Raw genomic sequence first — 57671 nt, 5'->3', positions numbered from 1 at the left:
GTTGGTCAAACGGTAACTTATACCCTGACGATCTCTTCAAAGACTACTTCTAGTTCGATTCCGAATGGTACACTAATTAATGTTAATGATTTGCTCCCGCTTGGTTTTATCAATGTTACTGCGAGTAGTGGGAGTGATTGGAGTGTTAGTTCTTCTGGGAGTACGAGCCCTTCATTTATCACGGCAAGCTATAGTGGTGCTTACCCTATTGCTCCTGGCACTGTATTACAGCCGATCACCATTACAGGTACTCTGACTGCTAATGCTGGTGCTAATTTGACCAACAATGCATCCTTGATTGTTCCCAATGATGTGAATCTTAATGACAATGCGTCGTTTTCTACCATCATGGTAGGTTCGGGCGGATTGGCCACCCCATCGCCGACAGTGGTAGCCACTCCATCGCTAACAGTAGTAGTCACTCCATCACCAACAGCGAGAGTGGAAACATCACCAACGGCGATAGCGGAAACCTCGCCAACGGCCACGAGTACTCCGGTAGTTAAACCGCAGTTGTTTATCGCCAAGTCGCATCTTGGTGGTAGTAATACATTTAGTGTGGGACAGTCCATCACCTATATGTTGAGCATCACTAACCTGCCTGGTTCGGCGCCTGAGAGCCAGCCGATCACGTTGCTTGATATGATGCCACTGGGATTAACCAATGTGACGGTGACAGGCTTGAACTGGACCGTGAGTGTGGTCAACACGACGAGCCCGAGCGCCATGCTGGCGACGTATACAGGCACCTATCCAGTAGCTCCGGGAGCCAATCTCCCTCCCCTTATGATCACGGGTGTCTTTACCAGTGATGCGGTGCCAACGTATACCAATACAGCGGTGGTCAGTTCGGCTGACGATCCGAGCCCGAGCCTCAATAGCAGCTATGATACCGTGACGGTTATCCCGGGAGATGTCACTCCAACCGTGGTGCCATCACCGACAGCGGAGACCTCACCGACAGTGGTACCATCGCCAACGCCATCGGTGACAAGCACAGCAGTGCCATCACCAACGCCATCGGTGACAAGCACAGCAGTGCCATCACCAACGCCATCGGTGACAAGTACTCCCGTGGTTTCGCCGACGGCATCGGCCACGAGTACTCCGGTAGTTAAACCGCAGTTGTTCATCTCCAAGTCGCATCTTGGTGGTAGTAATACGTTCAGTGTGGGACAGTCCATCACCTATATGTTGAGCGTCACTAACCTGCCTGGTTCGGCGCCTGAGAGCCAGACAATCAGGGTCTTTGATATGCTCCCATTGGGAGTAACCAATGTGACGGTGACCGGCTTGAACTGGACCATAAGTGTGGTCAACACGACGAGCCCGACCGCTATTATGGCGATGTATGCAGGCACCTATCCGGTGGCTCCAGGAGCCAATCTTCCTCCCCTTATGATCACGGGTGTCTTTACCAGTGATGCGGTGCCAACGTATACCAATACAACGGTGGTCAGTTCAGCTGACGATCCGAGCCCAAGCCTCAATAGCAGCTATGATACTGTGACAGTTATCCCGGGAGTTGCTTTAACGGGTACGCCGAGAGTCCAGAATACACCCTCCGCGACGGAGACCCCGGTTGGAACGGGCGATGGTACGCCGGTTGGAACAGGTAACGGCACGCCAGTTGGAACAGGCGATGGTACGCCGGTTGGAACAGGTAACGGTACGCCGCCGGTTGGAACAGGTAATGGTGGTCCTGACTTGCAGATTATCAAGAGTGCCGTGAAGGGTGATCAGTATGAGGTTGGTGATAAGGTGACCTTCTTTATTGCGATCACCAATGTCGGCAAAGCTGATGGGATGAGCGCTCCAAATACTGTCGGGGTGAGTGCTCCGAACAATCCTGGCGTGACCGTTGATCCGGGGAATGCGACCAATCCCAATACCTCTGGTGTGACAATTAGCTCTACTAATGATACCCCGGTCAGCACTGCTGGCAACGCGAGTATCGTCAGTAAAGGTGAAGGAGTCACTGATAGCGCGACGATCTCGGATCCCAGTACAATTACGGTACAGGATGTCATTCCGTTGGGCGCGAGCCATGTGCATGCCTATGGAACGAACTGGACCTTTAGTATCAGCGACAAAACCAGTCCGACGGTGATTGATGCGCACTATACCGGCACCGATCCTCTGGGACCCAATCAAACGTTGCCAGTGATCACGATCACTGCGGAATTGACGGATGATGCGGTACCTTCGCTGACGGACACCGCCACCGTCGATGTCCCGGGTGATGTGAATACAGATAATAACACGGCGGCATTTACGGTCTATGTTCAGGGTGAGGAGCAGAACAATAATAGCGATCATCAAAACAATGATCATCAAAACAATGATCATCACAACAACAACAACGAGATCAACAACAACAACAATAACAGTAGTAACAACGAGAATGTCCAGCATTCTTCGGAACATCAGAACCATCAGCAGCAGCACCATCACTATCCTGGTCTGCCTCTGACAGGATCTGATCCAGGAAGTAGCAAGTAGGGTTGATCTTCATAGTGTGTCAATGTGGCATGAAAGAGAGTTGTCTGGCAGCATGAGATTGTGTTTCCCTGGCATGCCTCTCTTGATTAGTCCACTGGATATGTCAAGCGTCATCACTCCTGGTTTTCCAGGAGTGATGACGTGTTGTTCTTTTCTATTTATGTGTAAGCCATGCAAAGGAGTGGATATACAATGCATACAAGGCAGCGTTATTGGTTCGGATTGGCCCTTCTGTTTGTACTGCTGAGTATTGGGCTGGGGATTTGGGCATGGAGCAGTATTATTTCTATGCAAAAAACGGTGGATCAGCATGCGGTGAATAAAGCAGTTTCTTCTCCTGTGGTGGTTTCTCCTACTCCGAAACATACTATTAATATTTCTGCTGGCGCCCATCTAGTCATTCCCGCGATTGGGGTTGATGCTCCCGTTGAACTGGTGGGAAAGAATCCTGATGGACTGATGGATGTGCCAACCAAAAATCGTTGGGAAGGGGTCGGCTGGTATAAAGAAGGTCCAGTGCCGGGTCAAGCAGGTTCGGCGGTAATTGATGGACATTTAGATCGTCCTGGTGGGGCTCCCGCTGTCTTCTGGCGGTTGCGGGATCTGCATGTCGGTGATGTGGTTTCGGTGAAGGAGAAGGCTGGCCGGACACTGCGTTTTAAAGTCACGAAAGTTGCGAGCTATAAACCCGATGAGGCACCGATTGAGCAGATCTTTGGTCAGAAGCAAGGCACCTTCCTGAATCTGATTACCTGTGCTGGCATATGGATTCCAGCGGAGCATCAAACGACGGAACGCCTGGTGGTCTATACAAAACTGGTCCCCTGATAGGATTTTTTTGCATATAGTTTATCCATTTATAGCGCACTTTTACGGCATAATCTTCTTTCATCCTGCTTTGATGGGTGAAGGAAGATTTTTTTGTATTGATAGGTATTTGTTGGTCGTCGTGGTTATACTTGATCTGTATCGAGACTTGCACCTTCATACTTTGAATACAGTTAAATCAGCACAAAAACTGCTTTTCAAGAGCACGCCTTTCCTGAGTGACTTCGTGCTAGTCATCACTTTCTTTGGTAATCAGTATAGTGGAAGAAGGGTTTCTTAGTGATGCATCAAAATCCTTGTGTTAGAAAGCATCTAACCATAAACTCGTTTATACGAGCATTCCTTTTTTGCTTACTACTTGTAGGTAGTCAGCTTTCAGTATTTGCTGGCTTATTTGCCAGTGCCCAGGCGGTGGGTTATTCTCATGGTAGAGGTGTAGTTCATTCATTACCTCATACTCAACAAATAGCCACAAAGCCTCAATTGGCAACCACAGGGACCCGCTCAGAAATAGCAAAATCCCGGCTAGCTATGACAAAGGTTAAGTTGGGAAAGACACAGCCCCAATTGGCAACCAAAAATTTTCGGGATAGTAAGAAGAAAGATGTTCTGAAGACAAACCATCAACATGGATCAAGAACGTCCCTCTCGAAAAAGCTGCCAGCGGCCAAAAAGGCCCTTGACCCACCAAATCTTTCTATCAGTAAGACCGCGTCAGGCTCCAATTTCAGTGTTGGTGATACTGTGACGTATACTCTGCTGGTGACTGTAGCTCCGACCTCAGATCCAATTGCATTGGGTACACCAATCAGTGTTAATGATGTGCTTCCATTGGGCTTCGACTCTGTGTCGGTGAGTAGTGGTAGTGATTGGATTACCAATTCTTCTTCGGTAACGAGCCCCTCATTGATCACGGCAAGCTATAATGGTGCTTATCCTATTGCTCCTGGCACAACATTAGGTGCGATTACTATCGTGGGGACGCTAAATGTAAATGCAGCTTCTCCTTTGACAAATACCTCTAACGTGATTATTGCTGGCAACGTCAATCCTGATCCAACATCCAGCGCCGTAATCACAATTGGCCAGCCTGGATCGGTAACTCCCTCGCCAACGGCCGTCACGTCACCAACAGCTACGACGGTGACATCGCCGACCGCGACAGCGGAAACCTCGCCAACAGCGACAGCGGAAACCTCGCCAACAGCGACAGCGGAAACCTCGCCAACAGCGACAGCGGTGCCATCGCCAACAACAACAGCGGTGCCATCGCCAACAGCGACAGCGGTGCCATCGCCAACAACAACAGCAGTACCATCGCCAACAGCGACAGCGGTGCCATCGCCAACGGCAACAACAGTACCATCGCCAACGGCAACAGCGGAAACCTCGCCAACAGCGACGGCGGAAACCTCGCCAACGGCCACGAGTACTCCGGTAGTTAAACCGCAGTTGTTTATTGCCAAGTTGCATCTTGGCGGCGCGAATACATTTAGTGTGGGACAGTCCATCACCTATATGTTGAGCGTCACTAACCTGCCTGGTTCGGCGCCTGAGAGCCAGACAATCAGGGTCTTTGATGTGCTCCCACTGGGATTAACCAATGTGACAGCCACGGGCCTGAACTGGGCCATGAGTGTGGTCAACACGACGAGCCCGACATCCATTATTGCGACGTATACAGGCACCTATCCAGTAGCTCCTGGAGCCAATCTCCCTCCCCTTATGATCACGGGTGTCTTTACCAGTGATGCGATGCCAACGTATACCAATACAGCGGTGGTTAGTTCGGCTGACGATCCGAGCCCGAGCCTCAATAGCAGCTATGATACCGTGACAGTTATCCCGGGAGATATCACTCCAACCGTGGTACCATCACCGACAGCGGAGACCTCACCGACAGTGGTACCATCGCCAACGCCATCGGTGACAAGCACAGCAGTGCCATCTCCAACAGCGTCGGTGACAAGCACAGCAGTACCATCTCCAACGCCATCGGTGACAAGTACTCCCGTGGTTTCGCCGACGGCATCGGCCACGAGTACTCCGGTAGTTAAACCGCAGTTGTTCATCGCCAAGTTGCACCTTGGTGGTAGTAATACATTTAGTGTGGGACAGTCCATCACCTATATGTTGAGCGTCACTAACCTGCCTGGTTCGGCGCCTGAGAGCCAGCCGATCAGGGTCTTTGATATGCTCCCACTGGGAGTAACCAATGTGACGGTGACAGGCTTGAACTGGACCGTGAGTGTGGTCAACACGACGAGCCCGAGCGCCATAATGGCGCTATATACAGGCACCTATCCAGTAGCTCCGGGAGCCAATCTCCCTCCCCTTATGATCACGGGTGTCTTTACCAGTGATGCGGTGCCAACGTATACCAATACAACGGTGGTCAGTTCAGCTGATGATCCGAGCCCGAGCCTCAATAGCAGCTATGATACCGTGACAGTTATCCCGGGAGTTGCTTTAACGGGTACGCCGAGAGTCCAGAATACACCCTCCGCGACGGAGACCCCGGTTGGAACGGGCGATGGTACGCCGGTTGGAACAGGTAACGGCACGCCGACGGTTGGAACGGGCGATGGTACGCCGGTTGGAACAGGTAACGGTACGCCAGTTGGAACGGGTGACGGTACGCCGGTTGGAACAGGTAACGGTGGTCCTGACTTGCAAATTATCAAGGGTGCCGTGAAGGGTGATCAGTATGAGGTTGGTGATAAGGTGACCTTCTTTATTGCGATCACCAATGTCGGCAAAGCTGATGGGATGAGCGCTCCAAATACTGTCGGGGTGAGTGCTCCAAATACTGCTGGGGTGAGCGCTCCGAACAATCCTGACGTGACCGTTGATCCGGGGAATGCGACCAATCCCAATACCTCGGGCGTGACGATTAGCTCTACTAATGATACCCCGGTCAGCACTGCTGGCAACGCGAGTATCGTCAGTAAAGGTGAAGGAGTCACTGATAGCGCGACGATCTCGGATCCCAGTACAATTACGGTACAGGATGTCATTCCGTTGGGCGCGAGCCATGTGCATGCCTATGGAACGAACTGGACCTTTAGTATCAGCGACAAAACCAGTCCGACGGTGATTGATGCGCACTATACCGGCACTGATCCTCTGGGACCCAATCAAACGTTGCCAGTGATCACGATCACTGCGGAATTGACGGATGATGCGGTACCTTCGCTGACGGACACCGCCACCGTCGATGTCCCGGGTGATGTGAATACAGATAATAACACGGCGGCATTTACGGTCTATGCCCACGGTGAGGAACAGAACAACAATAGCGATCATCAGAATAATGATCATCAAAACAATGATCACCAGAACACTGATCATCACAACAACAACAACGAAGTCAACAATAACAACAACAACAGTAGTAACAACGAGAATGTCCAGCATTCTTCGGAACATCAGAATCATCAGCAGCAGCACCATCACTATCCAGGCCTGCCTCTGACGGGATCTGATCCAGGAAGTAGCAGGTAGTTGCTATGTCAATCGCCATCACCCCTGATTGTCCAGGGGTGATGGCATTATCACATTGAATGGCTATGCGTTGTTAAAAGGAGCGGTTCTTTGATGCAACCTTTTTGGAGGCGACAATCTTTGCAAGCATTACTGGCCAGGCCAGGTGCTATTTTTGCGGTAGCATTATTACTCTTGCTACTCGGAGTACTTGTTGGCTGGGGATGGCGTAGCCGGTTCACTGTTTCTGCCCTGGTTGAACAGGCCACACATCCCAATGTCATCTTCACTCCCAGTTCAACTCACATCGCTCGGCCGGTAAAAAATGATGGTACCAACAATCAAATCTCCACTAATTTCGATCAAAAAGTTGCTCAGGTGGCGGCCCAGAATTCGGCCATGGGTCCAGTGCTGAAGGAGCCAGACCATACGTTGATCACGCCCACATTAGGTATTGATCCCAGGATGCTGGCTTTACATTTTGATACAGGTGCTCATTTGCAGATTCCAAAAATTGGTGTGGATGCTCCTATTGAAACGGTTGGTGTTAATTCCACTGGCCACATGGACGTTCCCGGCCTGCATGGTCAGGATGGTGTTGGCTGGTTTTTTAATGGTCCTCGCCCTGGCGATACTGGCAGCGCTATCATTGATGGTTTTGCCATTCATCCCAACGGTACCCCTGCTATCTTTAGCCGACTGGCCGCGCTACATGTAGGCGACGTCGTTCTGGTGGTAAATTCAAACGCCGTTGTACAGCATTTCCGTGTCCTGAGCATGCAATCCTATCAACCAGGTGCAGTCCCCAACTTCAACATTTTCAGAGATCAGAGTGGTCCATATCTCAACCTCGTCACCTGCAACGATCCAACTGGTCTCCAAACACAAGCAATCATCCTGGTCCATACCATTCTCACGTAATTTACGGTATAAACCAAAAAGACGACATTTAGAATTCGCAATATTTTTGAGCAAGTTTTGAGGACTAGACTGTACTTATTGAGGCATCATTGACGTATTTAATTGTATGTTAGTTGATGAAACATCAAATATTAGCGTAATCCCATCGATACTTAGCGAGGTGACCTATGCAACAGATCGAACGTATTCCACCCGCGCATATTGGACTGAGGAAAAACTGGCAATATTATGTCTATGATACTTTGCTTGCCATTGTGGTTTCCTTAATGATCACGGGCGTTATTTATTTTTCACACCTGTATCCGCGTATTTCTGACATTATCATGCTCCAGCTGATCTGGATCATTGTGCTGGCAATCTGGCGTAGTCGCTATGCAGCGATCGTTGCTTCGCTGGTAGCGTTCCTCTCCTTTAACTATTTTCTCTTGCCACCGCTTTATAGCCTCTGGCTGGATGATCCTGCGCAGTGGGTGACATTGCTGGTATTCCTGATTACCGCGGTCGTTACCAGCGGCCTCGCAGGCTCGGCCCGAAAGCGCGAGGAACAGGAGCGCGAGAATGAGCACGAATTGCGCATCCTTTATGAGTTGATCCGCGTCTATAACACGACCGACGATTTTGATGCCCAGTTAGATATCATTGCGTTATCTACCTTGCGCGTCTTTTCCGCACTGGGCGTGCGCGAGTGCGTCATTCTGATGCCAGATCAGGATGGTAAAATACAGTCTATGGCTGATGCTCCCATTCGGGTTGATAAGTTTGTTCCGAATGCTGAAGAGTTGCGCCGGGCAAGTACTGTATTTGCCACCGGTAACCGTTCTATCATGTTAGATGAAACAGTGCCGCATGCCCTGGTACATTTCATTCCCTTGAAATCTGCTAACCGTATATTGTGTGTCCTCTATTTACGTGTAGTAAATGGCGTGCCCTGGTTGGAAGATCAAGAGGCAATGCAGAAGGCGCTGGTCGAAGAATCCTCACAGGCCGAGTTTTTCTGGACCTTTATTGAGCAGATCTGCTCCTTAGTTGAGCGTTCTCTATTACGTGAAAAGCTCATCTCCTCAGGATCCTGATGGCCCTGACACCAACCCGGGGAGTGCAGGCTCCCATATAATATATGGCACACTCAATGTGCATTCATATGAATGCACTCAGTAAACTTATATGGTGGTGAAAAAAATGGGCCGCAGCCCATTTTTTTCACCACCATATAAAACGCACTCGTTCCCGTCAGGGAACGAGTGCAGGCATCTGGCACTTTCCCTTAAACAATTGGACAATTGATTATCGCTTCAAGCCACAAAGCGATAACCTACTCCCCACACTGTCACAATTTTTTCACCTAGCGCGCCCAGTTTTTTGCGTAGTCGCGTCATGTGGGTATCGACAGTGCGGTCGAAGCCATCATAATTGTAGCCCCACAATTCCTGTAGCAAGAACTCGCGACTGAATGCTCTGCCAGGATTTTTGACGAGTAGTATCAACAGTTCGTATTCTTTGGGGGTCAGATCTATTTTTCTTTGCTCGATCATGACGGTATGTTCGGCGATCGATATATGCAGGCTACCCCTGATAATTGGTGGCGGAACCGCCAGCGCAGATTCCAGCGTGACCTGTTTTCCGTGTGCATATATGGTGGTCTGTGTGGACGTTCCTGTGGAAGTATTACCAGTAATGGTGGCGGCCATTTCATTATCATGGTTGGCCTGTTTATCCAGATCGATACGCCGCAGCATGGCCCGTACCCGTGCGGTCAGTTCGCGCACACTAAACGGTTTGCTGATATAGTCGTCGGCCCCCACCTCCAGACCAAGGATGCGGTCCACCTCATCGGTCCTGGCGGTCAGCATAATGATCGGGACCAGATACTTCTCGCGTACGTTCCGGCAGACCGTCAGGCCATCTAGTTCGGGCAACATCCAATCCAGGATAATCAGATGTAATGGTTGTTGCTGCTCTACAATATGTAACGCTGTCCGCCCGTCAAACGCTTGATACACTTGATGTCCCTGGCCCTCAAGTTCATGGCAGATTAAATTACATATATCCAGCTCGTCCTCAACAACGAGTATCCTTGCCATTATTCTATCCTTATCCTATTCTCTGCTGTGATCATGCTATCTTTAATCTCTAGTGTACCTGGATAGCCTCGCTTATTCAATCCTGTTTGATTAAGCAGCCTTGAGGTGGATATGGAAGGAACTGCCTTCGCCTGGCACACTCTTGACGACAATGGTGCCGCCCATGGCGGTAACAAAGTCATGGACAATGGATAATCCAAGGCCGAAGCCGCCAGAGCTACGGGTACGTGAGCTATCGGTGCGATAGAAGCGTTCAAAGATCTGCTCTTGTTCTTCTGGCTCGATGCCTATGCCTGTATCGGCTACCGTAATCATGACATCCTGGCTGCTCATCACTTCCAGACTGATGGCGACGATGCCGCCATCGGGTGTGTAGGTAATGGCGTTACGCACAAGGTTTAATAGTACCTGACGCAAGCGCTGACTATCGGCCATTATCCCTGGTGCTTGCGCTGGCAGTTCTTTCACCAGGCTGATCTGTCGTTCGCGCCGGGCCAGTGGCATCATAGCCTGATAGACTTCTTCAATAATCGCTCCGGCATCAATCCTTTCGATACGCAGGCTAAGTTCGTGGCTATCGTTGCGTGCCAATGAGAGCAGATCTTCGACCATTGTTCCTAGTCGTAGCGTTTCCCGGTGAGCGATCTGGAGATACGTGTGCAGTGTCTCCGGATCTTCTTCGCTGGATAAGAGTAAGGCCTCTAGATGTCCTCTAATACTGGCGACGGGGGTACGCAGATCGTGTGAGACGTTCATAATAAGTTCGCGCCTGCTTTGCTCTGCCTGTTCCGCCCTGGTGCGCTCAAGTTCCGCGATCGCTGTAACTTCCGCCAGTCGTATGGCATTCTGATTCATACCCAGCATGGTTTGCGCGAAATGACCCCAGAGGATGGCCAGGCCATTGATGATATTAATTGGAAGTAGAGCCAATCCACCGGCCGTGATTATGCGTGGCAGATTACGTCGTATCACCACTCCGTTCAGATTGTTGTCAGATGCGACAATCACATAGAGTAGAACGAATGGAGACACCAGGAATGTAATGATGCTGGAGCAAAGACAGAGAAGCAGGCAAAGTACGAGTGAGATCAGCGTAATTACAAACGAGAAGATGCCAAACGGAAATTTAAGGAAGAGATATGCCAGACTCTTCCAGGTTCCCGCGCGCCGTATGTGGATCAAGAAACGTTGTAGACGTGTCGCGTGCGTCGGAAATGGAGCAGCCATCGGTGCGATCTGAATGTTAAGTAATTTACTGGATAGCATACGTTCAAAGGCAGCCACCCGCCATATGCCAGCCGTAAAAAGCATAATCAATGGAATACCAATCAACAATATATTCAGTGTTGTTAGCACTACTCCAATCAGCACTAACACAAAATACAGGATACCCAATGGCAATGCCAGCATATGATATCCAATATTTCTATATAACTGCGTTCCCTTATCCTGGCTATACTCTATTTGCATCATCTTCCGACCTCGTATAGGACTATCAATAATAGATAATGATGAAAAAGTTTGCCACGACATTATCTATGATGCATAGCATAGCGTAAAGTTGTTACGATTGTATGTCTGAATTGTGACGGTAACTGTTGGCGGCCGATGCGCTCACACCCATTGGGCCGTTCCCCTGCCCCAGTTCACATATGCAATGTCCTTTCAAACCATAATCGTGTTGAGGCGAGCACATTGCAGCGTGTCCGGCCTCTGGTTTGTGCCTGTGCGTACGTGGGACAGGTCGCAGGGACAAGCCCTGCCGCTACTGTGTTTTTTTTCTCTTTTTACATTTCATGGCATGTTTTTTTATTGGTGTGCGCATAAATGTAAAGAAGCCTGAAGGTGTGTTTTGCACACACCTTTCAGGCTTTCTTGTTTCCTCCACCCCAGGTCAACATCTTCCCCCATGAGAAATCATGAATGGGATTTTTCCCCTATGCCGCCGCACATGCCACATCACTACCGCCACACATATACCATGACCACCACCACACGCGCCCCCGTCAACACCGCCACACATAACCGCCACCAGCGCTATAATCCCATGCATGAATATTTACTGGTACAACCAGATGAGAAGTTGGTTCCATCCTCCCCGTAACCATACGTTTTTGTTCCTATCCCCATGGCCACTTCACCGCCACAAAAACGTGATTGAATCTCTCCCATTATCAGGCTCCGCTTGCATTTACCCTACCCTGCCAACCGTTCCCATTCCTACAAGTAAGCTGATACCTCTCCCTGTGCTTCCACCACTTTATCCGTCCTTGCCAACACTACCCTGCCACCTGACCACCTGCAAGAACGTTTCAACCTTATCATCCCTACCATCAGTCCATTCTTGCCCTCTCCCCCATTGCCACCCGAACCTGTACAAGAATGGCGAACCCGCTACCTCCACCCTGTTCCATCACCACCCACATCCACCGTGGTCTCGTTTCTCTATCTGTCTACATGGGTAAATATAACATGTTCTCATGACTATGCCATGAATTGAAGTTCTTTTATGCTGAAAGAATGTTCATAAAACAAGAAAAGCTGGTCGCGAATTATATTACAAATTTTTCATCTTCTGAGAATCCCGTTCAAAACGTGTAATCGCCTCCTCTGTTTCTGGATCTGTCGTCATTTCTAGCAGGATTGCTGGTGGGACAGTGAGATCATGGGCGCCGCTGAGTAATGCTTCGGCCGCTTCGGCGGTAGATTTGATACTGGAGGCCATGATACGAGTCGTTGTCTCCTGATTGGCGATAATTCGAGCCATCTGTTTGATACGCTCACTGGGATCTACTCCGCTGCGCCGCATACGATTATAGTATGGGATGATGTAGTCGGCTCCGAGCGTGGCTGCGATATAGGCCTGGGAGACTGTGGTGACGGCTGTGAAGGCGATATGATGGCCTTCGGCGTGTAGTCGTCGGGCTACGCGGACACCTGTCTTGCACATCGGGATTTTGGGTAGTATTCTCTCTTCATCGATTTGTAGATAGGCTAACGCTTCGCGATAGGCTTGCTCCTCATTGGCAAGCGAGGGTTGGAGAAAGATGGTACCGTTGATGCGTTGTAAGATGTGAGCGATCACTTCTTCTACGCTGGCCTTTTGTCCTCGCTGATGTGCATCTAAGAGCAGGGTCGGGTTGGTGGTTACTCCTGCGACTGGTACTGTTTGTGCTACGGCTGTGATATCATTCAGGTAAGCACTATCAATATAGAGGGCCATAATGATGCTCCAATCTCAATTATTAGCTAATTTTGTACAATTTGATGCGACGGATCATATGCTGATGCTGAATTCGGCGGCTGATCCTCTGGTGACTCTGGCGCGGCAACGTTTGACGACAGGCACGTTACTTCTAGCAGAAGATAATGTTGCGACCCTGGGAGCGCTTGAGTCGGACTCCTCCTCTGCTGTGGTGGTTGATCATACGGCGTTTCATGACTATATATTACATCATCCGGGCGAGACAATACATGTGGCGGCTATGAATCTATTGTATCAGCCGGGAAATGTCTGGATGCTGTATGCTTTGCGTATCGCGGCTTATGCTTTGAAGCCGGGTGGTCGGCTCTATGTGGTAGGCGCGAAGGATCGTGGTATTCTGACGGTGGCGAAGCGCTTGCAAGAACTGTTCGGAAATGTGGAGACGCTAACGATTCAGAAGGGCCACCGTGTCCTGTGTGCGACGAAACAGGGCGCATTTCCGCTGACAGCTTTTCCTGATACAGCATTGCGCATTTTCGCGGATAGTAAATTGGACGAGGGCACTCAACTTTTGCTATCGGCCCTAACTGTACAATCCAGCGATCGCTGTCTGGACATTGGCTGTGGGGCTGGCTATATCGGACTGCACATGGCTAAACTGGCGGTACAGGGGCACGTTACAATGGTAGATGCCAGTCTGGCGGCGGTGGATGCCAGCCAACAGGCAGTGACACAGGCCAACCTGACAAACGTACAGGTGTTGCCCAGCGACGGAGCACAGGCAGTACTCGATCAACAATTTGACCTGGTCGCCACCAATCCACCTTTCCATCAAGGAGGCATTCAAACATTAGAGATCGCCCAGCGCTTCATTCGCCAGGCCGCCCAGATCCTGATGCCCTCAGGACGCCTTTACCTGGTCGCCAATCGCTTTTTAAAATATGAACCAACCCTACAAACTCATTTTCAACACATCCAAGAGGTCGCCGGCAACACACGCTATAAAGTGCTCCTTGCCACCAAACCCCTCACCAAAAAATAAGCCAGAACACGGAAAGCGCAGCATCCCAGGAAAAAGCAAGGCTACAGGGAGCGTGGCATCTCAGCCGTAGTTTAGAATATCGCCAAAGATCCCCTTTCCCCTAAACCGGAAAGAACGAGGGCACAGGGAGCGCGGCATCTTAGCCATAGTTTGGAATATCGCCAAAGATCCCCTTTCCCCTAAACCGGAAAGAGCGAGGGTGCAGGGAGCGCAGCGTCCCTGCCGGGGTCTGGGGTGTCCCCAAAATTTCCCCTCCCCCTCTCCCCCGCCGCAGGCGGGAGGCCAAAAAACCAGCGGTTTAAACACACATCCCGATCATGTAAAATGCGAAAAGTAGTTTTGTGCGGTACAATGTGACGGACAGGCGTATTCGCGACAAAACCCATACTACTTTTCGTCATGTAACTACTAAACGAACTTGAAACCTGGTAAGGAGTCCCATTTTGCCTATCTCCTCGCTGCACACATCCCCCACCTCATCGCGTCATACCTTTTCCTGGCTGCTCTTAATTGGAGCAAATGTCGTATGGGCTACCAGCTATGTGGCTGCCAAATATGCGCTGTCAGCTATGTCCCTACCGTTGATGCTTGCGCTACGTATGTGTCTATCTGGCCTGGTGTTGTTGCCCTTTGTGCTGGCCAGACGAGGCTCGCTGCATTTGACGCGGCGCGATATTCCACAATTACTCTTGCTTTCCCTGGTTGGTTTTGTGGTCAATAAAATGCTGGAATACGGAGGGCTGTCGCTGACCACAGCCTCAGATGTGGCGCTCCTGATTACCGGGGAATCAATTTTTACCGCGGCCTTATCCTGGATAGTCTTACGGGAACGTGTGACTGGCCGTGCTATTCTGGCCCTGCTCATTGGCTTTGTGGGCGTCTACCTGATTGTGGAACGGAGCATTATCCCCAATATTCCCGCGGACGGGGGTCGCTGGCGTATCATTGGTGATCTGGTGGTTGTGGCGGCGCTACTGGTGGAGGCGTTCTATACTATTCGTGGGAAGGCGCTACTGACAAAACATTCGCCCCTGTTGATTACATCCGCCTCTATTGTAGGAAGTATGATCTTCTGGCTACCGGTGGCGGGCTGGGAATTCGCCTCATCAGGCTGGCGCATGCCTGGTCCGCTGGGCTGGTTCAGTGTGCTCTGGCTGGCTGTTATGTGTACCAGCGTGGCCTATCTGGCCTGGTTTCAGGGACTTGTAAAAGTCAATGCTTCTAAGGCCGCTTCGACCCTGTTTATTCAACCATTACTGGGACCCTTACTTGGCGTGTTGCTGTTACATGAAGAGCTGACACCCTATACCATCTTTGGCGGTATGCTCATTATCGTCAGCGTCTACTTAATTTCTAAACAGGAATAAGATGATATATTGAGAGAGAGGTATGTTTGTTTATGCTAGAACCTCATAGCTCCTTTGTTGATGCGGACGAGGTCCGTCTTCACTATCTTGAGTGGGATCCTGAGTATATTTCTCAGTTGGGTACTGCTGCTACCCTTGCGCCTGATGAAAATATGGATAATATTCCTGTGGTGCTCTTGCATGGTCTGGCGGCTACGGCTGATACCTGGCGTTTGACGGCTGAGGCTCTCTATCCACGGCATTTGTCGCTGGCCTTTGATCTGCGTGGCCATGGTTTAAGTGATCAACCGGTCGATGGTTATGATCTTGTGACGATTGCTGAAGATATTATCAGTGGTATGGCGAAACTAGGTCTGGGACAGGTGGCGGTAGTAGGACATGGTTGGGGAGCGCGTGTGGCGTTGGTGCTGGCCGCTCGCCATCCCGCCCTGGTGAGTCATCTGGTGCTGGTGGATTGTCCGCATGTGGAGCCGCGCCACTGGCCGGGCATGACCCGTGAGCGCTTCATTCGCGAGAAGGTTTCGGCGGATAGCTATCCTTCACGGCAGGAGTACTCACAGGCGTTGCGTAAAGAGTTAGTTTTTAACTGGAGTCCTGAGGTGGAGGCGATTGTACAGACGTATGTGCAAGAGCAGCCCGATGGCACTGTCCGTGAGCGATTGTCGCCGGAACATCAGCGCGCGATCCGTGCTTCTCTATGGGAAGATCGGGCGTTGCTGTATTATGGCAAGTTGAGCTGTCCCGTGCTGCTGGTTCCGGCTGCGAGTCGGCCTCTGCCAGGTGAGGAACCACCGGAGCGCCTGGAGCACGCGGACGAGTTCGCGGCGGCTAAAGGCCAGATGGCGGCCCAGGTGGCGCGAGCCATTCAACGCTGTTCGGTTCTTTGGATGCCGGATACCGCGCATGATATTCAGTTGCAGCGTCCACGTGTGCTGGCTGATGCGATTGCGCGCTTCTTGCAGGAATAAAAAGAACTGACTGAGGTAGTGGCATCTTTTCTGATAGAGATGCTACTAGCATATGTTCGCTGGCACATGCGTAAGGGTGTGCTGGCTTGATGATAGAAAGTGAGTTGCTTGATGAGTACGGTACTTTACCTGAATGGCAACATCTATACGATGGATGCGCATGTACCACATGCACAGGCACTGGCGATTGATGTCGGTAGCGGTCGAATTCTGGCGGTGGGCTCGAATGATGAGGTGCGTCGTGTAGGAGGTCAGCATGCTGAACTGGTAGATCTCCATGGACGAACTATGGTGCCTGGCTTTATTGATGCCCATATCCATCTTTTAGAGACTGCCTATCGTTCACAGCGCGTAGATGCGGCCGCATGTACCAGTGAGGATCAAGTAGCTGATCTGGTGCGGGAGCGTGCCAGTACCACTCCTGTTGGTCACTGGATCCAGGGCAGCCATTGGGATCGTAATGTCTGGACGGACAGCAATTTTCCTACGCGTGCCTCGCTTGATGCTGCGGCCCCTGAGCATCCTGTTGCTCTCTCAAGTAAGGATGGCCATCTGCTCTGGGTGAATTCACGGGCGCTGGAACTGGCCCATATCAATGCTGAAACTTCTGATCCGGCTACTGGCGCGATTTTACGCGCTGGCAATGGCGAACCAACCGGCGTATTACAGGAGGCAGATGCGACAAAGCTGGTCTTTGATGTGATCACGCGTCCTGATCCTGTGGTTAGTCGCCGCTTGCTGGAGCAAGAACTGGCAAAGTTGCAGAGCCGTGGTATTACGACGATCCACGATATCGAGGGTGAACTCTCACTGGATATTTTTCGTCAATTACGGGACGAGCAGAAGCTGGGCGTGCGTGTACAAATGATTATGCCGCGTCAGATGCTGTCCCAACTTTCAGGCCTGGGTATTAATAATGCTGAGAACGACCTGCTGCGGGTTGGGGGTATTAAGATCTTTGCCGATGGCACCCTGGGATCCCAGACCGCGGCCATGCTGGATAGTTTTGAGGGGAGTCCTGGCAATCGTGGCATCCTGGCTATTCCTGAGCACGAGATGATGGAGACGGTGCGTGCCGCCAGTGAGCAGGATCTGATGATCGCTATTCACGCTATCGGCGATCGGGCCGCACGGGTGGCTCTGAACTCTATTGAGCAGGCTCAACGTGCTCGTTTGCGTAAGAGCGATCATGCCACACCGCTCAAAAATCTCCGCTATCGTCTGGAACATGTACAGCTGATTACCTCGGAAGATCTGACCAGGATGAGACGCATGGGGGTGATCGCCTCGATTCAGCCTTTCCATGCGGTGGCTGACCGCGATATCGCCGAACGCTACTGGGGTCGGCGCTCTCGTCGGGCCTATGCTTATCGCACCATGCACGACATGGGGATTCCGATCGCGCTGGGATCAGACGCGCCGGTCGAGACATATGATCCTTTAAGTATTATCTATGCCGCTACGATCCGTCGAGATCCTGCTACGAAGCGTCCACCCTGGCTGCCCGATCAGGCACTCTCAATTGTGAGCGCCCTGGGAGGCTACACACTGGGGGCCGCCTATGCTGGCGCTGAAGAGCAACGCAAAGGTTCCCTGACCGTTGGTAAACTCGGAGATGCTGTGATTCTACGTGATGATATTCTACGCGTCGATCAAAGACACCTCTTCGAAAATGGTGTCCAGGCTACCATCCTTGGTGGCAATATCGTTTATGGATCCGTTTAACAGTACATCTCTGTGAGCACTGAAGGTTCCATTATTTAGAAGGTCCCATGGATTCGGCTGATGTATACTCGCCGAATCTATGGCACCTATCTAAGTAATAGTGACGCAATCCGGGCCGTTTAGTTTGTGGATGAGGCTGGAGCGGCTGCCAGGAAGCCAACGAAGCCATGAGCATCATAGACATAATTTGGTGCCGCGGTCGGCGTAGGCTGTGGAAGATCAGCGGTGACGGTCGCGGTGGCGACCGTTGGATTGGTGCCTATCGTTCCATCCCATGCACGCTGGTATGACAGATTTTCCCAGACGATTTTTTGGGCGGTTGTACTATTCAATGTGCAACTGGCAACCTGCTCGTCCGGGGTGACCTTGCCGTATTTATCGGTAACGGGAGCCTTGAATACGATTTTGACTGAATTGAGCTGCTTGATGCTGGCGTTCCAGATGGCCCGCTGCATCGTAAAGCAATCATGCTTTACCTGATCGCGGCCTTTTAAGACATCACTCAATTTATACAGGCTCTCCGTGATTTCGGCTTTGCCGGCTGTATATTTTGTGTTGATGCTACCAGACAAATTGGCGAAGGCGTTACTGGTCTGGGCTAACTGACGCACCTGTTCCGCTGGCGGGAGATTCGCCATTGGGGTATTATCCGCTTTAGCGGTATCGGCTGTCCCTTGTCCACCACCCAGCGATGAAATATTGTCTGGTATGATAATAGCCACTGTGATTAATGCGCCAAGGAGAAAAACGATCACAAGTAATAAAATATATTTAACTTTTTGCGGCAAGAACAACATCCTTTCTGAGGTCATAGAACCCACGTAACTTAATTTTCTCGCACACTCTTGATTATATTTGTTTTGGATGCATAGGTATATTTAAAAATATCAAAATAGCAATATCAAGATGAGTTAGTATATCCCATAAGATTTTACAGTTTGATACTATCTTCTAGGACAAGAAACTACAACCTTGTATTACTTTTTTCTTATTCTATACCTTTTTGTGATAGTTGTCATCTTTAAAGCGAGCTTATTTACTGATAAACCGGTGTGCAGTTTTCACTTTTGCTGGATGTGTTATTTTACGCACACTCGGGCGCTTCAGCGCCCAACTTTACTTCATGAGTGTGTTGTTGTCACAAACCGGGCAGGGCCCGGTTTGTGACAACAACACACTCATGAAGAGGTATGCTCTGATGGGATGTTGAGAAATGTGCCAGAGAGTGTCTGATTCCTATGGAGTCTATGGTTCGCCGAGCGTTGTTTTCGCGCCTCTGGCGCTCCAACGGTTTTACGTGTGCTAGCAAAAAATGAGCTTTGCTCATTTTTTGCTAGCACACGTAAAAGAAGCCTGGGCCCTTCAGGGCCCGAGTGCGGCTGGCTACACGCTCCCCGAGCAGAGTAGAAAACAAACTCAAACGGGATGTTTGGGAATGTGCCCGGACCGGGTGTTATACTTGACAATAATATAGGCATTGTTTTCAGATGATCTAAAGGTGTTTTTTTATGTCTTTTTCAAATATCATACTTCTGTTCCTGGCGGCGGTGTTAGGGGGAACGCTTAACTCGGTTGCTGGCGGTGGAAGTTTCTTTACTTTTCCTGCATTGATTTTTGGGGGTGTGCCACCTATTCCTGCTAATGCGACCAGTACGGTGGCGCTCTGGCCTGGTTCGATTGCGGGGGCGAGTGCATACCGTCGTGAGTTGGCGGCTATTGATCGGCGCTTGATGATTGTACTGGTGATTACCAGTCTGGTTGGCGGTATTCTTGGGGCGATTTTGCTGCTGATTACGCCTCAGGCGATTTTTACGACCTTGCTTCCTTATTTGTTGTTAATTGCGACCCTGCTCTTCACGTTTAGTGGTCCGGTGACAAAGCGTTTGCGGGTGCGCAATGTTGGGAAGTCCTCGTTGACGGCGAGACATTTAATTGGTATCTCGGTGGCCCAGTTTATTATCGCCGTTTATGGCGGGTATTTTGGTGGTGGCATCGGTATTCTTATGCTGGCAACGCTGGCCTTAATGGGCCTGGAGAACATCCATGTGATGAATGGCTTGAAGACGGTGCTGGCGGCCTGTATCAATGGTGTGGCGGTGATTACTTTTGTGGTGGCGGGCGCAGTTTTCTGGCCTGAGGCGATTGTGATGGTCATCGGAGCTATTATCGGGGGCTACGGTGGAGCTTACTACGCCCGCAAAGTGGATCCGCGCTGGATTCGTGTGTTTGTGATTGTGGTTGGCTTTGCGATGACCGTCTACTTCTTCATTAAAGGTTAAGCATGCACCGATTTTTATAGTTGTTCCGTGATTGAGTTATGTGTTGTTTTTTATATAGGCTTGTCTTGCTATGGAATAAAATAGGTTATCACAATGAATCAACAGAGGAAAAATACTGACAATACGTTGACGGATGGGCAGCGATCAGAAAAGGATTCAGGCACGACCGAGACGGCGGTGGTGCAGCAGCATACGAATAAGTGGACGACGCTGCTGGTGGTGGCGATTGGTGTGTTTATGGCGACGCTGGATTCTTCTATTGTGAATATTAGTTTGCCGGCGATTGCCAGGGATTTCGGGGTGCCGTTAAGCGGTGCCATCGAGTGGGTGATTATTGCGTATCTGGTGGTGACGGCTGCTGTTCTGCTGACTGCTGGTCGCCTGGCTGATATGGTTGGCCGCAAGATTGTCTGGTTGATAGGATTGGTGGTGTTTACGGGCAGTTCGGTGTTATGTGGTTTTGCGACCAGTCTGGCTTTCTTGATCGCGGCCCGGGCTTTACAGGGTCTGGGGGGAGCGCTCCTGCTGGCAGTTAGTCCTGCCATGTTGACTGCGGCCTTTCCGTCTAATGAGCGTGGCCGGGCCCTGGGCCTGAATGCGATCAATGTGGCGCTGGGTGTCAGTGTTGGTCCTATCCTGGGTGGTTTTATTACTGGTTATTTTACATGGCGCTGGATCTTCTTTGTGAATGTGCCATTTGGCATCCTGGGTCTGATTGCGACCGTAATCTTTATCAAAGAAAAAGTGACGCGTAGCCCGGGTCGCTTTGATCCGTTGGGGGCAGCACTCCTGGCGATTGGTCTGGCCTGTATCACGGCTGGACTTTCATTTGCGCAGGAACTTGGTTGGGGCTCACCGACTATTTTGATTTTATTGATTGTTGGTGTTATCGCCTTGATCATCCTGCCATTTGTCGAGTTGCGCGTGCCCAATCCCGCTATTGTGCTTTCACTGCTCAAGAGTCGCGTCTTTTCTTCAGCCCTGCTCAGCCTGGTGATCAGCTTTCTGGCCCTGTTCGCGGTTAGCTTTATGCTCCCATTCTATCTAGAGGAATTACGCGGTTTTTCCAGCGAGCTCTCTGGTTTCTTGCTGACGCCTTTGCCGTTGACGCTTGCCTTTATTGCACCTATCAGTGGTATGCTGGCGGATCGCTATGGGACGCGCTGGTTGGCGGTAGGTGGCATGGCGATTGCCTGCGTGGGCTTAATTTCTATTAGTTTCTTAAATGAGCAGAGTTCGATCTGGGATATTGTGTGGCGTTTGCTACTGACTGGTGTCGGGCAGTCGCTGTTCCAATCTCCTAACAATAGTGCTTTGCTGGGGGCCGCTCCTCGCGAACATCAGGGAAGTGCCTCGGGCTTTCTGGCTACTGCTCGTACAATAGGACAAAGTCTGAGTATCGCGCTGGCTGGTGCTATCTTTACTGGCCTGGGTGGAGCTACGGCTGGCTTGATGCTGGTTTCGGGCAAGGCGGGTGCACAAACAGCGCAGTTGCAGCAGACATTTGTGCAGAGCTTCCATCTTACCTTTGTGGTCTGTGCCGCCATTGCTGCCGTAGGCGTGCTGGCCTCGCTCACACGTGGTAAAGAAACACGTAAAACCGCATAGCACGCCCTTCCAGACACTATTACTTTCCCTGCTATCCTTTGAGCGCTATACTATGGATAGCAGGTTTTTTTTGTGCTCACTGCCTGCACATGTATTCTCTTTCCATCATCTAGCGTACAACAAGGTATATAACTTGCGTTTATTGGCTAAAGCATAGCGCTGTGTAATACAATGATAGAAATGCACCCTCTATTCGTCATTATTAGTATATGCATATCGCAATCAAAGGATGAATATATATAGAGCGAGTTAAAGGAGATGGATGCGATGACCACCGATGACGTCTCGGACTATAATCAGCGTGGGGCCGACTATGCTATATCGGGTGATTATCAACATGCGCTGGCAGAGTTTAATCAGGCTATTATGCTACAACCGCAAGAAGCCTCTTCTTACTATAATCGTGCCCTGGTTTATCGCAATCTTCATGATTATCAACGCGCACTGACAGATTTTTCGCGTGTATTGGTGCTCCAACCAACCTATGGACTGGCTTATTATCAGCGTGGCATTACCTATTATCTGTTGCATGATAATCGACACGCACTCCATGATTTTAGTACCGCGCTGGTGCTTAATTCGACGGATGTGCAGTCCTTTATTGGCCGTGGCCTGGTTTATATTGTGATGGAAGAATATGAGCCGGCTATTATCAATCTGAATCGGGCTATTTCCAATGATGCGCGTATGGCCGCTCGTCTGGGCGCATATGGCAATCGTGGTCAGGCGTATGCGGCCCAGAAACGCTTTGATGAGGCGATTGAGGACTTCCATCAGGCGCTCCATTTCAAGCCCAATGATGCTGTTCTGCTGAATCGGCTGGGGGCGGCTTATACCGATAGTGGCCGACCAGAGTATGCCCTGGAGCATTATCAGCGGGCACTGGATTTTCAGCCTGAGTCGGCCTTTACCTATAATAATCGTGGTGAGGCTTATCGCTTATTGGAACGTTACCATGAGGCGATCTCCGACTTTGATCATGCCCTGCAACTGGATGCTAACCTGGCGACCGTCTATTATAATCGCGGACTGGCCTATGATAGTCTGTTATTAACGCAGCAGGCGCTGGTAGATTATACCCAGGCCCTCTCGCTCCATCCTGCATTCACATCTGTCTATCATGATCGTGCCGACGCCTATCTGCGTCTGAAACGCTACCAGGATGCCGCCAATGACTATAGCCGGGTCCTTGAATATGATCCCAATGATGTGCTGGCCCTATTTAGCCGTGGCACGGTCTATCTTTATCTGGAGCAACCGCTCAATGCGATCGAGGATCTGGATCGGGCGATTGAGGCGCGACCAGACTTTGCCTGCGCATATACGAATCGTGGTGAGGCCTATCTCTATTTACGGGATATTAAGCAGGCGGGCAAGGATTGTCGTCATAGCTGGCATCTGGATTCCTCGCATGCCAATCATGGCTGGATGGCCCAGTGGATTGAGCTGTGCCTGTTACAGCCCGAGGCCGGGATGAGCGAGCGCCTGGAACATATCGCAACGGCCGAACCAGCCTCCTACGCGGCTTATTTATGCCGTGCCGTCGCCTATTTTCTCAGCCAACGCCACACGCTGGCCCTACAAGAACTAGAATATGCCCTGACCCTGAACGCCGATCGCTGGGACGCCTACTTCTGGAAAGGCATGATTGCCGCCAGCCTGGGACTGGATGAGGAAGCGCTGCAAGCCCTTGAAGCTTCTGTCGCGCTGAAGATCCCATCCATTTTATTGTCCCCCCTACACTGGCTACAGCAAGACCACGCCGATTTTTATGCCAGACACGCCATGCCCTTCCTCCATAGAGCATAGTTGCCACCAAAATGAACACAACAAGAAAAACAAACAGTAGCGGCAGCCTTAATGGCCGCGAACGTACCCTCACGAGCGGAGCTAGTAAGCACCATGAATCCCTCTTCCCCCACGTCTCGCTCAGAGACTATCTCCGCCCACCTGCTCCAGCGTTTATGAGGGATATTTCTTACGTGAACAGGTCGCAGGGACAAGCCCTGCCGCTACTGTATGTATTTCCCTTTTTCCGTTTTTGTTGGGTGATGGGGTTATGATGCTTTGCGGAAGGTGAGATTGAGGCGATAGCGACCTAGCCGGGGGTGTTCGCCGGTGGCAAGTGGTTTGATGCCATGGTAGAAGAGGCGGGCTGGTCCGCCCCAAACGACTACGTCGCCGTGATTCAGGTGGAGCTGGAGTTGTTTATCGGCCCGTTTTGCTCCTCCAAAGAGGAAGATGGCCGGCAGTCCAAGTGAGACGGAGACAATCGGCTGATTGAGGTCCTTCTCATCTTTATCCTGGTGTAACGAGAGCTTTGCGCCAGGCTCATAGCGATTGATCAGGCAGCCATCGGGTGTGAACGCCGGGAAACCCGCCTCGGAGGCCGCGCTCTGTGCCAGTTTGAGCAATGATGCTGGCATAGCTGGCCAGGGCTGGCCATTCTCGGGATCAATGGGATCGTACCGATAGCCGGTCCGGTCAGTTAACCAGCCAAGGGAACCACAATTGGTCATGGCGACCGACATACGATGACCACCGGGAGTGACCATATGACGAAATGGGGCCTGCTCAACAACAGCATTCAGGTCCGTCAGGAGCGCCTCTTCATCCGATAGAGCAAAACCATGCAGCATCACGGCCCCGGGTCCCAACTCTACTTTGCGCATAGACTCATCATTAGCATATTCGAAGAGATCCATAAAAGATACACCCATCCTTTCTTCTTACCACAGAAACACTATCCAGTTTCAGTCGCTCATGATTGTACTTCATTATACCTGTTACTGACCTCTTCATCCCAGGACGGTCCCAGAGAGCACCGGCCCCTGCTTTCCCCGAATTTGCTTTGCATTATTTTAATCTCCATCTAAATATATGTATGTTGCGTTTTTCAGGTTAAATAGGATTCCTGGTTATAAAGGAAGGGCATAGTTCGGCTTTTTTGGCAATCAGCAAGTTGATACATTCATAGAAACATATAATGAGGAACTGGCTGCTGGTAAGGCACAACTACCCGCTGCCCCGGGCTTATTACCATCCTTTTTCGATGATGGTGATTTTGAACCATCCTTTGCTGGCCATTCGAGCAAGCGGAAAAGCAACGCAGATAAAACAAAGCGTAAAATGGCAAAGGACAGCCGGAAAAAAAATCGTAGAAAATAAGTTATTGACAGGTCTTATGGTGGAGCGTGCAGCCAGCCACACGTAAAAACGTTGGAGCTCCAAAGGCGTGAAAAAATGATCAGCGGTGGAAAAGGTTTTGGGAAAATTATACATCAAATTTAAAATGATACAGGGAACCTGAGAGTTTACAGCGGTCCTGATATGCAGTCTGCATTGTTGACATCCGCAATGTGTTATATAATAAGGCAGCAAAAAAGCATCGCACTAGTTATCCCAGGGAAGGGGACTCTCTTATATCCATTGCGTTGAGTAGAAAACGTAGCGCAACTTTACTTTTCCAGCCGACCACGAGTTAATTTCCTGGCTCTGCCCCTCCTCTTGTAGGAATGAAGCAAGTCAGAGCGAACCTGGTTTGCTGATAAGGCTACGGCCTTGTCTGTTAGAGGAGCGAGCAATATCGATGGGTAGAACAAAATCTGAGTCGTTTACCACTCCCATTGCCCTGGATCGTGATCTATTTATGCGAAGGCTGATTGCAAGCCTGGGCCATCTCAATGAGGGCATTCTTGGAAGTGAACTGACGGGAGCATATATTATCAATGTAGGACTTTCGATGGGAGCCGCGATTGAGGAAGAGTATAAGCGCTTCTGGGGTATCGATCGTTCCTTTACTTTGGATGAATATGCTCATGTGATTGTAGATCTCAAGCAGAAAATTGGCGGTAACTTTTCTCTGGTTTCCAAGGATCCACTCAAAGTAGTGGTAAGTACAACCTCCTGTCCTTTTGACACTCTGGTACGTCAATCCCCCTCCCTCTGCTTCATGACTAGTTCGGTTTTTGGCGGCATTGCCGCCCGTAACTTTGGCTATGCCAAAGTGGTGCTACAAAAGCGCATCGCACTGGGGGATGATGGCTGTTATGTCATCGTTCATCTGCAACGCACTCCGGAGGCCCTGGCTGCGATTGGGAAAGAATATGTCCCTGACGTGACCCAGGCCAGTCCTGATATTGCTGAACAGCTGCATTTGATGGAACAGGTGCAGGACTTACGGCAGCAACTGGGTGAAAGTACCTCGCGCTGGGAAGAAGTTATGCAAGGGGCGGCGGAAGCCATCGGCGCCTTTGATCTTGAAGGAAGAGTTATCTATGCGAATAGCCGCTGGCGTGATCTCTTAGGGGTGGAAGGGGAAGAAGTGGTAGGCAATCTTTTTGAAGACCTGGTGTATGAAGAGGACCATTCCTCCGTCCAACAGGCTCTCAAGCTCGCCAGCACAGGTAAACGTGTGGGTGGACATATGTTCCGGTTGCAGCATCGTGATGGTTCATTACGCACTTTAAGGATGAGTATTGGAGCCATTCGTGATGATCGGGGCCATATCGTTGGCGTTTTAGGCATCATACGCGATATCACTCAGGAACGCGAGGCGCAAAGACTCAAGGATGAACTGTTAACAACTACCGCCCATGAATTGCGTACTCCGATCACGACCATTCGAGGCCTGACCCAGATTCTCTTACGTGGCATTGAGCAAGGCAACGTCTTCAGTCAAGCAGAGTTGACCAAACGCCTGCAGACAATCCAGCGGGAAACAGATCGACTCGCCCGCCTGGGAGCAGAGTTGACCGATGCCACCCGCTTACAAACAGGTTCCCTCTCCTTGCATCGGCGACATGAAGATCTGTGCACTATACTGGAAGAGTTAGTAGAAATTCAGCGGGATGCGTTAGATTTCCATGGACTCTGGAGTCTAGAGTTGCGCAACTCAGAGGTCCCGCTACCGGTGTGGATAGATCGTTCGCGCCTTGAACAGGCGGTCAACCATCTGCTCGAAAATGCGCGCAAGTATTCGCCTGAAGGTGGTTTGATCCTTATAGAGACGAAGCGACAGGGAGACGCCGCACAGATCGCCATTAGCGATACCGGCATTGGGATTCCTGAACAGGAACTCTCCAAGATGTTTACGCCTTTCTTCCGGGCCTCCAATGCATCGTCACGCCACTTCTCCGGTGTAGGGCTGGGACTATATCTATGCCAGAGTATCCTGCAAGCCCATGAGGGAAGCATAACAGTCACAAGCCGAGAGGGGAAGGGGAGCACCTTCCTGCTCACATTACCCTGCGAAGTTCAGCTGCATGGAGAGTCAGAGACATGAAAGAGCTCATCATGGTAATAGATGACGATATGGGCGTCCAGGAATGCTTGCAGGCCATTCTTGAAGCAGAAGGTTACGAAGTGATGATCGCCCGCGATGGGAAGCACGCCTTAGAAATGCTAGCCACCGCCAGGCCTAACCTGATCATCCTGGACCTGATGATGCCACGCATGAACGGCTATGAATTTTTGAAAACCCTGGAGCAGCAAGGACGCCGTGCGGAACTGCCAATTATCCTCCTGACGGCGGATCCTCAAGTCAAAGAACGAGCCACCAAACTGGCCGTAAACGCTTATTTACTCAAGCCCTTTGAGCTCCTGGATCTCTTAGACTCTGTTGCCAACGTACTTGCCTGAATATTAAGAGACGTAGATGGCTATTTACTTATGCTCTCTCTTTTCTTCATATACATATAGCTATAGATCACCCACACAAGTATCAGAGAGGCGAACGCAGCCGCAACCCAACATATAAAACTAATAGTTGTTTCTCCTCGAGACCGAAATATAAAAGCCATGATGGTGAAGAAAACAACAGTTATACCTATTATGACAAAATTCAGCACTGGAGGTATACGCAATACTGGAAACGTGGATGGGCGCTTTGTTTGCATCATCTTCTCCTATCTTACTATTACTTATCTTACCTGATATACGTGTCAGATATGCTTCCCAGTTGTGCCCAGCAACAATTTATCATAAGTACAGTAAAACATAGGAAGTAATGCTAATCTTTTGAGATTTCATCTTTGTTCTTCTTTTTATTTAAATATCTTTGGATAATGCTTATGATGAATGAATTTATAAGCAGAATTGCCAAAATTAATCCCACGCCAGTTTTTCCGATATGAAACGCTGGTAGGATCCATACTCCAAGCAAAGAAACTATAATTGCAAGCATAATGATGAAATAAGTAATCCGTACGACTTTGTTAGGTATTTGCATAACGATATTCTCAAATACTTTAATATAATGGTTCCAAACAGATAGAACCATATACTCTCTAAGGTCACATTCAGACTAGATACGTAAGGCCGCAAGAAACTGTTTCACTTAGGGCTCACACAACTTGCGCCTTCTCCCTTCTGTTCTCCAGACCTATGAAATTCTTCTGTCTTACCCCGTGATGGTTCCATCTCTGATGAAACTTTGATAGGCTTCTCTATATGCTTGCTTTATTAGCGCTCCTGACTTGTTCATGTCAATGACAAACACCCTTGTATCATCCTTTTAGCGCAACTTCTGAAACAGCGGAACAAAGAAGATACATCCAACAAGACACCAGATAGTCACAAATATATAGATGCTCACATTACGACTATCCCAAACACTACTACTATTCCACATCATCACCAAAAGCCTTGCTGATATTCCCGACCAAATACTCGCAGGAACGAACTTCCAAAGAGATTCGCGTTTGTTTTTCTGCATTGCTTAATTTTCCTCGCTTTTCGTCATCATGTCCCATACATAGAACGTTTGATGCTTGCGTTTATAAGCAAAAGCGCACCCCACGTGTTACTGTTTTCGTGGGGTGAGGCGCATGGATGAAAAAAGAACCTTTATCTACGTCAGTAGCATTTCAGGTCAGCGGGTCCGACAACCAGACCTTTATTCTGAAGTTCTAGGGGTCCTAAAAAAAATGCAGGACTGTGACAAGGAAAAGGACGGATGAAGAAGAGGATGCATTCAAGATGTGCATTCTGATTACATTCATATGGTAGGTAAAGGCTTCAATGATATCCATGATAGAATCTCTTTTTATGATTGTTCTTGTAACCAGCGTTGATATGTATCCCAGACACTAGCGGCGATAGTATTATAAGGGGCTTTAGGATGGGTAGGGGGTAAGCTAAAACAACGCACAAATTCTTCATAGATAATGGTACTTAACATATCTACCGATTTAGCTTCTTTCATCCTTAACAAAACTGCATCAACCTCAATGTCATATTCATTATCAGGTGCACCACTAGAAACTAAACCTAATGGATCATAAGAGGCCAGTATTTTAATGAAAGACTTATAGAACTCTCCATATTGCTGGCGTAATCTCTTTATTTGCTCTTGTCTTGTCTCTTGTGAAGATTTTCCATCAGTCATTTATTTTTACTCCAATAATCCCATCTGCAAACATTGACTATTGTAACACGCCTTACTATTTGATAATCACGACAATATAGATACAGCTACATTTTAACGAGCGGGATTATTTTGAGAGGCAACTACCCGCCCTCCCTGTAAGCAAATCGTCGCACCGAAGCAACCCCGAATTCGTGGATAACCTCTCATCTAGTCATGTTTCTCGCCTAAATCTTACTCTATAGATGAGGTATAATAAGAAATTCACCTCCGAACAAATGCTTTCTTACACCGAAGAAATTTAATTCACCCCTCGAACAGAGGAAATTCACCAAGGAACACTTAAAAACATTCTAAGTAAGTGGGCGTTTAGTTTTTCAGCAGATACAGTCATTTCTACGGTTTTCTAGCTCTCCGAAGTAAAGTTTTTACCATCCGAGGGAAGAACAAGCTAAAAAACTACGGTTATTCTTCTGTGGCGGTTTCCCAGGCGAAGCCAGTTGGGGAGAGGGTTGCGAGGGGGTTATGGGGCTGGGCGGACTCGAACCGCCAACGCACGGTTTAGGGAACAGAAGCAGGGCTAAATCCCCTCCAGAAGCCAGTTTACCGCCATTGGTATATGGCAATAACTTAGATTGTCCTGGTTTTTTATCTCTCTCCTTTTAAGCCTAAATCAACGCCCAAAGCCCCTCGATCTTGTGTTACTCCACCCTCGGTTATGCGCCTCAGACAGTAATATATTTCTTGAGCGATAAGTTGCATTGCTACTCAGTACCAAGTGTTGCTTGTAAAAATTGTGGATCATCGCGAACATCTTGAAACTCCGGTAAATCACGGTAGTCACGCCAAGATTTTCCACCTGCATGCAGATGTGCGGCAGATCTCAGTAACAAGAGAACTTCATTCCTATCTTTTGTGGTGATCCATAGAGAAGCTGCCAACCATAGATAAGTATGGCTCGTCCCTTCATGCATATTCAACGATCGACGAAACTGGGCGATCGCCAGATCATATTGACCTGCAAAATACAATTGAGCTCCGAGATTGTGGTATCGAATCCAGAAGTCACCAGGCAAATGATCAATCGTTGATAAGAATGTTTTTCTTTGTTCTTCGATAAAGTGGGCTGTTTCGATACCTAATCGCCGCAGCTCGTCGATGCGTCCCAGTTGCCGATACGCTTTTATTTGAAGGTGTGAAGCTTCAGCTATTAGATAATAATTCTTTTCCCACGAGGGATCTTCCTGCGCAATCTGGTGAATCCTTTCCCCACAGGAAAGGACTTCATCCGTTCTTTTTAGCTCCGAGCAGACCACTCCAGCGGTGCGGAGATAGCAGAATCGATCAAAGCGATTTGTCTCAATCGCTTCAACTTGAGGTAGAAGATCATGAAAGATGTGCATCCACTCCTCCCCTTGTCCCAAAGCTACCCAACCAAGAGCTTGTGTGGCATCATTCATAACTCGACAGATATCTTGCAAAGGAATATTGCGCAAGGCCCAGTGGAGGAAATCTTTTTGCGTTTTTATCATCTCTCCATAACGGTGAGCAAGAGCGAGATGATCTACCAGTTCCCATTTAGTCCAGGTTTCCTCTGAAAGAGGTAACGATTGCGTTAAGTAACGAGAGAGAAAGCGGATAGGGGTTTCTCTCTCCTTTAATTTATGGCAAAGGATAATGCCGAGGTGAACAACTTCCTCATCTAACGTTGGTTGGTTAAGCCGTTCTTGCAAGAGTGTCCACGCCTGGTCTAATAGTGTATTATTCGGCAGTTGCTTTCGTTCATTGAGTTGAGAGTCATACTGATTCAAAAAATTAGCTAGTTTATGCTCTCGCTGGATATTTGCACGATCAAAGGCCATGATTCCCTCCAATATATAGTCAATGTAGTAAGTATAAAAGATTATGACTTTTATTTTTGACCGGCGAAATTTTGATAAGCCTCTCTATAAGCCTGGGTTATTGGCGCTCCAGACTTCTTCATATCAATGACAAACACCCTGGTATCGTCCCGTGGGAAGATAATCTCACTAAAACCAAAGTGCTGCAGCAGTCTGACACCACTGCGGGTAGCTCCGACCGATACAATCCTCTCGACAATGACTCCACGTTTGCCGTGATGAAACCATGAAGTATATTCTAATGGGATTGTTCATGTTTGCGTGCACGCATGTAAGAAACAAATGCCCATATAACTGTTCCAATTGTGAACAAACCTACAATGATGGTCATCCAGAAAGTCTTGCTCTCCAATGGCCTTTTTATGGATGTCCATTGCGACCAAACACCAAAAAGTGCCACCAATGTCACAAACATCTCACAGATCACAATGCTTTTATAGTCTTTCGAAGGACGCTTCCCCCGCATTATTATACTCCTTTTATTCCTTCCTTCGCCTGCACTTACCTGGAACAAGGGGGAGAGATCTATAAGCTCTCTCGGCTCCTGGGCCATAGCAGCTTGGAAGTCACAGAAGAATACTTGAAGAGCTTCAAACAACGCGCAGCGCGTAAAGATCAAGAGAGATTCTCGGCGGTGGCCGCTATGGATGTTTTGAGCAAGTGAAAAAAGTGCCAACAATAAAATTTATTGCAGAGTTTATCTCCAGGTTTTCTTGTCTGAGAATTGGCGTTTCCGACATACGGTTTGTACAAAAAAGGATCTTTTATTGGTTGCTTGCTGTGTCTGGTAAAAGAGTTTTTCTTTGGCTTCTGAGGCGGGTTTACATTGTTGAGTTTATGAGGTATGGGGCTGGGCGGACTCGAACCGCCGACGCACGGTTTAGGAAACCGACGCTCTATCCACTGAGCTACAGCCCCTTGAATTGGCTTCTGATGGGCGTCGGCAACGGTTCGAGTCCTCTTATAAACTCAATAACTTCCGCTGTAACACCCTTAAACCACCGCTGTAAGTCGTGTTTCTTCCACAACCTAAGCTCTTGACTGGTACAAACATAGCAGACTTCTAAAACCATGTCAAGTAGAGATGTGACGGATATAAATTCATTGTAGATTCGGCTATAACCAGACGTAACAGGCAAAGGGGAGGTTATCTATAGAGGGCCGAAGACATAGGTTGATTGGTCGTGATATCCTGTCTTCGGGGTGAGTGTTGTGGTTAGACTCCGTGCATTCTTTGGGGAGGGCTAGCGTGGTTGCCAACCCTCTCACCTTCTTTTACTTCATCAATTGGAATGGTCGTGCTGTATAACGACGTTGATCTCTTCGTATCTCTGCCTCTGTCCATTGGTAGGGTTTGCGCTTCAGAAGATTGTGATACTCTTGTTCCTGGCGCATCCTGGCCCGTGCTTGATCTTTCTCATCCGCTTTATGTATTTGAGCTGCTGCAATAGACCAGCGGACATGTTTACAGTATGGGCCACTGCAATGAATGAATCCCTCTCGACCTGCTGGACAAGTGCAAGTGAAATAGCCTTTGCCTGGGCGATTGGGATCTTTGTGATACTGAACTTTATACTCAGTCAGGTTATCCGCCTCACTCAGTACCATATAGAATGGTTCCTGTGTTTCCATGTCGAAGATACGACTACAGCGGTCGATCTGCTCTTCAGTAACGGGAGAGGTTTTTGTGGTGGTTGCCATTGTGGTTTAACTCCTCTGTTTGTATTTGTTAGTGGGGTTTATCCCTTTCGATATATTAATAATACCACGTAGAGTTATTTGAGTCAACAGCTCTAGAGGCCAATTAAGAGTGTTTACAAATAATTCGTTATAGTGTTATAATCAGGTATAGATTGCAATAGCCATGAAATATTTAAGAGGAGCGCACGGGATGACAGATAAGATTGACCTGGAACAATATTATACAGCGAAGGATGCGGCGGAGGTGCTGAGTAGAAATAGTGGTAAAGAGATTGATCCTGCATATATCCGCACATTAGCAAAGTATGGCAAGTTTACACCAAAGAAGATCAACAATCGATTGAGCCTCTACCCGAAATCCCAGGTTGATGCGTATGTAGTTGAAGAGAGAGGCGAGAAGTCAGGGCGAGCCAAACAAGAAAAGGCACGAACAAGAGAAGAATGAGAGCCGAGGACATGAGCCGTATGAGGTCGCCTGACGGTTGTGGTGTATGTGGATGCTATTATGCTGCCATAGTATTTTGATCTTTGTAGACACCCTTTGCTTCACTGCGTGACTTTGGGCGATCCCATCTAGGGCAGTTGCCTTACAAAATAACCTCTAGTTCTAAAATGTTCCCCTCTTGCACGCCTTTTCCTTCACCATATTGCTTGTAACAATCACCTCTCTTAGTAGGGCAGCACCTGGGACGCTCTAAACTAGCTTATCTGTAGCAAATGCTATTTTATGGGATGGAATTCAGCGGATGATAAGGAAGGAAGTAAGTAATAAGTACATGAACACTTTGTAATTCTGTGGGTTATGCGTTAATTTTAATATAAAAGAATTTTGGGATTTTTATGTTAGGAAGCAAGCATTTTTATGAAGCAAACGAAACTACAATTTCTAGGTGACGTAAGATGGCAAGGTGCAGGTGTAATAGTAGCCATTGTAACCCTTGTATTGACAACCATTTATTGGGCGGTTCCCAGCCCACAAATTTTTCATTCCTCCCAAAATGCTCTCACACCAACTCCCGTGTCTACAACCACTCCAATTTCAACACCCGCTCCCACGGTTGTTCAAAGCAAACCGGCTACTCCAACGGCCACTAATGGCAGCAAATCAAAAAGCGGCGTATGTATAAGCATCAACTTTAGCAAAAAGCCTCCGGTTGGTAAATATGCATGTACCACAGATGAAGAAAATACACAATCCCGAAACGTTTTTTTCTATTGTGTTTTGATCAGTTTGGCGTTGTTTGTTTCATTTTTACTTCTTCTTTTGTTTAAGCTCATTGTTGATTTTATTTTTGATTGATGGTATCGTTTCAAATTTTTGAGAAAAAACAAAGAACCATACTACGCAACGGATTATAAGACTGCGGGGATTCATTACTTAGTATGGCCCTGTTGTCAGGTTAGGCTACTTCTTTAGTGTCGGTGGATTGTTCCAACTGCTGCTGCCTTTTTGTTTGCTCTTCTCGTGATTGTTCGACTCTCTCCGCGAATTCTGAGAATGCTTCGTCTGGCTTATTTCTATATTCTTTATAGTGCCTGATTCCCAATTCGAGAGCTGTTTTTTCCTGTTCTATATAGTCGGCAGTTTGCTGCATGTGGTAACTTCGTTCACGGAATTTAAAGAAACCCATGATCGCTGTAATCAAGCTAACGATGAAGCTAAGAAGTGGCGCAGCCCAGGGTATTTGCCAACCCAGCTTTGTATCAAGACCACTTGTTAGCCCAGTGACTAGTAGAGAAGTGATAATCACTGTAAGTTGACTGATGAAATGGAGAACGCGATTAACTTTTGATTGTTGGCGATAATCTTCAATAATACTAGGAACTACAATTTTCTGATAGAATTGATGATATTGTTGGGTCTCCAGGCTCTGAAGCCAGACTTCTTCTAATATTTTTTGCTGGCTTTTAATACCCGCAATCTCTGTTTGATGGTTCCAGCTACTTGTAAGTGTCATGCGCCCAACGGAAATAAAGCCAACAAGGAAAGCTAGAATACCCGCACCTGCCAGGAAACTAAGAAAGCTCCAATTTGAATTAAGGTAGTTTGCCCCTGCAATGCCTACTGCGAATAATAAAACAAGCGCCAGTGCTGTCAACCACCATCTACCTAGCATGCGTCTCTCTTGATTTAGTATAAGCTGCTTTTCACGCCAATTCCTTTCCAACAATAAACGCGTTTGATGATAATCATATTCTGATCCATTGTGTAGCTGCATTATTACTTACCCCCCAGGTAATACTAACAGAAAAGATGTAAGAGGATTTATAGATGCATTTACCCTAACAATATTTTATTGCATTTGGGGGGTAAAAAGGATTGGATAGTTCTTTGAATTTTAAGGTGTCTTAGCGTGATTTTTGGCGATCGTAGCATACCAAGCGAATGGTAATAGTATCTTTAGATAGAGTCCAGGCTCGCCACCTGACTATCTTGGATGACGGGCTGCTCGTTGGTCACTGGTTTATAAAGTTCCCAAATTATAAACGTTTCTCTCTATTGTTCTCCTGGCCCTGTAGATGCTGCGGACGGGATCACGATAGACCTGACTCCCTGTGAAGCGGATAACAGTCCATCCCCAATCTTCTAGTCGTTGCTGACGGTATTGGTCACGCTGGATTTGTTCGGGTGTTGAGTGGTATGCAGCTCCGTCAATTTCAATAATCACACGGCTCTCCAGGTGGGCAAAGTCCGTATAGTATGGACCAATCTGGTACTGGCGGACGAGTGTATAGGGGATGTTGTGTTTGATCCAGAAGTACAGGAAACGCTCTTCAATGTAGGAGGTAGGGGGAGTGAATGACTGAGAGGACATGACGAAGCCTTTCTTTGATGGGTGGAAAGAGGAGTAAATGAGGCGGGGACGTGTGAAGGCCGAGGAAATGGTGTGAAGCTAGAATGGCGGAAAGTGCTAATGTAAAGGTGGCGGGATCTATAATGTGAAGTTAGCGGCGGTCCAGGTGGAGCTAATGTGAAGCTACGTTACCCTTGTTTCTTCGGCTTCCCCGGCGGGTTGAGTGGGGTTGGGTGAAGGACGTGGAGGAATGAAGATGATAGATTGATTGATTAGATTTTATTCAGTCCGTCATCATCCATCTATCTCCTTCACATCTTCACAACCTCACCTCATCCCAGTCCCCAGGCCGGTGACAATGGTGAAGGTATAATAAGGGGAAACTCACACCCTCACCGCTATCACTTCACATTTGCCGTACATATATCTTTAGTAAGCCGCGTTTTCGAGGAATGCATCCCCCATATACGGCCTAACAATACTCATGATCTTCTCTTGATTAAGCTCATATTCATTCCCTGTTCGTGTATGCTTGGGGGCTTGGGGGATTAAGTGCAACCTCTTCATGTCGTTGACTAATTTTCGTTCACTGCTGACGTTCTGCTTAAGATAACTAATTGTTACCGTGTCCTGTGTGTCTTCGGCCCATTCAGGTTGCTCAGATTGTTCCGATCTAGACGTTTTTCGCGGCTCCAGGAAGACCCCGTATAATTGTTTGGGCGTGAGTGACTCATCACTGTATCTAGTTACCCATGCTGCAAACTTCATGATATGAGCATCAAATCCGCCCTCTGCATCCTCTTGTTGTTCCTCAATGCTCTCAACAGCTAACTCATTAACAACACTAAGCGCATCATCTGATACCAGTTTTGCCATTGTTGCCAGGGGAAGCCATTTATCGAAAGTACGTCCTGAAAGCTCATGCCAGTTGTCTTTGAGATTATACATGGTGCTTTCTACATCCCGCCATTGGAGAAGTAACAAGTTGTATAAGCTATCCCGAAGGGGAGACCAGACCTCCTCGTTCTCAAGAGATCTGCGCAGTTTACGTTCATCTGCATTTGAGCTCTTTACGAGGTCGAGACGAATACACCGACTACGCAATGGATGTGATTTAAATCGTTGTGTAGAGAGCAATACACGCGGATTAAAGATACGGTAGCTTGTTGGTGCAAAGGATTTATGTGCTCTACCTTCGGACACTTCTACTGTCGCTTCGGTCTTACTACAGCCTGATTGAAGTTGTCTTGCAAATGCGTCACCAGAGCCAAGTTGTGCTAAGTGGTCTGTCTCGGCAATGATCTGTGTATATCGACCCTCGTGTGCTCTACGAAAGATAGTTGATGGCGTTGGGCTACCATCCATCTTCCCATTAAAAGCTATTTTCGAGAGTGCTGCGCCAGCTCTGCTTTTACCACTTGCTGCTGGACCTCTAAAATGAAGAATTGGCAAAAAATCAAAGAGCGGTTGAAAGTACGTCATCATTGCATAAAGTGTGATGACAGTGAGGTAGCGGTTATCAGTCATTACTAGCACATTGCCAAGCGCATCATAGATCTCCTCATATGTCTGCTGCCAACTCGGTGCTGTTAATGTGCCATCAAGAAAACGTTGAATACTTTTAGTGCTCCAGCGAGACCCACATTGAAGTTCGACATCCGCAAATGTTTCTAATCCCCGCTTGCGTTTCTCGTTGGCCCAATCATCCGCATCAAAAATTGCTTTCTCACTTGTAATGACTGCATCAACGGATCGACCTTTCTCATCCATCACTCTTGCTGTTACATACACAATATCATTCACGATATCGAGAGCTGGGTGCATCTGAGTCAGTCGGTCTTGTTCGTTGAAAAGCTTCATGATCATAATCCTTTTCTTAGTCCAGTCGAGTCTAATCCTCTCAGGGCTGAAATCCAAAATGAAGAGACCCCAATCAAAGGTGAGGTCTCTGTTTCTTGTTTGCCTATTAATTTCTTTGTTACATGCGGATGCGTCGGTTTGTATCGTTTTGCATATGATTGACATCCGCCATGATTTTAATTGAGAGATCTACTGCACAGTTGCTATGGAGTGTGATAGCTCCTGTACTGCCAACTCTGTGAATTGCAGGATAATTGATGGTAGCCCCACAATAAAAGCAATAAGGTTGGGCTGTTCCCTGGTAAGGATGGTCGATACTGCGGAGATAAGCCATGATAAATCCTTTCTAAATTAATGGTTTGGTTGAGTATTCATGCGCTTTTGTTGATATCCGTATGCTAGAAGCAATGTTTGTAACACTGCTGGATCAATTAATCTGTAGCGTCCGACTTTTTGTGTGGGTATGCGGCCAAGCTTGTAGTGATGCCAAACAGAGTTATAGGGCACACCGATGGCTTTAGCTGCATCCTTCAAAGGTAATAAGGACACAACATTCCCCTTTCGTGACTGTGGAAATGAAATGTGAGCAGAGATTTGAGGATTTGAATTATTATCTCTGCCTTAATTATACCCAATAAGGACACCTAGAAATACACATTTTTGGGCCAATTTTGCTAACCTGTAAAACCCATAATTCTTGCTGTACTTATTCTATTTCAATCCTAATTAAAAGCCATTTCTCAACAATTTCAAGGGGATTTTTGACCATTTCGAGGCTATTTTACGAGGTCTTTTGTGTATGATTGGGATGCAATTTGAGCTAGAAAAAGAGGAGGTGTATGCTAAAAAATCATGTAAACGAGCAGACAAGAACTTTCCGGTGTGTGAGCCACTAATGCCTGTAAGTATTGCTCAATCATTCCTATCTACTTAGTAGCAAAACAGAGGGCAACCGAACATAAAAATTCGGCCACCGAAATAATATTTTCGACAACCGAATAAAAAGATTCTTCAATGAATATGCGACTCTTCCCATACCACAATATCAACATGTTCCGTCGTTAGTTCTAATCCTGTGTGCCGGGCCAGGGCTGCAACAATCTTTTCCGCATCTCGCTGGTAGATAGGTTTGCGAAGGAGTGCATGATACACGGTCGTGGTTCCAAGCTCTGCAAGCGTGGCTATGGTAGGAATATCAAAGTAATGGATGGTCCTGAACTGCTCTAACGTCGGCTTCTTCTTTCTCTCTTCCATCGCTCTATCCTATCGCTTGAATGTATACCTCAACAGCAATTTTCGCTGCTTCCTGCTCACCTACAATAGCCGCTAGTTGCTCCTGTAAGCCTCCTATCGAGTTGTACCGGTTCGTGATAATGTCGTGGGAAGCAGCGACCCTGAAACCGCTCATTGCCTGCCTCATTGCCTCACATTCCATCTCTATCTGCCGCCTCAACAATGCAACTTCACTCATATAAAGATTCCCTTTCTCATTCCGATATTGGTTTTAAAGACCACCCCTTAAGTAATACCATTACAAACCAGCTTACGTCAACAACCTAGCTGTAGTAGTATCAATTGCATCTATTGATTTATGAGGTAGGAATTTGTTGCGATTGCGTGTAAAAGAGGTTGCCCAAGATAAGGGAATGGGATTGGCGAAGCTTTCAAGGTTGTCTGATATCTCGTACAAAACGATACAGAAAATCTGGCGCAATCCCTACCATGATGCCTCACTATCTACCCTCAATCGCATCGCCCGCGTGCTTTCGGTACCTGCGACAGAACTGCTAGAGGATATATCTGAAGATCAGGTGCCAGAAGAATATCATCTCTACTAATTTATTTGTTTCGCCTGTTTTGATTCCTCTTTTAAGATCATCATTTGTATGTAGGCTCTGAGTTCTAGCAAGGAATGCTGTGATGACGACCAATACATTGGAGTTGTTCTATGCGTATGCCAATGAGGATGAAAGGCTACTCAAGAAGCTCAATAAGCACCTCTCGCTGCTCGTTCGCCAAGGTTTGATCTCCCCCTGGTCTTCTCAAAATATCACTGCTGGAACGTTGTGGGACCAGGATCTTCGCTCTCACTTGAAAACCGCTGATATTATCCTTCTTCTCGTTAGTGCTAACTTTATTGCCTCTGACTACTGCTATAGTGTTGAAGCCAGGGAAGCTTTAAGACGCCACCAAGCAGGCGAGGCACATGTTATTCCAATCCTTCTCCATCCCTGTGACTGGGAATATGCTCCTTTCGCCAAATTAGAACCTTTGCCTAGCAATAGAAAGCCTGTTAAAATGTGGACAAACGAAGATGCTGCACTCACCAATGTCGCTAAAGGTATCCGTAAAGTCGTCAATAAAGTAAATGGAATAGTAGATTCGGAAGCCGATCAAGAAGCTGAGAGCAATAAGAAAAGTGCCAGGGGTGGGGAAGCTGGGAGAAGGAATATGGCGCGTACACCACAGAACATTGATAGAAATTATCTCAAGAAGATCGTCAGGCAATATAAAGAAGAGTTAAAAGGCTACCAAGAAGTTGCTAACTACGAGCTGGGCCTACGTGCTGCATTCCAAAATATGCTATCTACTGTGGCAAAGTATTGTGGGTGGTCGCTTGCTCCTGAGATGACGATTGATAAGATACGCCCGGATGGTGTTGTTCTGGATGAGTTTCGTATTCGTCGTGGGTATTGGGAAGCCAAAGGACCAAAGGTTAATCTAGATGAGGAGATTCGCAAAAAGATCGCTACGGGCTATCCACTAACTAATACCCTTTTCGAGGACAGTAGGCGAGCAGTTCTATATCAGGGAAAACGCAATACACCTAACGAATATGACTTGTCAGATCAGAACCGTGTTATTGACCTCCTCCGCGATTTTTTCACCTATGTTGAGCCAGATATTGAGAACTTTGAGGAAGCGGTTGACGAGTTCAAAGAGCGGATACCAGAACATGCCCAGGCTCTACTCAACATTATCAAAGAAGAACATAACCTTAACAGGAAGTTTCAAGTCGCTTTTGCTACCTTTGCCGAAGTCTGCCGCACTGCACTTAATCCAAAGATGAATGACGAAGCTATCGATGAGATGTTAGCCCAGCATCTTCTAACGGAGCGCCTCTTTAGTACTGTATTTAATAACCCCGACTTTGTACGCCGTAATGTTATTGCCGCAGAGGTAGAGAAGGTTATTGATGCGCTGGCTAGTCGCTCATTCAATCGTACGGACTTTCTCAAGGTTCTCGATCGCTTTTATGTGGCAATAGAAAGGGCAGCGAAAGGTATTGAGAGTTGGGGTGAGCGGCAGGAATTTTTGAACACTGTTTATGAGCGCTTCTTTCAGGGTTTCTCTGTCAAGCAAGCAGATATACATGGTATCGTCTATACACCGCAAGAGATCGTTGACTTCATGGTAGAGAGTGTAGACGAGGTACTGAAACGCGAATTTGGCAAGTCTATCGAAACTCCTGGCGTAAAGATCCTTGACCCCGCTACTGGTACAGGCAACTTCATCGTCAACCTCATCCGCCGTATTGACGAGTTCTCGCTGGAAAAGAAGTACAAAGAAGATCTCTTCTGCAACGAAATCATGCTTCTACCTTATTACATTGCTTCTTTAAATATTGAGCATGAATACTACGCAAAGATGGGCCAATATGAGCCGTTTGAGGGTATCTGTTTCGCTGATACATTGGAGTTAGCTAAAGAACAACAACTCTCGCTCTTTGTTGAAGAGAATACTGAACGTGTGCAGCGAGAAAAAGATGCAGACATTATGGTAGTTATTGGCAATCCTCCGTACAACGTCGGACAGATGAATGAAAATGATAACAACAAAAACCGCAAATACCCAATTATTGATGCCCGTGTCCGTGAAACGTATGTAAAGGCATCAACAGCCTCAAACAGAAACGCATTGTCAGATGTATATGTGAAGTTTTTCCGCTGGGCTGCTGATCGCCTAGGTAATCGAGATGGTGTTGTTTGCTTGGTTACAAATAATTCCTTCGTTGACCAAATAGCGTTTGATGGTATGCGCAAACACCTCTTGCAAGATTTTACCCAACTTTACCACCTTGATTTACATGGCAACGTACGAAAGAATCCAAAGCTCTCAGGTACTACTCACAATGTGTTTGGTATTCAAGTAGGGGTAGGAATTACAATAGCTGTACGCTCCTCGAAAAATGTAGCACGAACCCTCTATTATTACCGCGTCCCAGAAAACTGGCGTAAAACAGAAAAATTAGCGAACTTGAAAGAGAATAGGAATATTGCTGGAGTAGATTGGTTGGAGTTGCAGCCAGATATCAATAATACATGGATTACTCAGGGTTTGCATGCTGAATTCACAAGCTTTTTACCTGTTGGGACCAAAGAGGCGAAATCTGCTCAGAGCATAGGTGGTTTTGAGGCTAAGACTATTTTTAAATTATATTCACAGGGGATACAAACGGGTCGTGATAACTGGATGTATGACTTTAATGTGCGGAGATTAGCCGACAAAGCTAGCCGGATGATTGAAACGTACAATGTAGAGGTTGCACGTTGGATTATAAATGGACAACCAAAAGATATTGATAACTTCGTGCTTTCAGATGAAACAAAAATAAAATGGAGTAGCCGCTTAAAAGAGTACCTGGGGCGAAAGACCAAAACTACCTTTGATCCAAAGAAAATACGAAAATCTCTCTATCGACCATTTACGCAACAAAATCTATATTTCGACCGTATCATGACGCATCGGCAAGGTGCTTTTCCTCGCATTTTCCCCAACTCTAATAGCGAAAAAGAGAATCTTGTCATTTGTGTGCCTGGCCTTGGTGATAGAAAAGGATTTGGTTGCCTCGTCACAAACCTTATTGCTACTTTAGATTTAGCTTTTGAAAAAGTGCAATGTTTCCCCTTCTATACTTATGATGAAGATGGTAGTAACCGCCGCGAGAATATTACTGATTGGGCGCTAAAACAGTTTCAAGACAAGTATGGGGTAGGGGTAACTAAATGGGATATCTTTTACTATGTCTACGGCATACTGCATCATCCACAATATCGGAATATATATAAAGATAACCTCAAACGATCATTACCGTATATTCCTCTTTTACTGGACTTGGAGGCTTTTGAGGTATGCGTGAGTGTGGGTAAGCAGTTGATGGACATGCATGTGAATTATGAGCAGGCAGAAGAGTATCCGCTGGGGCTTGTAACTGACAAAAATATTCCGCATTCTCAGCGCCTGCGTGTCGAGAAGATGAAGCTCTCAGCAGATAAAACATCGCTCGTTTATAGCAAAGGGTTAGCACTAGAAAATATACCTCAAGAGTGTTTTGAGTACCGCTTAGGGGGTCGCTCTGCGCTGGAGTGGGTGATTGATCAGTATCAATTCTCGCTCGATAGGCGCAGCGGTATCGAGAGTGATCCTAACCGTCTGGATGATCCTCAGTACATTATGCGTCTGGTTAAGCAAGTTGTGACGGTGAGTGTGAATACTGTAGAGCTGGTGAAAGAGCTTGCGGAGGCAGTGACGGCCGAGGATTGGTTAGGCGAGCAAGCGGAAATTACCAATGAGGCATCCATTTAAAGATTCATGGAGTAAGGTACTATATTGGATTGGCTAACACGAAATATACAAACCATACTGAGCATCATTTCAGCCTTTGGAACAATGCTTAGTGCTATAGTTGCGTCCATTGCTTTGAAACAGGTTAGTTTAAGCCGAAAGCAATTACAATTAATGACGGATGCGACGTATGATGCTCAGAAACCTTTATTAGTGATTACTCCCGGTTTACGAACTATGGCTCCGGGTGGAAAAATAGATACAGAAACAAAGGCTCAATTTGTAGAGTTGAAGAATGTAGGGACGGGTGTAGCCACAAATATTGTGGGCGCTATGTTTTTATGTGGGTCTTCTGGTAATCATAAATATTTCACTTCCAGGTTCAGCGACCCTTTAATGCAAGGCGAAAAGAATGAGCGAGTAGGTTTAGCTCTTAGCGAGGATGTTGTTAGACTAGACGGGCGGCAAAAAGTCGATAATCACTATACCTTATATGCGCCCGAAGATGCAGTTATGCGTGTAACTGTTACGTATCATGATATTTTTGGTCGCAAGCACGCAAGTATATGTGATTTTTTTACTCAGTGGGAATCGCGTAGTGTCGCATTCTTATCTAATATTGAGCATGACCTGGAGGACTTACGTCTCGTTAGCAGCAATGTAGGGAAGAAGAGATCTAAAGGGCTATTGCTCTCTAGATTCTCTTCATAATTATTGCTCAGAAGCGGTTTCAATGATGTCAGAAGGCAAGACGATGAATGGGAAACCACCCCGCTGATCTGCCTCGACAATGTAATGCGTTGGGATCTGTCTGCCCGCTATCACTCCAGGAGCACATACCCATATAATCATACCTGTGTACGTCTCCCCTTTTTCTGTGAAGGTGATTCGCTCGCCCTTCTTATGATCGCTATAGGTGGCTGCTGGTCCATACAGATCTTCTAGCGCCTGATCATCCATTCAATCGCCTCCTTTATTTCTCCGGCTTATCGCTTCAAGCTATCGAGCACGCTGTCAACGTTCCTGGCGTCTTTGGCCTGGAATGCTCTCAAGTAGTTCTCCGTGACCATAACTGAAGTGTGCCCCATCAATCTACTAAGCTTATAGAGATCGCCGCCATTTGTCAGGAAGGTTACAGCAAAGGTATGTCTGGCAGTGTGTGGACTGCATCGTACTCCCCTCACGTGTCCCCAATCTCCAAGCCGTTCAAAAAGCTGCAAGAGTCCTGATGCTGTCATCGGCTTTCCTGCTCGGGAGAGAAATACGCGCCCTTCCTGGTTGGTTGCGTCTCGGTAACGGTGAATATATTTGTGGACTGCGGCTTTGGAGTTGTTCCCAAGCGGTACCTCTCTCCACTTGTTTCCTTTGCCGAAAACCTTAAGATAGGATTCTGATTTAGAGAGATAAACGTGGTCAAGAGTAAGGCCGCAGAGTTCAGAGGCCCTGATCCCGGTGTCAAAGAGGACCGCAAGTATAGCTTTATCCCTCTGTATCATTTCCTCATTATACTCATTCTTACAGGCTTCAAAGAGGGCACGTATCTGATCAGGGGTAAAGATCTCAATAACCTTCTTATCCACCTTTGTCATCGGCATACGTTTGGCTAGCTTCTCATTGACCACATCCTCTAAATCCTCTTCATTGCTGCACCAGTTGAGAAAGCTCTTTACCACCTGTGTATAGCCGTGTTGAGTATATGTGCTGAGCGGCTTACCTGTCTGTGGGTTAGTCCGTGTCTTCAGGTGTTCTGTAAATTGCCGAAGATGGAGAACTTTCAATGTGTCCAGGGTAAGATTCTTTTCTGTACACCAATCGCTGAAGACTTGAAGTTTTTGGAGATACCATTTCTGTGTTTCGGCGGAGAGGGAAAGGACTGCATAGGAATAGGCTTCAATTGCCCAGGCTACTGTCATCGGCTCCTGGATCTCGGCGGCTTGTTTTGGTCGGGTAACCACTGATAACCTCCTCTGCGAAATAACCATCGCTCTATCTGCTTGGAAATCTCGTCAAGGCAGGTGTGGAGCGGGTTCATCACAGGGGGTGGTTAGGAAACCGACGCTCTATCCACTGAGCTACAGCCCCGCTTACTTTATCATAACATACGCAGCGCTATCATTCAATCCTCTTTTTAAGCCGGTCTAACTTATCGCATATGTGCCATTAGTGCAAGGGAGAGCACAAGTTGCCACCCCTCTAGCGTTGCATGGCTATGTTGGTTGTTATATGCATGCAACGCTAGAGAACTAGTCTTTATGACTCTTCGTGTGAATCTCCGGGAACATAGCTGCCGCCGGAATAGAATGGGGTGCTATTGTGACGGCCACGTGTGTCCATACCTTCGATAGTTCCACTGAGTTCAATCAGGCTACGCTCGATTTCCTGAGACTGGCGCTGCAATGAATGGAGCTGGCCAGCCAGCTCATAGACGCGCCGATTTAAGGCCGGGACGCTGGTATCCTGATCATAGTAAGTGGATGCGTCATGATTAGTACTTGCGCCCTCCAATTCATCCACTCTTCTGTACTCGGCTGGTGCTGGTCTGCTGGTAGGTGTGGGTGTGGCGGGAGCGCTTTCAACCTGTGGATCCGGCTTTGGAGTAGCCGCCACTGGCTGTGTTTCCCGCGTGCGGGGAGGAAGCTCATACGCCTGTTTCTCGCGATTATCACCACGGGCCAGAAAAAAGGCCAGCGCCAGCGCCACGATCGCAACTGCAATAAGTCCACCAATAATAAGCATACTTCTTCTTTACTCCTCTTTAATGAGAGTGCGCGACTGCCGCTGAATCGCCATAGCATTCAACGGCAGCCTGCGGTCTTAGTGCACGTGGATCGTTACTTCCGCGCTCATACCAGGTACGATGTTGTTACTACCGGCTCCATCGAGGCTGATCACGATCGGAATACGCTGTGAGACCTTGGTGAAGTTGCCGCTGGCATTATCTGTACTGGGTAGCAGCGAAAATGAGCCTGCGGTCGCTGAGACGATGTTCTGGATATGACCTTTATAATTGGTGCCACTGAATGCGTCAATGTTAATATCAACATCCTGGTTGACCTTCACATTGTTGATCTGGCCTTCATCTACATAAGCCGTTACCGTCAGATTGCCGAGGTCGGCTACCTGGGCCAGCGCCAATCCAGGTGCGACGGTCTCGCCCTGGATGGCTGGTACCTGAACGATCGTACCGGCGATAGGACTGGTGATATCTACATTTGTTTTCGTACCGGTGGGGGTGGTTGGATTCGCCGAAATCGAAGCGATAATCTGTCCCGCCGTCACTTTATCTCCGAGCTTCACCGAAAGGGTGGTCAGCTCACCGGCCTGGGGGCTACTGACGTTCAGGATTTTTCCTGTGACCTGGGCGTCGTCGGTTTGATAGTACAGGTAGTTGTTGTAGAGCCAGTAACCGACGCCACCGATAATGGCCAGTACGGCGACCAGTATCAATAGAAGAACAAGAATCATACGACGCATCATGCGTTTTCTCCTTTATATCGCAAGCGTGTTGCTGAAAATGTCTTTTTAATGTGTAAGCGCGAGCGGGAAGTTTATTCCCTGTGATGATGTTTAGACCGCCATCATGGCCTCTTCACGTGCCTTGGCTTCCTCATCACTTAATGGTTCTATCTGGGCCGGCTGGCTTTTGCGCCGACCTGAGCTGACAAAGAAGGAGGCGACGATTGCCAGGATTGCTAATGCCAGGCTCAACCAGAAGGCGTCCTGCATGGCCAGCACGTATGCCTGCCGCTGGACCAGACCTCCGATGGTACGCAAGGCTGTGCCATATGCGGCCGTGGTTGAAGCACCATGTGAGATAAAGAGCGCCTGGAGACGCGGTACCAGTTGTCCGAGTGGAGAGTCTGGTGTGACGCGCTCGGCCAGATGGGCATAGTGTAGCTTTGTCTGGCTCTGTACCAGGGTGGCGACAATCGCTACCGCCAGCGAGCTACCTACAAAGCGCAGTGTGGTGCTGACCGCTGTGGCCTGGGCCAGCATACGCGGTTGAATCTCTGCCAGCGCCGATACCATCAACGGCTGTAAACACAATCCAATACCAAAGCCGCGTAGGATCAAGAGCCATTGGAATGAGGTATAGGGAATATAGAGATCCAGAAAGGTGAAGCGCCACATCGAGATGGCTGTCAGGATCAGACCAGGAATAACCACGGCCCGTACACCAAAGCGGTCCACCAGACGTCCACCGATTACAACGGCGAACATCGAGGCAAAGGCTTGCGGTAAGAGTAGTAGACCAGCCTGGAAGGCACTCAACTGCCGTAGATTTTGTAGATAGACAGGAACCAGGAAGAGTCCACCAAAGAGCGTAAAGGTTACCAGGATACTGGCAAAGCTACTGGTGGAAAATGAGCGATTACCGAACACACGTATATCCAACAATGGCTGCTTCTCGTGTCGAGCACGGTCCAGCTCCACAAAGATAAACGTGGTCAGCAAGATCGCACCCGCGATCAAGCAGCTCAGTACCGTCCCTGAAGTCCAGCCATCGGTACTGGCCGAGGAAAGTCCGTAGAGCAGCAATCCCAGTCCTGAGGCGGAGAGGAGGAAACCAGGAATATCAAAGCTGGTTCGCGCCTCTGCCCGCGCTTCACGGATGAAGATCGCAGCCAGGATCAAGCCGATGATGCCCAGTGGTAGATTGATATAGAAGATCAACTGCCAGCCGGCAAAGGTTACGATATAGCCACCTAGCGTAGGGCCGAAGGCCGGTGCCAGTAGGATCGGAATACCCAGTACACCCATCGCCGTTCCACGCTCAGCTGGCGCGAATTCGCGATAGATCAGAGTGATGGCGAGTGGAGAAAGGAATGCTCCCGTCATGCCCTGAATTAAGCGAAACACAATCAGGACCGGCAGACTCCAGGCTATGCCGCAAAGGGCCGAGCCAATCGTGAATCCTGCCAATGAGAGCATGTAGAAGCGCTTGATACCAAGACGTTCCGAGAGAAAGGCTGTGAGCGGGGTCGCCACACCCTGGGCCAGCGTATAGCCCGTGAGCACCCACTGGACGCTATTGAGGTCCGAGCCAAAAGCGCTTTGCAAGCGCGGAATCGCGATGTTGACGATCGTGCTATCCAGAATACTCATAAAGATTCCAAATACCACTACGCAAGCCACAATCCATTTATATGGTAATCCTCCCTGCCGGGGAACGGCAGGTGCAGCCATCTGCATAGTCAGAAACTCCTTGTGTCATACTCTCTAATCCGGAGCGTATATGCGCGATTAGACAGTATTTGATATTGCCATATGTATATGTAGCCATATAGCTAATAATCTAAAGCATGCATTAGATTGTGTCAGAGTTAGACGTGATAGTTGCTATCAAGCAAGTGACCAGACGGTTTTCATTTGACTGCTTAACGTTAAATTTGACTTGTGTAAAGAATCGGTGACTCTACAGTCATCAATTTACCAGAAGGTCAAATCAAAGTCAAGAGGATAGGTGGGGTTAAAATAAATTGCTGGGGGTCTTCTCGCCTTGAGGTGAGAAGACCTTCGGCAATTTATTTTAACGGTGGGTGTGGGTTTTATGGCTGACGCCTCGCGCCTGCGGCGCTCGCTTCTTTTTTAAGGGGAAGCTGGCGAGGCGGTCGCGACCGCCTCGCCAGCTTCCCCTTAAAAAATTAGATAGTTGAGAGTATTTGTTTATTCGCTGTAGGGCATTGAGGGGATGGAGGAGTTGTTATGGGTTGGGTTTGTTGGGCTTTGTAGGTGTTCGATGATGCCGCTGAGTTGGACCAGGCCTTGTTCGATGTCGCGTTGCTGGCGCTGGAGGATGTGGAGCTGGCCTGCAAGTTCGTATAAGCGGCGATTGAGGGCGGCTACATCCTGGGTTGGCTGTTGGGCGGCTTGCTCTTGCTGCCAGTAGTTGGCTGGCTGGCTGACCTGCATGGAGTGGTTGCCGTTGAATTCGGGCATGGCTGTGGTATGCTCCCGGCTGATGTCAGGCATGTTAGGATTCTGGGGGAATTCCTGCTGTTGGTCCTGACGTCTGGCTTCAGGGGCTGGGATGGTCTTTGTTTTGTCGATAGCTGGTTGCGCGGGCTGGGCCGGTGTCTCTGGCTCTGGCTCTGGCTCTGGCTTTGCACTGGCACTGGTAACCCTGGCTGGCTTTGTATTGTTACCACCACGTGATAGGAAAAAGGCACCTACCAGTGCAAGCACGGCGACTGCAATCAGTCCTCCGGGAATCAACATTCTTCTCTCCTTTTAGTGTACATTGATTGATGGATAATCCTTTTATAGGGGATTATCCATCAATCAGGGATTTGCTTTTAGTGAATATGGATGGTGACCTCGGCACTCATGCCGGGGACGATGGTGTTGGAGCCGTTACCATCCAATGTGATGACGACCGGGATACGCTGCGCGACTTTGGTGAAGTTGCCGCTGGCGTTGTCGGACGAGGGTAGGAGTGAGAACGAGCCGGCGGTGGCTGAGACGATGTTCTGCACGTGACCTTTATAGCTGGTGCCACTGAATGCATCAACGCTGATGTCAACATCCTGGTTTGGTTTGATGTCGTTGATTTTGCCTTCGTCGATATAGGCCATGACGTTGAGGTTGGCGAGATCGGCTACCTGGGCTACGGATGTACCTGGAGCCAAGGTCTGTCCCTCAACTGAATTCGCCTGGACGACGGTCCCATTGATGGGACTGGTGACGTCGATGGTGGTTGGTTTCGCGCCTGGAGCTGCTGGCGCGGCTGTGATGGTGCCGAGTACTTCTCCAGTGGTGACTTTATCACCCAGTTTCACGCTCAAGGTCTTTAATTGACCGGCTTGAGGACTGGTGACATTCAGGATATGCCCGCTGATCTGGGCGTCATCGGTTTGATAGTACAGGTAGTTGTTGTAGAACCAGTAGCCGACGCCACCGATAGCTGCTACAACGGCGACTATGATTAACAGGAAAACAAAAATCATGCGACGCATTGTGCGTGGTCTCCTTTTAAGCGTAAACGTAAAATTTTATATAAGATCTATGGATGTTGTATCGATTATCAGGATTAGACTGCCAGCATGGCTTCTTCACGTGCCAGTTTTTCTTCATCGGTCAATGGTTGTTCTTCTTCCACGACCTGTTCCACCTTCTTCTTCCTGGATTTACCACTGACGAAGATGGAGGCGATAACGGCCACACCGACCAGTATCAGGGTTACCCAGAAGGCGTCCTGCATGGCCATCACATAAGATTGCAACTGGAGCCGACCGCCAATATATTTTAAGGCGGTAGCGTAAGCGGCGGTCGCTGATGATCCTTTTGACATCAGCACGGCCTGCATCTGGGTGATGAAGGTGCCGGTTGGCGAGTTGGCGGTGACGCGCTCGGCCAGATGGGCAAAGTGCAATTTATTCTGCGATGTCACGTAGGTCGAGATTACCGAGACGGCCAGTGAGCTCATGACAAAGCGGAACGTAGTGTTGACCGACGAGGCCTGCGAGAGCATCTTTGGCTTGATCTGCGAAAGCATCGAGACCGACAACGGCTGTAAACAGAGTCCCATGCCGAAGCCGCGAATAATCAATGCCATCTGGAACGATCCAATTGGCTCGGTGAGATTGATCGAGGTGAGCATCCACATGGCGAAACCCATGATCAAGAGACCAGGAATAACCACGGCGCGCACACCAATTTTATCGACCAGACGACCACCGATCAGGACCGCTAACATCGAGGCAAAGGCCTGTGGCAGCAGGACGAGTCCGGATTGATAGGCGCTCTCTCCGCGTAGTGACTGCAAGTAGACCGGTATCAAGAAGAGGCCACCATAGAGCGCAAAGATTACCAGCGTACTGGCGATGATACTGGTCGTGAAGACACCATTACCGAAGACCCGCAGATCTAGTAGGACGGCCTTGCCCTGTCTGGCCCGTGATAGTTCTAAAAATGTGAAGATTGCCAGACAAATCAGGCCACCAATGATACAGCTAAGCACAATCCCAGATCCCCAGCCGGAGGTACCAGCATCGGATAGACCATAGAGGACGGCCGCCAGACCAACGCCCGCAAAGACAAAACCCAGGAAGTCAAAATTAACCCGCTGCGCCTGACTTTCATGTAGGAAGAAGAATGCCAGTAGCGTACCAACGATACCAATAGGCAGATTTATATAGAAGATTAGCTGCCAGTCGGCGTAGGTTACCAGATAACCACCTAGGGTAGGGCCGAAAGCTGGCGCCAGCAGAATTGGAATACCCAGGAAGCCCATCGCGGTACCGCGCTCCTCAGGAGGAAACTCCATGTAGAGCAACGTAATCGCTAGAGGAGACAGGAATGAACCAAATACCGCCTGAACCACGCGGAATATGATCAAGGTCGAGAGGCTCCAGGAGAGTCCGCACAACGCCGATCCGAGCGTAAAACCAATTAATGCGACAAGATATAAACGCTTATTACCAATGCGACTGGCCAGATAGGCAGTCAAGGGGGTTGCCACACCCTGAGCTAACGTATAGGCCGTTAGCACCCACTGAACACTGGTCAGGTCTGCACCAAATGCGTTCTGCAATCGAGGGATGGCTGTATTCACAATCGTACCATCGAGGATGGTCATGAATAAACCAAAGATCACAACGATCGCAACTATCCACTTATACGCAAGTCCCCCCGACTTTTCCTGCGGAGTTACTGTAGAAACTTGCATAACGTGTTTGCTCCTTACAACGTACACTATTTCAATAGAATTTAAACATGTTTATAGAAAGAACATAGCATTTATGGTGCCATGTTCTGTTAATAATCTCATCATTGAGTGATCATTACAGCCAGATGTATTTATGCAGTGGCTGCGGGAGCTGTAATCCCATGAAGGTAGATACACTTCAAATTATCCACCAGATCTTCATATTGAACGGAGAGGCCCTGGTGGAGATTTTTAAACAGGCGCGAGACAATGATGCCGAACAATGCTTCCTGCATCACCTCGGTAGAGAGAGCTGTATTAAACAGGCCCTCTTCTTTCCCCTGGTCCAGAATGGCTGCAATGTTTTTGCGTACAGTAGCAAAGGCATCTTTTATCTCAGCATGTACTTCGGTTTCTAAATCGGCGGCATGGCGTAAAATGAAGAACAAAGGATGCTTATCAACCAGTTGATGGCACAACTCATCGATTGCCATGGACAACTTGACCTGCGCACCCTCCTGCATTTGCGCTATGCGCGCGGTTTCACTCTGTAGATCCTCAAACTCACGCTTAAAGAGGGCGATCATCAAAGCTTCTTTGCTCTCAAAGTGTTGATAAAGAGTCCCCTTTGCCACTCCGACCCGCAAGGCGATCTCGCCCATCGAGGTATCGAAGTACCCGCGCTCCAACAACAACTCCTGTGTTGCCTGTAAGATCAGGTTCTCGCGTTCTTGCCGCTGCTTTTCTTTAAGCGATTGATATATCATTTTTTTGACCAATTTCCTTGAGACATATTTTTCTGGTCATGTCAGTTGATTTCTGACCCCAAACATCAAAGTTTGACTGTACAAATTTCTTTATGACTTCACAGTCATTAATTTACCAGAAAGTCACCTTAATGTCAAGTGGTCACATAGAAGCAAGTTTGCTCGTGGGTAAAGAAGATGAATATTTGTTATGATGGGCGTAAATTATGGCCATCATGGGCGGTTTGGAGGCGGGTTTGTTCGGGGGTGGAGAAGATGAAGGCGTGGGGGTAGGGGGATTGTTGGATGGCTTGATAGGCGGCTATGAGTGCCGTGTTGTCTGGGGGGTCCTGGTTGTAGGCTTGTTGGAATGCGCGGGCGAGGGCGAGGATGGCGCGTTCGCTGGTGGTGACGTTACGACAGGGGTTGAGGAGCGGGTCGTTGTAGGCGCTGGCAATCAGCTGGGGGCGTTTGCTGGCGAGGGCGACTCGGAAGCGGGCGAGGGCGCCGCGCCGCTGTTGGGCTAGTCGGGCTCGTTGTAGCTGGGCGGGTGAGAGGATCTGGGCGTCAAAGTAGCCGAAGTTGCTCAGTTCTTCAAAGGCGGCGGCGATGGCTTCTTCGTCTTCGGTGTCGCAGATCTGCTGAAATGCGCTGGCCTGAGGACTGAGTTCACGTTGCGGGGCGCGTATGGTGCGGCTGGCGGCGGGTCGTTTGGCTGGTATATAGCTTTTATTTACTGGTATGATTGCTGGCTGGCCGTTGGTCAGGTCCATGAGCTGTTCAGGAAAACGGACCTGGTTGATGGGTTGCTGACAGGCGTGCTGGAGCTCTGCGAGGGCTGTATTCAGTTGTGGGTGATCCAGTTGGGCCAGGACTGTGAAGAGGCTGGATTGGGCCGGCTCTTTGAAGTCCTGGCGTGTGAATAACAGGTTGGTGTCCAGTAGCTTACCGTTGGCGTCCCTTTTGCTGTAGCTGGCCCATAACGCGGGCTGGATGCTGAGGGCCAATAGGGCGGTATAGATGACCAGGGCCGAGAAGTCGTCCATGTGGGCGTTGAAGGCGCGCTCGGCCATCTGGGGATGCTGATAGTCGGGTTGACCGAGTAGGATGCGACCGGGAGGATTGGTGACGTCTTCAGCTCCAAACTCGGGGATGTAGACGCCATCATAATCAACTAACAGAAGTTGATTGTTGGCTCCGAGCATGATGTTAACACCGGCTAGATCGCCATGGGCCATACCGCATTGCTGCATGCGCAGTAGCAGTTGTAGACAGCGCTGCGCTAGGTTGTGCAGGGCCGCCGTATCGTGGCGCTGACAATATGCATCGACGGCCTCAAGGAGGGTCATACCATCAACCCATTGCATATCAATGATCGGATAGGCACGTGGCGCTGCTACGCCTTGCTCTTTGACAACGATGCTATCGGCATAATAATGGGTATCGACCGTGATATCGGGTGCCTGCGTAGCAAAAAAAGCGCTGATACGTTCATAGCGATAGCGCATATCCTGATTGATAGGTACACGGAAGCAGCGCAGCGCCCGAACCTTGCCACTCCGTGTAATAAACTTATAGACCACCGCAAAGCCACCCTCAATACCCCAGGGACGCTCCAGGCTGCCAAGTGTCGTACTGGTCGTTACCGTCGCAACTTTTCCCTGCTTCAAATCAGGATCCGCTATTTTCAGACGTGTCGCGGCAAACAGCATCGCCTCATCATAAGCAAGACGTTCAGGCATGCCATCATCCCTTCCACCAGCTCAAGTCCATTACCCATGGACAGGCCATTTCTACACGGCAGCGAAACTCTTCCGCGCCACAACCATGCGTCAACTGCAACCATTCTTCAAGCTTGAGTGATTGTTCCCAGGTCAGATAATCCTCGAAAAGTTGACGATTCAGAAATATCAATAGAATCTCTTTGATCTGTGCATCCGTCAGACCATGTTCCTGGATTAAACTATCATAATTGACCATGGGATTGCTTTTAAAAGCCTGAAAGATGTCAGGTAGTAGTATGTCTGGCAAGAGCGGTAGAGCAGTCCCGCTCTTGTTGGCTTGCACGATACCATTATGGATCAGCGGGGCATTCACCAGATCGTCCAGCGTTATCTGTTCTAACTCGGTAGCGCTTACTTTCTGGTAGACCCAGTGTAAGAGATACGCGCGCTTCACGACACATACTTTTCTAAACCAGAATTCACTGATCGCGGGCACCCCTACCGCTGATCTCGTAGCTGGTGCTGGTGGGATCGGTAATGGTGTTAGCGGTGCTGGTGTGATCGCCAGGACTGGCTGAGACATTGTATTAGATTGTGGAGGCTGCAGTTGCCGTTGTTGTTGTTGCTGCTGCTGCTGCACGCGTCTCTGTTCGACTAATCGTTGCAAGTGTAGTTTCTCTTGATCGGTAAATAAGAGAGCCTCGCTATAAGGTGAGCGGACAATCGCCTCAAAGGCAGTCATTAAAGTGTTCCCATCCTGTGAGCGCCAGGCGTCCATCCATTGATGTGCCAGCAGAACAATCTGCCGTTCTGTGGGGGATAAAAAGGAATGGTCGCGCCCCACGCGATCGGAAGCCATGGCGATCTGTTCTACGCGTTTACTGGCGATGGCTTGTCGGAGTTGGTGGTGGCCCAACTCGCGTTGCATGGCCTGCCGAATGCGCTCCTCAGCCTGATTGGCGGCGATAAAATCGGCGGCATATGGGAGCGATTGAAGGGCCAGATAAGTTTCCACCAGCGCGGCATCATCGTTGGTATGTAACGCCAGCAGCAACGCCTGTTCCAGTTGTAGTTGTTCTGGACTCTTCACGAACACGTTGAGCGCCATATTTCTGCCTGGGGTGACAGCCGGGACCATGGCGGTTGACGTGGCGGACTCATCCAGGGTAACGCCCAGTTTGAGCAGTGTCTTACGCACCGAGGCCGCGCAACTTTCCTCAAGGAGGAGAGGTGCATATTTGCGCCAGACCGGCATAATCTTCTGCACCGCCCGTGGACCATTGATCTCGCGCCGCATAACTGCGAGCACCTCGCGTAGCGCGTCGGCCACGGCACGCGCATGCAGCCATTGATCCTCAGGAAAGACCACACCCTCATGGGCCAGATCCTGTCCATCCCCATAAAGGATCGCGGCCTGCTCGCGGTTCTGGGTCTGGACCGCCTGTAGGAATGTCATTTTGCGCCGTGTACGCATCTCAGGATGATGGATGGCGGTCGACCCTAATGGCTCACCGATCTGCTCGGCATCTGAGCGTAACGTCATCACCAGGGCCGTACAATCATCATCAATCATTGAACCGGATGCGCGGCAGTCCGCGATAAAAGCGGGCCAACTCGCCATGGTCTGTTCCGCCACGGCCTCAAAGGCCGCATGCGGAGTATCCTTGGGCCGGTTGGCGGCCCCGATAATCCAACGCGCCACCGCATCCGTCGCCAGCAAGATACGATCGCCGGGACGGAGCAGCAGATCCATCGCCATTCCCCTCTGGAAATGGCGGTTGAAAACACCTTGTTTGGACGGTAGACTGATCGGCGGCTGATCGAAGACCGCCGCATCAACAATAGGAAAGGACAGCAGTTCCGACGAGGCCGCCGGTTGTACAAAAATACAGCTATCGCCAAAGGCCAGCAGCTTGGCCTGGATCGCCTCACCATTTAAGGGATAGGATGAGAAGACGCGCAGACTGGCCAGGGTCGAAAAACTGCCCTCATTCTGCATTTTCTGCAAAGCATTCCAGGGTAAACCCTCGATACCCGGTAACAACTTCTGAAAATGCTCCTGTGCCGCGCGCAACCACCATTCAACCTCAAAAGGATCCTCACTTAAGAGTGGCGTAGCTATGGAATGATCCACGAGGTGTCTGGCCCAGATATTGGAGAATAATGTGGTGCCAACACCGTCTGCAACCGTTAACAAGCCCTGTGATAGGCTGATCGCAAACGCATCCTCGCATGACTGCTCATTGTGCTCAGATTTCCAGCATTGCAACCTGGTTACTTGTGCATACATACAGTTTCTTACTCATGTTTTCAGAACTATTATTGACTTACATTCAAAGGTTGGGTGGCTGGTACACTGGCAAATACAAACATCTGCCGTACCGAAGCGGCATCACCATTGAAGATCAAGCCACGCGCACCCGGCTGTACAGGACGTCCTAATAAGGACTGTAACTGCTGGCGACTATTCTCAGGGATCTCGCTGGAAACCTCGAATAATAATTGCGCATAAGGATCATCTGGCAACTCTGCCTGCGTGGCAGGATACATAATGGGGGCCAGATTATAGTCCGTAATATGGACATTGAAGAACAGGGCCCGTCCATCATTGGTTGAGATCTCACTAATCTGCTGCGCCAGCTCCAACGGATCGCCATCGCTGGCAACACCATCGGTCACATTAATAATAACGGGCGGATAGCTATCTGGATGACTCGTTGCCCATTCCTGTGCCAAATCTCGTGCTTGCTCTAGCGCCATACACATCGGCGTACCGCCGCCAGCCTTCGCCTTGACCCAGACCGGAAAAGGTACCGTGATCTCGATCTCCTGCCCGATATCATCTATCTCTGTTCGTTTACGCCGCTCGATATCGAGTGGATTCATCTGTAGCTCGGCCAGACTCACAAAGGAGCGACCTTCCAGGTTGCCCTGCAACACCGGCTCCACCGAGATACCCTCATAGCCAAGTACCGCCACCTCCGCGCGTGGCCGCACCTCCGTCGTCCCATCCCGCTGAGCCACCGTATTAGCCACAATCAGCTCATTCAGAAACCCATTCAGCACCGTCGCCACCATATCACACTTACGCCGACCCGCCCCCGCCTGAACCGCCCCAAACGGATCCGCCATCGAACCAGACTGATCCAACAAAAAAATCAAACAACCCGGCCGTGAACCAGCCCAGATCTGTGTATATGTATCCATAGCCTCAAAAAAACCTCTCAAAAATAACCAACCGTAGTATGTAAGAAACGCTCTAGAATGAGAGTATTTGTAGTATACCTCTTATTTTTATGACTTGTGAAATCAAACAATGACTTTACAGTCACCAATTTACCTGACGGTCAGCATAAT

General features: G+C 48.8%; 48 protein-coding genes and 1 tRNA gene (1 of these 49 only partly in view). 21 read left to right on the top strand and 28 right to left on the bottom strand.

Going from position 1 to position 57671, the window contains the following annotated elements; all coding sequences use genetic code 11:
- From EL633_RS08890 to EL633_RS08870, 5 genes are all read left to right on the top strand, one after another.
- On the top strand, window positions 1-2502 hold the 3' portion of the coding sequence (locus EL633_RS08890; protein WP_126626838.1) for a DUF11 domain-containing protein. 153 nt of this gene lie to the left of the window's left edge; only the last 2502 of its 2655 coding nucleotides appear in the window; its start codon lies off the left edge, out of view; the stop codon is at window positions 2500-2502.
- Between the two features lie 192 nt (window positions 2503-2694).
- Window positions 2695-3330 (top strand): class F sortase, encoded by a 636-nt coding sequence (locus tag EL633_RS08885; RefSeq protein ID WP_161982047.1) that lies wholly within the window; start codon window positions 2695-2697, stop codon window positions 3328-3330.
- Between the two features lie 546 nt (window positions 3331-3876).
- The gene (locus EL633_RS08880; protein WP_161982046.1) at window positions 3877-6834 is read left to right on the top strand and encodes a beta strand repeat-containing protein; all 2958 of its coding nucleotides are present in this window, start codon (window positions 3877-3879) and stop codon (window positions 6832-6834) included.
- A 93-nt stretch (window positions 6835-6927) separates the two neighbouring features.
- Entirely contained in the window at window positions 6928-7734 is an 807-nt protein-coding gene (locus EL633_RS08875; RefSeq protein WP_126626835.1) for a class F sortase, read from the top strand.
- A gap of 167 nt (window positions 7735-7901) precedes the next feature.
- A complete protein-coding gene (locus EL633_RS08870; RefSeq protein ID WP_126626834.1) occupies window positions 7902-8807 on the top strand; it encodes a DUF4118 domain-containing protein in 906 nt (301 codons plus the stop codon).
- Between the two features lie 219 nt (window positions 8808-9026).
- On the opposite strand, the gene EL633_RS08865 is transcribed toward EL633_RS08870, so the two are convergent.
- Window positions 9027-9815 carry a response regulator transcription factor gene (locus tag EL633_RS08865; protein ID WP_126626833.1) on the bottom strand — a complete coding sequence of 263 codons (789 nt, stop codon included), beginning with the start codon at window positions 9813-9815 and terminating at the stop codon, window positions 9027-9029.
- Between the two features lie 90 nt (window positions 9816-9905).
- The gene (locus EL633_RS08860) at window positions 9906-11288 is read right to left on the bottom strand and encodes an ATP-binding protein (protein ID WP_161982045.1); all 1383 of its coding nucleotides are present in this window, start codon (window positions 11286-11288) and stop codon (window positions 9906-9908) included.
- A gap of 466 nt (window positions 11289-11754) precedes the next feature.
- Here EL633_RS08860 and EL633_RS36520 point away from each other — a divergent pair, with 466 nt between their 5' ends.
- On the top strand, window positions 11755-11919 hold the full coding sequence (locus tag EL633_RS36520; RefSeq protein ID WP_161982044.1) for a hypothetical protein: 165 nt from the start codon (window positions 11755-11757) through the stop codon (window positions 11917-11919).
- A gap of 453 nt (window positions 11920-12372) precedes the next feature.
- On the opposite strand, the gene EL633_RS08855 is transcribed toward EL633_RS36520, so the two are convergent.
- Window positions 12373-13038, bottom strand: a complete 666-nt coding sequence (locus tag EL633_RS08855; RefSeq protein WP_126626831.1) for a transaldolase family protein — start codon at window positions 13036-13038, stop codon at window positions 12373-12375.
- 1 nt (window position 13039) lies between these two features.
- On the opposite strand from EL633_RS08855, the gene EL633_RS08850 reads away from it, so the two are divergent.
- The 4 genes from EL633_RS08850 (at window position 13040) to EL633_RS08835 (ending at window position 18122) form a co-directional block, all read left to right on the top strand.
- Complete coding sequence (locus EL633_RS08850; protein WP_126626830.1) at window positions 13040-14062, top strand: methyltransferase; 1023 nt, start codon at window positions 13040-13042, stop codon at window positions 14060-14062.
- 443 nt (window positions 14063-14505) lie between these two features.
- On the top strand, window positions 14506-15429 hold the full coding sequence (locus tag EL633_RS08845; RefSeq protein WP_161982043.1) for a DMT family transporter: 924 nt from the start codon (window positions 14506-14508) through the stop codon (window positions 15427-15429).
- A gap of 32 nt (window positions 15430-15461) precedes the next feature.
- The gene (locus EL633_RS08840) at window positions 15462-16397 is read left to right on the top strand and encodes an alpha/beta fold hydrolase (RefSeq protein WP_126626828.1); all 936 of its coding nucleotides are present in this window, start codon (window positions 15462-15464) and stop codon (window positions 16395-16397) included.
- Between the two features lie 111 nt (window positions 16398-16508).
- Complete coding sequence (locus tag EL633_RS08835) at window positions 16509-18122, top strand: amidohydrolase (RefSeq protein WP_126626827.1); 1614 nt, start codon at window positions 16509-16511, stop codon at window positions 18120-18122.
- A 119-nt stretch (window positions 18123-18241) separates the two neighbouring features.
- On the opposite strand, the gene EL633_RS08830 is transcribed toward EL633_RS08835, so the two are convergent.
- On the bottom strand, window positions 18242-18910 hold the full coding sequence (locus tag EL633_RS08830) for a hypothetical protein (protein ID WP_126626826.1): 669 nt from the start codon (window positions 18908-18910) through the stop codon (window positions 18242-18244).
- Between the two features lie 720 nt (window positions 18911-19630).
- Between EL633_RS08830 and EL633_RS08825 the strand changes: the two genes are divergently transcribed.
- The 3 genes from EL633_RS08825 to EL633_RS08815 all read left to right on the top strand — a co-directional run bounded on the left by EL633_RS08825 (window position 19631) and on the right by EL633_RS08815 (window position 23818).
- A complete protein-coding gene (locus tag EL633_RS08825; protein WP_126626825.1) occupies window positions 19631-20401 on the top strand; it encodes a sulfite exporter TauE/SafE family protein in 771 nt (256 codons plus the stop codon).
- A 93-nt stretch (window positions 20402-20494) separates the two neighbouring features.
- Entirely contained in the window at window positions 20495-22009 is a 1515-nt protein-coding gene (locus EL633_RS08820) for an MFS transporter (protein WP_126626824.1), read from the top strand.
- A gap of 267 nt (window positions 22010-22276) precedes the next feature.
- Window positions 22277-23818 carry a tetratricopeptide repeat protein gene (locus EL633_RS08815; protein ID WP_161982042.1) on the top strand — a complete coding sequence of 514 codons (1542 nt, stop codon included), beginning with the start codon at window positions 22277-22279 and terminating at the stop codon, window positions 23816-23818.
- A 248-nt stretch (window positions 23819-24066) separates the two neighbouring features.
- On the opposite strand, the gene alkB is transcribed toward EL633_RS08815, so the two are convergent.
- Window positions 24067-24714, bottom strand: coding sequence for a DNA oxidative demethylase AlkB (gene alkB / locus EL633_RS08810; RefSeq protein ID WP_126626822.1), 648 nt, complete (start codon window positions 24712-24714; stop codon window positions 24067-24069).
- 281 nt (window positions 24715-24995) lie between these two features.
- Here alkB and EL633_RS08805 point away from each other — a divergent pair, with 281 nt between their 5' ends.
- From EL633_RS08805 to EL633_RS08795, 3 genes are all read left to right on the top strand, one after another.
- On the top strand, window positions 24996-25223 hold the full coding sequence (locus EL633_RS08805; RefSeq protein WP_126626821.1) for a hypothetical protein: 228 nt from the start codon (window positions 24996-24998) through the stop codon (window positions 25221-25223).
- Window positions 25224-25598: 375 nt separating this feature from the next.
- Window positions 25599-27293: an ATP-binding protein gene (locus tag EL633_RS08800; protein ID WP_126626820.1), complete on the top strand. Its 1695-nt coding sequence runs from the start codon at window positions 25599-25601 to the stop codon at window positions 27291-27293.
- Window positions 27290-27649, top strand: a complete 360-nt coding sequence (locus tag EL633_RS08795; protein ID WP_218027446.1) for a response regulator — start codon at window positions 27290-27292, stop codon at window positions 27647-27649. Before EL633_RS08800 ends, EL633_RS08795 begins: the two co-directional genes overlap by 4 nt.
- 1405 nt (window positions 27650-29054) lie before the next feature.
- On the opposite strand, the gene EL633_RS08790 is transcribed toward EL633_RS08795, so the two are convergent.
- The 4 genes from EL633_RS08790 to EL633_RS08775 all read right to left on the bottom strand — a co-directional run bounded on the left by EL633_RS08790 (window position 29055) and on the right by EL633_RS08775 (window position 32977).
- Window positions 29055-29396: a hypothetical protein gene (locus EL633_RS08790; protein WP_126626819.1), complete on the bottom strand. Its 342-nt coding sequence runs from the start codon at window positions 29394-29396 to the stop codon at window positions 29055-29057.
- A gap of 743 nt (window positions 29397-30139) precedes the next feature.
- The gene (locus tag EL633_RS08785; protein ID WP_126626818.1) at window positions 30140-31237 is read right to left on the bottom strand and encodes a tetratricopeptide repeat protein; all 1098 of its coding nucleotides are present in this window, start codon (window positions 31235-31237) and stop codon (window positions 30140-30142) included.
- A gap of 884 nt (window positions 31238-32121) precedes the next feature.
- A tRNA-Arg gene (locus EL633_RS08780) sits at window positions 32122-32194 on the bottom strand.
- A 357-nt stretch (window positions 32195-32551) separates the two neighbouring features.
- Window positions 32552-32977 (bottom strand): hypothetical protein, encoded by a 426-nt coding sequence (locus EL633_RS08775; protein WP_126626817.1) that lies wholly within the window; start codon window positions 32975-32977, stop codon window positions 32552-32554.
- Window positions 32978-33167: 190 nt separating this feature from the next.
- On the opposite strand from EL633_RS08775, the gene EL633_RS08770 reads away from it, so the two are divergent.
- A complete protein-coding gene (locus EL633_RS08770) occupies window positions 33168-33422 on the top strand; it encodes a hypothetical protein (protein WP_126626816.1) in 255 nt (84 codons plus the stop codon).
- A 417-nt stretch (window positions 33423-33839) separates the two neighbouring features.
- The gene (locus EL633_RS08765) at window positions 33840-34277 is read left to right on the top strand and encodes a hypothetical protein (protein WP_126626815.1); all 438 of its coding nucleotides are present in this window, start codon (window positions 33840-33842) and stop codon (window positions 34275-34277) included.
- A gap of 100 nt (window positions 34278-34377) precedes the next feature.
- Here the strand turns inward: EL633_RS08765 and EL633_RS08760 are convergent, their stop codons facing one another.
- From EL633_RS08760 to EL633_RS08730, 7 genes are all read right to left on the bottom strand, one after another.
- A complete protein-coding gene (locus EL633_RS08760; RefSeq protein ID WP_218027445.1) occupies window positions 34378-35196 on the bottom strand; it encodes a DUF4231 domain-containing protein in 819 nt (272 codons plus the stop codon).
- A 246-nt stretch (window positions 35197-35442) separates the two neighbouring features.
- Window positions 35443-35793, bottom strand: coding sequence for an endonuclease domain-containing protein (locus EL633_RS08755; protein WP_126626814.1), 351 nt, complete (start codon window positions 35791-35793; stop codon window positions 35443-35445).
- Window positions 35794-36201: 408 nt separating this feature from the next.
- Window positions 36202-37632 carry a hypothetical protein gene (locus EL633_RS08750; RefSeq protein WP_126626813.1) on the bottom strand — a complete coding sequence of 477 codons (1431 nt, stop codon included), beginning with the start codon at window positions 37630-37632 and terminating at the stop codon, window positions 36202-36204.
- A 118-nt stretch (window positions 37633-37750) separates the two neighbouring features.
- A complete protein-coding gene (locus EL633_RS08745; RefSeq protein WP_126626812.1) occupies window positions 37751-37966 on the bottom strand; it encodes a hypothetical protein in 216 nt (71 codons plus the stop codon).
- A gap of 17 nt (window positions 37967-37983) precedes the next feature.
- Window positions 37984-38181, bottom strand: a complete 198-nt coding sequence (locus EL633_RS08740; protein ID WP_126626811.1) for a hypothetical protein — start codon at window positions 38179-38181, stop codon at window positions 37984-37986.
- 462 nt (window positions 38182-38643) lie between these two features.
- Window positions 38644-38886, bottom strand: a complete 243-nt coding sequence (locus EL633_RS08735) for a hypothetical protein (protein ID WP_126626810.1) — start codon at window positions 38884-38886, stop codon at window positions 38644-38646.
- Window positions 38887-38890: 4 nt separating this feature from the next.
- Entirely contained in the window at window positions 38891-39103 is a 213-nt protein-coding gene (locus EL633_RS08730) for a hypothetical protein (RefSeq protein WP_126626809.1), read from the bottom strand.
- A 133-nt stretch (window positions 39104-39236) separates the two neighbouring features.
- Here EL633_RS08730 and EL633_RS08725 point away from each other — a divergent pair, with 133 nt between their 5' ends.
- From EL633_RS08725 to EL633_RS08715, 3 genes are all read left to right on the top strand, one after another.
- Window positions 39237-39470, top strand: coding sequence for a helix-turn-helix domain-containing protein (locus EL633_RS08725; RefSeq protein WP_307720617.1), 234 nt, complete (start codon window positions 39237-39239; stop codon window positions 39468-39470).
- An 82-nt stretch (window positions 39471-39552) separates the two neighbouring features.
- Window positions 39553-43218 (top strand): type ISP restriction/modification enzyme, encoded by a 3666-nt coding sequence (locus EL633_RS08720; protein WP_126626807.1) that lies wholly within the window; start codon window positions 39553-39555, stop codon window positions 43216-43218.
- Between the two features lie 24 nt (window positions 43219-43242).
- Window positions 43243-43908, top strand: a complete 666-nt coding sequence (locus EL633_RS08715) for a hypothetical protein (protein WP_126626806.1) — start codon at window positions 43243-43245, stop codon at window positions 43906-43908.
- On the opposite strand, the gene EL633_RS08710 is transcribed toward EL633_RS08715, so the two are convergent.
- From EL633_RS08710 to EL633_RS08655, 12 genes are all read right to left on the bottom strand, one after another.
- A complete protein-coding gene (locus EL633_RS08710; protein WP_126626805.1) occupies window positions 43909-44157 on the bottom strand; it encodes a hypothetical protein in 249 nt (82 codons plus the stop codon). It abuts the gene before it with no gap.
- A gap of 26 nt (window positions 44158-44183) precedes the next feature.
- Window positions 44184-45179 (bottom strand): tyrosine-type recombinase/integrase, encoded by a 996-nt coding sequence (locus EL633_RS08705; RefSeq protein WP_126626804.1) that lies wholly within the window; start codon window positions 45177-45179, stop codon window positions 44184-44186.
- A gap of 268 nt (window positions 45180-45447) precedes the next feature.
- On the bottom strand, window positions 45448-45933 hold the full coding sequence (locus tag EL633_RS08700; protein ID WP_126626803.1) for a hypothetical protein: 486 nt from the start codon (window positions 45931-45933) through the stop codon (window positions 45448-45450).
- Window positions 45934-46011: 78 nt separating this feature from the next.
- Window positions 46012-46674: a biotin/lipoyl-containing protein gene (locus tag EL633_RS08695; RefSeq protein ID WP_246039109.1), complete on the bottom strand. Its 663-nt coding sequence runs from the start codon at window positions 46672-46674 to the stop codon at window positions 46012-46014.
- A gap of 90 nt (window positions 46675-46764) precedes the next feature.
- A complete protein-coding gene (locus EL633_RS08690; RefSeq protein ID WP_126626802.1) occupies window positions 46765-48390 on the bottom strand; it encodes an MDR family MFS transporter in 1626 nt (541 codons plus the stop codon).
- 474 nt (window positions 48391-48864) lie between these two features.
- Entirely contained in the window at window positions 48865-49416 is a 552-nt protein-coding gene (locus tag EL633_RS08685) for a hypothetical protein (protein ID WP_126626801.1), read from the bottom strand.
- A 77-nt stretch (window positions 49417-49493) separates the two neighbouring features.
- Entirely contained in the window at window positions 49494-50153 is a 660-nt protein-coding gene (locus EL633_RS08680) for an efflux RND transporter periplasmic adaptor subunit (protein ID WP_126626800.1), read from the bottom strand.
- Window positions 50154-50227: 74 nt separating this feature from the next.
- Window positions 50228-51865, bottom strand: coding sequence for a DHA2 family efflux MFS transporter permease subunit (locus EL633_RS08675; protein ID WP_126626799.1), 1638 nt, complete (start codon window positions 51863-51865; stop codon window positions 50228-50230).
- Window positions 51866-51996: 131 nt separating this feature from the next.
- Window positions 51997-52611 (bottom strand): TetR/AcrR family transcriptional regulator, encoded by a 615-nt coding sequence (locus EL633_RS08670; RefSeq protein ID WP_126626798.1) that lies wholly within the window; start codon window positions 52609-52611, stop codon window positions 51997-51999.
- Between the two features lie 188 nt (window positions 52612-52799).
- Window positions 52800-54332 (bottom strand): protein kinase family protein, encoded by a 1533-nt coding sequence (locus EL633_RS08665; protein WP_126626797.1) that lies wholly within the window; start codon window positions 54330-54332, stop codon window positions 52800-52802.
- Window positions 54333-54336: 4 nt separating this feature from the next.
- Window positions 54337-56604, bottom strand: a complete 2268-nt coding sequence (locus tag EL633_RS08660; RefSeq protein WP_126626796.1) for a PP2C family serine/threonine-protein phosphatase — start codon at window positions 56602-56604, stop codon at window positions 54337-54339.
- 29 nt (window positions 56605-56633) lie between these two features.
- Window positions 56634-57521 (bottom strand): vWA domain-containing protein, encoded by an 888-nt coding sequence (locus tag EL633_RS08655; RefSeq protein ID WP_126626795.1) that lies wholly within the window; start codon window positions 57519-57521, stop codon window positions 56634-56636.
- Window positions 57522-57671: the final 150 nt, after the last annotated feature.

Source organism: Dictyobacter alpinus, assembly GCF_003967575.1.
Lineage (GTDB): Bacteria > Chloroflexota > Ktedonobacteria > Ktedonobacterales > Ktedonobacteraceae > Dictyobacter > Dictyobacter alpinus.
The sequence above is the reverse complement of the archived record's forward strand: the minus strand, read 5'-3'. Positions and strand labels throughout refer to the sequence as shown.

Excerpts from the sequence above, each read along its gene's own strand:
- EL633_RS08670 (WP_126626798.1), bottom strand. The coding sequence starts at position 52,611 with ATGATATATCAATCGCTTAAAGAAAAGCAGCGGCAAGAACGCGAGAAC.
- EL633_RS08675 (WP_126626799.1), bottom strand. The coding sequence starts at position 51,865 with ATGCAAGTTTCTACAGTAACTCCGCAGGAAAAGTCGGGGGGACTTGCG.
- EL633_RS08755 (WP_126626814.1), bottom strand. The coding sequence starts at position 35,793 with ATGTCCTCTCAGTCATTCACTCCCCCTACCTCCTACATTGAAGAGCGT.
- EL633_RS08785 (WP_126626818.1), bottom strand. The coding sequence starts at position 31,237 with ATGGCCTTTGATCGTGCAAATATCCAGCGAGAGCATAAACTAGCTAAT.
- EL633_RS08685 (WP_126626801.1), bottom strand. The coding sequence starts at position 49,416 with ATGTTGATTCCCGGAGGACTGATTGCAGTCGCCGTGCTTGCACTGGTA.
- EL633_RS08660 (WP_126626796.1), bottom strand. The coding sequence starts at position 56,604 with ATGTATGCACAAGTAACCAGGTTGCAATGCTGGAAATCTGAGCACAAT.
- EL633_RS08775 (WP_126626817.1), bottom strand. The coding sequence starts at position 32,977 with ATGGCAACCACCACAAAAACCTCTCCCGTTACTGAAGAGCAGATCGAC.
- EL633_RS08805 (WP_126626821.1), top strand. The coding sequence starts at position 24,996 with ATGAGGAACTGGCTGCTGGTAAGGCACAACTACCCGCTGCCCCGGGCT.
- EL633_RS08720 (WP_126626807.1), top strand. The coding sequence starts at position 39,553 with ATGACGACCAATACATTGGAGTTGTTCTATGCGTATGCCAATGAGGAT.
- EL633_RS08870 (WP_126626834.1), top strand. The coding sequence starts at position 7,902 with ATGCAACAGATCGAACGTATTCCACCCGCGCATATTGGACTGAGGAAA.
- EL633_RS08875 (WP_126626835.1), top strand. The coding sequence starts at position 6,928 with ATGCAACCTTTTTGGAGGCGACAATCTTTGCAAGCATTACTGGCCAGG.
- EL633_RS08820 (WP_126626824.1), top strand. The coding sequence starts at position 20,495 with ATGAATCAACAGAGGAAAAATACTGACAATACGTTGACGGATGGGCAG.
- EL633_RS08855 (WP_126626831.1), bottom strand. The coding sequence starts at position 13,038 with ATGGCCCTCTATATTGATAGTGCTTACCTGAATGATATCACAGCCGTA.
- EL633_RS36520 (WP_161982044.1), top strand. The coding sequence starts at position 11,755 with ATGCCGCCGCACATGCCACATCACTACCGCCACACATATACCATGACC.
- alkB (WP_126626822.1), bottom strand. The coding sequence starts at position 24,714 with ATGGATCTCTTCGAATATGCTAATGATGAGTCTATGCGCAAAGTAGAG.
- EL633_RS08745 (WP_126626812.1), bottom strand. The coding sequence starts at position 37,966 with ATGGCTTATCTCCGCAGTATCGACCATCCTTACCAGGGAACAGCCCAA.
- EL633_RS08885 (WP_161982047.1), top strand. The coding sequence starts at position 2,695 with ATGCATACAAGGCAGCGTTATTGGTTCGGATTGGCCCTTCTGTTTGTA.
- EL633_RS08680 (WP_126626800.1), bottom strand. The coding sequence starts at position 50,153 with ATGCGTCGCATGATTTTTGTTTTCCTGTTAATCATAGTCGCCGTTGTA.
- EL633_RS08750 (WP_126626813.1), bottom strand. The coding sequence starts at position 37,632 with ATGAAGCTTTTCAACGAACAAGACCGACTGACTCAGATGCACCCAGCT.
- EL633_RS08695 (WP_246039109.1), bottom strand. The coding sequence starts at position 46,674 with ATGATGCGTCGTATGATTCTTGTTCTTCTATTGATACTGGTCGCCGTA.
- EL633_RS08735 (WP_126626810.1), bottom strand. The coding sequence starts at position 38,886 with ATGGAAGAGAGAAAGAAGAAGCCGACGTTAGAGCAGTTCAGGACCATC.
- EL633_RS08825 (WP_126626825.1), top strand. The coding sequence starts at position 19,631 with ATGTCTTTTTCAAATATCATACTTCTGTTCCTGGCGGCGGTGTTAGGG.
- EL633_RS08840 (WP_126626828.1), top strand. The coding sequence starts at position 15,462 with ATGCTAGAACCTCATAGCTCCTTTGTTGATGCGGACGAGGTCCGTCTT.
- EL633_RS08815 (WP_161982042.1), top strand. The coding sequence starts at position 22,277 with ATGACCACCGATGACGTCTCGGACTATAATCAGCGTGGGGCCGACTAT.
- EL633_RS08850 (WP_126626830.1), top strand. The coding sequence starts at position 13,040 with ATGATGCTCCAATCTCAATTATTAGCTAATTTTGTACAATTTGATGCG.
- EL633_RS08765 (WP_126626815.1), top strand. The coding sequence starts at position 33,840 with ATGAAGCAAACGAAACTACAATTTCTAGGTGACGTAAGATGGCAAGGT.
- EL633_RS08710 (WP_126626805.1), bottom strand. The coding sequence starts at position 44,157 with ATGGATGATCAGGCGCTAGAAGATCTGTATGGACCAGCAGCCACCTAT.
- EL633_RS08665 (WP_126626797.1), bottom strand. The coding sequence starts at position 54,332 with ATGCCTGAACGTCTTGCTTATGATGAGGCGATGCTGTTTGCCGCGACA.
- EL633_RS08760 (WP_218027445.1), bottom strand. The coding sequence starts at position 35,196 with ATGCAGCTACACAATGGATCAGAATATGATTATCATCAAACGCGTTTA.
- EL633_RS08835 (WP_126626827.1), top strand. The coding sequence starts at position 16,509 with ATGAGTACGGTACTTTACCTGAATGGCAACATCTATACGATGGATGCG.
- EL633_RS08655 (WP_126626795.1), bottom strand. The coding sequence starts at position 57,521 with ATGGATACATATACACAGATCTGGGCTGGTTCACGGCCGGGTTGTTTG.
- EL633_RS08700 (WP_126626803.1), bottom strand. The coding sequence starts at position 45,933 with ATGCTTATTATTGGTGGACTTATTGCAGTTGCGATCGTGGCGCTGGCG.
- EL633_RS08860 (WP_161982045.1), bottom strand. The coding sequence starts at position 11,288 with ATGATGCAAATAGAGTATAGCCAGGATAAGGGAACGCAGTTATATAGA.
- EL633_RS08800 (WP_126626820.1), top strand. The coding sequence starts at position 25,599 with ATGGGTAGAACAAAATCTGAGTCGTTTACCACTCCCATTGCCCTGGAT.
- EL633_RS08770 (WP_126626816.1), top strand. The coding sequence starts at position 33,168 with ATGACAGATAAGATTGACCTGGAACAATATTATACAGCGAAGGATGCG.
- EL633_RS08690 (WP_126626802.1), bottom strand. The coding sequence starts at position 48,390 with ATGCAGATGGCTGCACCTGCCGTTCCCCGGCAGGGAGGATTACCATAT.
- EL633_RS08795 (WP_218027446.1), top strand. The coding sequence starts at position 27,290 with ATGAAAGAGCTCATCATGGTAATAGATGACGATATGGGCGTCCAGGAA.
- EL633_RS08730 (WP_126626809.1), bottom strand. The coding sequence starts at position 39,103 with ATGAGTGAAGTTGCATTGTTGAGGCGGCAGATAGAGATGGAATGTGAG.
- EL633_RS08865 (WP_126626833.1), bottom strand. The coding sequence starts at position 9,815 with ATGGCAAGGATACTCGTTGTTGAGGACGAGCTGGATATATGTAATTTA.
- EL633_RS08790 (WP_126626819.1), bottom strand. The coding sequence starts at position 29,396 with ATGACTGATGGAAAATCTTCACAAGAGACAAGACAAGAGCAAATAAAG.
- EL633_RS08705 (WP_126626804.1), bottom strand. The coding sequence starts at position 45,179 with ATGGTTATTTCGCAGAGGAGGTTATCAGTGGTTACCCGACCAAAACAA.